At 57.5% G+C, this 44300-nt stretch carries 46 protein-coding genes, 1 tRNA gene and 3 pseudogenes; 30 read left to right on the top strand and 20 right to left on the bottom strand.

Going from position 1 to position 44300, the window contains the following annotated elements; translation table 11 throughout:
• Positions 1-215 precede the first annotated feature (215 nt).
• The 4 genes from tnpA to ACNS88_RS15580 all read left to right on the top strand — a co-directional run bounded on the left by tnpA (position 216) and on the right by ACNS88_RS15580 (position 3542).
• Positions 216-605 carry an IS200/IS605 family transposase gene (gene tnpA, locus ACNS88_RS15595; RefSeq protein WP_435099547.1) on the top strand — a complete coding sequence of 130 codons (390 nt, stop codon included), beginning with the start codon at positions 216-218 and terminating at the stop codon, positions 603-605.
• On the top strand, positions 602-1837 hold the full coding sequence (locus ACNS88_RS15590; protein WP_435099544.1) for an RNA-guided endonuclease InsQ/TnpB family protein: 1236 nt from the start codon (positions 602-604) through the stop codon (positions 1835-1837). The genes tnpA and ACNS88_RS15590 overlap by 4 nt, the downstream gene beginning before the upstream one ends.
• A gap of 182 nt (positions 1838-2019) precedes the next feature.
• Positions 2020-2907: an NOP5/NOP56 family protein gene (locus ACNS88_RS15585; protein WP_435099541.1), complete on the top strand. Its 888-nt coding sequence runs from the start codon at positions 2020-2022 to the stop codon at positions 2905-2907.
• The gene (locus ACNS88_RS15580) at positions 2904-3542 is read left to right on the top strand and encodes a fibrillarin-like rRNA/tRNA 2'-O-methyltransferase (protein ID WP_435099538.1); all 639 of its coding nucleotides are present in this window, start codon (positions 2904-2906) and stop codon (positions 3540-3542) included. The genes ACNS88_RS15585 and ACNS88_RS15580 overlap by 4 nt, the downstream gene beginning before the upstream one ends.
• A gap of 41 nt (positions 3543-3583) precedes the next feature.
• Here ACNS88_RS15580 and ACNS88_RS15575 read toward each other — a convergent pair whose 3' ends face one another.
• Positions 3584-3970, bottom strand: coding sequence for an ArsR/SmtB family transcription factor (locus ACNS88_RS15575; RefSeq protein WP_435099535.1), 387 nt, complete (start codon positions 3968-3970; stop codon positions 3584-3586).
• A 95-nt stretch (positions 3971-4065) separates the two neighbouring features.
• On the opposite strand from ACNS88_RS15575, the gene ACNS88_RS15570 reads away from it, so the two are divergent.
• On the top strand, positions 4066-4752 hold the full coding sequence (locus ACNS88_RS15570) for a DUF7509 family protein (protein ID WP_435099532.1): 687 nt from the start codon (positions 4066-4068) through the stop codon (positions 4750-4752).
• A gap of 18 nt (positions 4753-4770) precedes the next feature.
• Here ACNS88_RS15570 and ACNS88_RS15565 read toward each other — a convergent pair whose 3' ends face one another.
• Positions 4771-5079 (bottom strand): cyclin family protein, encoded by a 309-nt coding sequence (locus tag ACNS88_RS15565; protein WP_435099529.1) that lies wholly within the window; start codon positions 5077-5079, stop codon positions 4771-4773.
• A 111-nt stretch (positions 5080-5190) separates the two neighbouring features.
• On the opposite strand from ACNS88_RS15565, the gene ACNS88_RS15560 reads away from it, so the two are divergent.
• From ACNS88_RS15560 to ACNS88_RS15550, 3 genes are all read left to right on the top strand, one after another.
• Positions 5191-5892, top strand: coding sequence for an endonuclease III domain-containing protein (locus ACNS88_RS15560; protein ID WP_435099526.1), 702 nt, complete (start codon positions 5191-5193; stop codon positions 5890-5892).
• Positions 5893-5943: 51 nt separating this feature from the next.
• Positions 5944-6516 (top strand): phosphatase PAP2 family protein, encoded by a 573-nt coding sequence (locus tag ACNS88_RS15555; RefSeq protein ID WP_435099523.1) that lies wholly within the window; start codon positions 5944-5946, stop codon positions 6514-6516.
• Between the two features lie 85 nt (positions 6517-6601).
• Positions 6602-6686, top strand: a tRNA-Leu gene (locus tag ACNS88_RS15550).
• Positions 6687-6911: 225 nt separating this feature from the next.
• On the opposite strand, the gene ACNS88_RS15545 is transcribed toward ACNS88_RS15550, so the two are convergent.
• From ACNS88_RS15545 to ACNS88_RS15535, 3 genes are all read right to left on the bottom strand, one after another.
• Complete coding sequence (locus ACNS88_RS15545; RefSeq protein WP_435099520.1) at positions 6912-7814, bottom strand: hypothetical protein; 903 nt, start codon at positions 7812-7814, stop codon at positions 6912-6914.
• 152 nt (positions 7815-7966) lie between these two features.
• Positions 7967-8866, bottom strand: coding sequence for a UV DNA damage repair endonuclease UvsE (gene uvsE / locus ACNS88_RS15540; protein WP_435099517.1), 900 nt, complete (start codon positions 8864-8866; stop codon positions 7967-7969).
• A gap of 88 nt (positions 8867-8954) precedes the next feature.
• On the bottom strand, positions 8955-9386 hold the full coding sequence (locus ACNS88_RS15535; protein ID WP_435099514.1) for a pyridoxamine 5'-phosphate oxidase family protein: 432 nt from the start codon (positions 9384-9386) through the stop codon (positions 8955-8957).
• A gap of 79 nt (positions 9387-9465) precedes the next feature.
• On the opposite strand from ACNS88_RS15535, the gene ACNS88_RS15530 reads away from it, so the two are divergent.
• Positions 9466-10893: a carotenoid oxygenase family protein gene (locus ACNS88_RS15530; protein ID WP_435099511.1), complete on the top strand. Its 1428-nt coding sequence runs from the start codon at positions 9466-9468 to the stop codon at positions 10891-10893.
• A 71-nt stretch (positions 10894-10964) separates the two neighbouring features.
• Here the strand turns inward: ACNS88_RS15530 and ACNS88_RS15525 are convergent, their stop codons facing one another.
• Positions 10965-11192, bottom strand: a complete 228-nt coding sequence (locus tag ACNS88_RS15525; RefSeq protein ID WP_435099508.1) for a hypothetical protein — start codon at positions 11190-11192, stop codon at positions 10965-10967.
• A 228-nt stretch (positions 11193-11420) separates the two neighbouring features.
• On the opposite strand from ACNS88_RS15525, the gene ACNS88_RS15520 reads away from it, so the two are divergent.
• Positions 11421-11600, top strand: a complete 180-nt coding sequence (locus ACNS88_RS15520) for a hypothetical protein (RefSeq protein ID WP_435099505.1) — start codon at positions 11421-11423, stop codon at positions 11598-11600.
• Positions 11601-11714 (top strand): annotated as a pseudogene (locus tag ACNS88_RS15515) (NADPH-dependent FMN reductase); the annotation flags it as partial.
• 258 nt (positions 11715-11972) lie between these two features.
• On the opposite strand, the gene ACNS88_RS15510 reads toward ACNS88_RS15515, so the two are convergent.
• The 3 genes from ACNS88_RS15510 to ACNS88_RS15500 all read right to left on the bottom strand — a co-directional run bounded on the left by ACNS88_RS15510 (position 11973) and on the right by ACNS88_RS15500 (position 14079).
• On the bottom strand, positions 11973-12428 hold the full coding sequence (locus tag ACNS88_RS15510; protein ID WP_435099502.1) for a toxin-antitoxin system TumE family protein: 456 nt from the start codon (positions 12426-12428) through the stop codon (positions 11973-11975).
• Between the two features lie 2 nt (positions 12429-12430).
• Entirely contained in the window at positions 12431-12958 is a 528-nt protein-coding gene (locus tag ACNS88_RS15505) for a DUF7342 family protein (protein WP_435099499.1), read from the bottom strand.
• Positions 12959-13056: 98 nt separating this feature from the next.
• Positions 13057-14079, bottom strand: a complete 1023-nt coding sequence (locus ACNS88_RS15500) for an NADP-dependent oxidoreductase (RefSeq protein WP_435099496.1) — start codon at positions 14077-14079, stop codon at positions 13057-13059.
• A 162-nt stretch (positions 14080-14241) separates the two neighbouring features.
• Between ACNS88_RS15500 and ACNS88_RS15495 the strand changes: the two genes are divergently transcribed.
• Positions 14242-14652 (top strand): PaaX domain-containing protein, encoded by a 411-nt coding sequence (locus ACNS88_RS15495; protein WP_435099493.1) that lies wholly within the window; start codon positions 14242-14244, stop codon positions 14650-14652.
• Between the two features lie 81 nt (positions 14653-14733).
• On the opposite strand, the gene ACNS88_RS15490 is transcribed toward ACNS88_RS15495, so the two are convergent.
• The 6 genes from ACNS88_RS15490 to ACNS88_RS15465 form a co-directional block, all read right to left on the bottom strand.
• Positions 14734-15282: a DUF7342 family protein gene (locus ACNS88_RS15490; RefSeq protein ID WP_435099490.1), complete on the bottom strand. Its 549-nt coding sequence runs from the start codon at positions 15280-15282 to the stop codon at positions 14734-14736.
• Positions 15283-15308: 26 nt separating this feature from the next.
• The gene (locus ACNS88_RS15485) at positions 15309-15905 is read right to left on the bottom strand and encodes a DUF7342 family protein (RefSeq protein WP_435099487.1); all 597 of its coding nucleotides are present in this window, start codon (positions 15903-15905) and stop codon (positions 15309-15311) included.
• Between the two features lie 120 nt (positions 15906-16025).
• Complete coding sequence (locus ACNS88_RS15480; protein ID WP_435099484.1) at positions 16026-17162, bottom strand: CapA family protein; 1137 nt, start codon at positions 17160-17162, stop codon at positions 16026-16028.
• Positions 17163-17220: 58 nt separating this feature from the next.
• The gene (locus ACNS88_RS15475; protein ID WP_435099481.1) at positions 17221-17979 is read right to left on the bottom strand and encodes a DUF3307 domain-containing protein; all 759 of its coding nucleotides are present in this window, start codon (positions 17977-17979) and stop codon (positions 17221-17223) included.
• Positions 17976-18641: a SatD family protein gene (locus tag ACNS88_RS15470; RefSeq protein ID WP_435099478.1), complete on the bottom strand. Its 666-nt coding sequence runs from the start codon at positions 18639-18641 to the stop codon at positions 17976-17978. Before ACNS88_RS15470 ends, ACNS88_RS15475 begins: the two co-directional genes overlap by 4 nt.
• Positions 18642-18893: 252 nt before the next feature.
• A complete protein-coding gene (locus ACNS88_RS15465) occupies positions 18894-19235 on the bottom strand; it encodes a hypothetical protein (protein WP_435099475.1) in 342 nt (113 codons plus the stop codon).
• Positions 19236-19281: 46 nt separating this feature from the next.
• Here ACNS88_RS15465 and ACNS88_RS15460 point away from each other — a divergent pair, with 46 nt between their 5' ends.
• The 3 genes from ACNS88_RS15460 to ACNS88_RS15450 all read left to right on the top strand — a co-directional run bounded on the left by ACNS88_RS15460 (position 19282) and on the right by ACNS88_RS15450 (position 20354).
• Positions 19282-19500 carry a hypothetical protein gene (locus ACNS88_RS15460; RefSeq protein WP_435099472.1) on the top strand — a complete coding sequence of 73 codons (219 nt, stop codon included), beginning with the start codon at positions 19282-19284 and terminating at the stop codon, positions 19498-19500.
• A 117-nt stretch (positions 19501-19617) separates the two neighbouring features.
• A complete protein-coding gene (locus ACNS88_RS15455; RefSeq protein WP_435099469.1) occupies positions 19618-19926 on the top strand; it encodes an AbrB/MazE/SpoVT family DNA-binding domain-containing protein in 309 nt (102 codons plus the stop codon).
• Positions 19923-20354 (top strand): PIN domain-containing protein, encoded by a 432-nt coding sequence (locus tag ACNS88_RS15450; RefSeq protein WP_435099466.1) that lies wholly within the window; start codon positions 19923-19925, stop codon positions 20352-20354. Before ACNS88_RS15455 ends, ACNS88_RS15450 begins: the two co-directional genes overlap by 4 nt.
• Before the next feature lie 9 nt (positions 20355-20363).
• On the opposite strand, the gene ACNS88_RS15445 is transcribed toward ACNS88_RS15450, so the two are convergent.
• Both ACNS88_RS15445 and ACNS88_RS15440 read right to left on the bottom strand, forming a co-directional pair.
• The gene (locus tag ACNS88_RS15445) at positions 20364-21308 is read right to left on the bottom strand and encodes a DUF368 domain-containing protein (RefSeq protein ID WP_435099463.1); all 945 of its coding nucleotides are present in this window, start codon (positions 21306-21308) and stop codon (positions 20364-20366) included.
• 6 nt (positions 21309-21314) lie between these two features.
• Positions 21315-24461 carry an oligosaccharyl transferase, archaeosortase A system-associated gene (locus ACNS88_RS15440; protein WP_435099460.1) on the bottom strand — a complete coding sequence of 1049 codons (3147 nt, stop codon included), beginning with the start codon at positions 24459-24461 and terminating at the stop codon, positions 21315-21317.
• A 346-nt stretch (positions 24462-24807) separates the two neighbouring features.
• Between ACNS88_RS15440 and ACNS88_RS15435 the strand changes: the two genes are divergently transcribed.
• The 11 genes and pseudogenes from ACNS88_RS15435 to ACNS88_RS15385 form a co-directional block, all read left to right on the top strand.
• On the top strand, positions 24808-26007 hold the full coding sequence (locus tag ACNS88_RS15435; protein ID WP_435099457.1) for an orc1/cdc6 family replication initiation protein: 1200 nt from the start codon (positions 24808-24810) through the stop codon (positions 26005-26007).
• Positions 26008-26101: 94 nt separating this feature from the next.
• Positions 26102-27019, top strand: a complete 918-nt coding sequence (gene aglG / locus ACNS88_RS15430) for a glucosyl-dolichyl phosphate glucuronosyltransferase (protein ID WP_435099454.1) — start codon at positions 26102-26104, stop codon at positions 27017-27019.
• A gap of 47 nt (positions 27020-27066) precedes the next feature.
• Positions 27067-28344 (top strand): nucleotide sugar dehydrogenase, encoded by a 1278-nt coding sequence (locus tag ACNS88_RS15425; protein WP_435099451.1) that lies wholly within the window; start codon positions 27067-27069, stop codon positions 28342-28344.
• 69 nt (positions 28345-28413) lie between these two features.
• Complete coding sequence (locus ACNS88_RS15420) at positions 28414-29190, top strand: FkbM family methyltransferase (protein WP_435099448.1); 777 nt, start codon at positions 28414-28416, stop codon at positions 29188-29190.
• Positions 29191-30216 (top strand): glycosyltransferase, encoded by a 1026-nt coding sequence (locus tag ACNS88_RS15415; RefSeq protein WP_435099445.1) that lies wholly within the window; start codon positions 29191-29193, stop codon positions 30214-30216.
• 61 nt (positions 30217-30277) lie between these two features.
• A complete protein-coding gene (locus ACNS88_RS15410) occupies positions 30278-30859 on the top strand; it encodes an acyltransferase (RefSeq protein ID WP_435099442.1) in 582 nt (193 codons plus the stop codon).
• A complete protein-coding gene (locus ACNS88_RS15405) occupies positions 30859-31941 on the top strand; it encodes a DegT/DnrJ/EryC1/StrS family aminotransferase (RefSeq protein WP_435099439.1) in 1083 nt (360 codons plus the stop codon). The genes ACNS88_RS15410 and ACNS88_RS15405 overlap by 1 nt, the downstream gene beginning before the upstream one ends.
• On the top strand, positions 31934-32893 hold the full coding sequence (locus ACNS88_RS15400; protein WP_435099436.1) for a Gfo/Idh/MocA family oxidoreductase: 960 nt from the start codon (positions 31934-31936) through the stop codon (positions 32891-32893). The genes ACNS88_RS15405 and ACNS88_RS15400 overlap by 8 nt, the downstream gene beginning before the upstream one ends.
• Before the next feature lie 73 nt (positions 32894-32966).
• Entirely contained in the window at positions 32967-34244 is a 1278-nt protein-coding gene (locus ACNS88_RS15395; RefSeq protein ID WP_435099433.1) for a nucleotide sugar dehydrogenase, read from the top strand.
• Positions 34245-35000: 756 nt separating this feature from the next.
• Positions 35001-36143: a glycosyltransferase family 4 protein gene (locus ACNS88_RS15390; RefSeq protein ID WP_435099430.1), complete on the top strand. Its 1143-nt coding sequence runs from the start codon at positions 35001-35003 to the stop codon at positions 36141-36143.
• Positions 36144-36387: 244 nt separating this feature from the next.
• Positions 36388-36555 (top strand): annotated as a pseudogene (locus tag ACNS88_RS15385) (IS5/IS1182 family transposase); the annotation flags it as partial.
• A 90-nt stretch (positions 36556-36645) separates the two neighbouring features.
• On the opposite strand, the pseudogene ACNS88_RS15380 reads toward ACNS88_RS15385, so the two are convergent.
• Positions 36646-37195, bottom strand: a pseudogene (locus ACNS88_RS15380) (ATP-binding cassette domain-containing protein); the annotation flags it as partial.
• 214 nt (positions 37196-37409) lie between these two features.
• Here ACNS88_RS15380 and ACNS88_RS15375 point away from each other — a divergent pair.
• Positions 37410-37595, top strand: coding sequence for a hypothetical protein (locus tag ACNS88_RS15375; protein WP_435099427.1), 186 nt, complete (start codon positions 37410-37412; stop codon positions 37593-37595).
• A 146-nt stretch (positions 37596-37741) separates the two neighbouring features.
• Here ACNS88_RS15375 and ACNS88_RS15370 read toward each other — a convergent pair whose 3' ends face one another.
• A complete protein-coding gene (locus tag ACNS88_RS15370; protein ID WP_435099424.1) occupies positions 37742-39139 on the bottom strand; it encodes a sulfatase-like hydrolase/transferase in 1398 nt (465 codons plus the stop codon).
• 84 nt (positions 39140-39223) lie between these two features.
• Here ACNS88_RS15370 and ACNS88_RS15365 point away from each other — a divergent pair, with 84 nt between their 5' ends.
• From ACNS88_RS15365 to ACNS88_RS15355, 3 genes are all read left to right on the top strand, one after another.
• Positions 39224-40498: a hypothetical protein gene (locus tag ACNS88_RS15365; RefSeq protein ID WP_435099421.1), complete on the top strand. Its 1275-nt coding sequence runs from the start codon at positions 39224-39226 to the stop codon at positions 40496-40498.
• Between the two features lie 408 nt (positions 40499-40906).
• Entirely contained in the window at positions 40907-41968 is a 1062-nt protein-coding gene (locus ACNS88_RS15360) for a glycosyltransferase family protein (RefSeq protein WP_435099418.1), read from the top strand.
• Positions 41969-42296: 328 nt separating this feature from the next.
• Positions 42297-43217: a motility associated factor glycosyltransferase family protein gene (locus ACNS88_RS15355; protein ID WP_435099415.1), complete on the top strand. Its 921-nt coding sequence runs from the start codon at positions 42297-42299 to the stop codon at positions 43215-43217.
• Between the two features lie 47 nt (positions 43218-43264).
• Here the strand turns inward: ACNS88_RS15355 and ACNS88_RS15350 are convergent, their stop codons facing one another.
• On the bottom strand, positions 43265-44011 hold the full coding sequence (locus ACNS88_RS15350) for a 3-deoxy-manno-octulosonate cytidylyltransferase (RefSeq protein ID WP_435099412.1): 747 nt from the start codon (positions 44009-44011) through the stop codon (positions 43265-43267).
• Positions 44012-44300: the final 289 nt, after the last annotated feature.

Here is a 44300-nt window from a genome sequence, read left to right as displayed (position 1 = left end):
ACTTCCTCATTCCTTCCGAAAGATGTCCCGATAAGCCACCGCAGTTACGCGGTTTCTTGCTTAACTGAAGACGGATGATACGAGCGCATACCCCCGTCTTTAGGCGGGGGTCAAGCGGACAATAGCCTACACACCCACCGACGACGCCACAGCTGGATTTCCCACCGTTCTATCGGTAGTATTAAAACTCCAACGTCCCATAGTATGCAACACGGATGAAGACCACACGGCACGCGACCTACAACCTCAACTACCACATAGTGTGGTTGCCGAAGTACCGTCAATCGGTACTCGTCAACGAGGTCGCCAGCCGTGTCCGGTCCATCCTCCACGAAATAGCCGACGACAAAGGCGTCGAAATACTCGACCTCACCGTCCAGCCCGACCACGTTCACCTGTTCGTCAGTAGCCCGCCTAAGAACGAACCGGCGCTACTCGCCAACTGGTTCAAGGGTATCTCCTCGCGCAAGTACAACCACCGATACGCCGACCACGAAGGCGAGAAAATCGGATGGGCGCGAGGATACTACGCAGGGACCGCCGGGCACGTTTCGAGTGAGACTGTCGAGAACTATATCCAGCAACACAAGGAGGGCGATTCGTGACCGAACTCACGAAGACGCTGGAACTCAAACTTGTGGACCCGAACGCCCACAAGCGGAGGAAACTCCGAGAGACGCGAGAAGCGTACCAGTACGCTCTCCAAGACGCCTTCGACGCCCGATGTACCACACAGACCGAAGCGAACGACGTGGTGGTCAACTACGACCTGAGCGGGTACGCGAAGAACGCGCTTAAGAAGTACGTCCCGCAACTCACGACGACGTACAACGCGGGCGAACTTCACGACGACCACCCTGTGCGTTTCACCAACGAGGGGCTACGGCTCGACCACAAGCCCGAGAACGCTATCGAGTGGTGCGTCAAAATCCCGCACCACGAGGACTACCACCTCTGGATGCCAGCACAACCGAATCCCGAACAGCGGGGCTGGCTCGAAGCGTTGAACGCGGGAGACGCAAAGATGGGCGAGAGTCGGCTGTTCGAGCGGGACGGAACGTGGTATCTCCACGTCACCGCCACCCGCGACGTGGAGAAACGCTCCGAGGTGTCCGCCGAAGAACGGACGCCCATCGGAGTCGATATTGGAGAAGCGTCACTCGTCACGGTGTGTCACCGCGACAGGCACGGTTCTCCGACCGCTCCGGAACTGTGGGCCGACGAGGGCAAGACTGTTCGTCGGCTCCGCAAAACCTACTTCACCGCCAAGCGCCGACTCCAGACGCGCGGTAGTGAACGTATAGCAGAGTCCTTCGGTGACGACCTGTGGAACCAGATAGACGACGTGTTCCACCGCGTCACCCGTGAAGTCGTGGACTACGCCGAGTCCATCGAGAATCCCATTCTTGTTCTGGAAGACCTGACGTACATACGAGAGTCGATGGACTACGGCGACTTCATGAATCGCCGTCTCCACGGATGGGGATTCGCCAAACTCCACGCGCAGATACGCTACAAAGCCGTCGAGAAGGGCATCCCCGTCGAAACGGTGAACCCGCGCAACACCTCGAAAGAGTGCCACGCTTGCGGTGAGGTGGGATACCGCCCACGACAGGCGACGTTCAAGTGTACGAACGACGCTTGCTGGATGGGCGAGTACCAAGCGGACGTGAACGGCGCGATAAATATCGCAGACCGCTACCTCAGCGGAGAGAGCTATTCAAGAGAACACACGGATGGCAATGACTCGGCTGAGGATGGGGGGCGTTTGACCGCCCCACAAGACACCCAAGCCGATGCTACCAAGCAAGAGACGCTTGGGACGTATGCGTCTTGAAACCATAGGGCCACGACCGGTCTGAAATCCCGTGGTGGGATTCCCCCGTCTTTAGGCGCGGGAGGAGGTCAATTGTGGATATGTCTGAAGAATTGGATTTCAACAGAGCCACTCTTTTGAAGTAATACACAGGGACAGCCACACCGGGATACATATACGAATTCGAGTCCACAATTCGGTATATGACACACGCCGATGCCGACTCAGGATGGTTTGAATCGGTCCCACCTGACGACCTAGAAGCCGCTCGAAAAGCCATCGACAGCGGAAGCGCAGAATCGCCAAAGGATTGGCCCACAAAGGCCGCTGAGTCTGGCTTTGCGGAGGACAAAGACGAATACTACGATAAACTCCACGAAGCAGCGAATTACGCTACCCGAGAAGTCGTCAAAGAGCGGGAAAGGGCAGATGACCAACAGTTAAAGCATAGTATTCGTGCTATGGACGACTGCGAGCGCACAGCCAACGAGTTGGCCGAGCGCGCCGCCGAGTGGGCCGGGAGCCTCTTCGACGACGCCGAGCCGGGGATCGAGGGCGCCCGCGCCGTGGCGGACCGCGAACCGGACGACGAACTGGAGCAGCGCGCCGTCTCGCTCGCGGCACGCGTCGCCGATCTCGCCGCGGAGCGCGACGCGCTCGCCGAGACGATCGACCGGATCGCCCCGGCGGTGGCGCCGAACCTCGCCGAGATGGCCGGGCCGGAGCTCGCGGCGCGGCTGATCGCGCTCGCCGGCGGACTCGAGCCCCTCGCGAAGAAACCCTCGGGAACCCTGCAAGTGCTCGGGGCGGAGGACGCGCTTTTCGCGCACCTCTCCGGGCGCGCCCCCTCGCCGAAACACGGGATCATCTACACCCACGAGTACGTCCGGAACACGCGACCCGAGGACCGGGGGTCGGCCTCGCGGGCGCTGGCCGGGAAGCTGACGCTCGCGGCCCGGGTGGACCACTACTCCGGGGAGCGCCGCGAGACGCTTCACGAGGATCTCCGCGAGCGGATGGCGACGATCCGAGCGCGCGCGGAGGAGGCGACTCAGGCCGACGCAGAGGTCGACGCGGAGGGCGACGAATGAGTGACCCCGAACTGCCGGCGGGCGTCGAGCGCCGTGAGATCGACGGAGAGACGCGGCTGGCGACCCGCGGCCCGCCCGTGTACGGCGAGCCGACCGCGGACGGGTGGCGCGCGTGGGACCCCGAGCGGTCGAAGCTCGGCGGGATGTTCGAACTCGGCGTCGAGACGGGGCTGTCCGGCGGCGACACGGTGTTGTATCTGGGTGCCGCCAGCGGGACGACCGTCAGCCACGTCGCGGACTTCGCCGGGCCGACGTACGCGGTGGAGTTCGCGCCGCGACCGGCGCGGGACCTCGTCGAGGCGGCGGAGCCCCGCGAACGATTGTTCCCGCTTTTAAAGGACGCGCGCACGCCGACCCGGTACGCACACGTCGTCGAACGCGACGTGGACGCGGTCGTCCAGGACGTGGCGACGCGCGGGCAGGCGGCGGTCGCCGTGCGCAACGCGCAGTTCCTCGCGGACGACGGGCGGCTGGTGCTCGCGATCAAGGCGCGCAGCGAGGACGTGACGGCGGCCCCGGAGACGGTGTTCGAGGGCGCGCTCGACCGACTTCGGGAGGCCTACGAGATTCTTGAGACGCAGCGGCTCGATCGGTTCCACGAGGACCATCTCGGCGTCGTGGCGACGCCGCGGTAGGATATTGCGAGTACGCTGGAAACTCTCGATGCGTCTCGGCACTACACCGCTTCGGCTCGCTCGTTGATTGCTTCGAACAACTGCGGGACGAATGTCTCTGCGAGTGGTGATAGCTCGTAGACCCGCGTCTTTCCGTCTCGGAACTTCCCAACGAGACCCGCGTCCTCTAGAGTGTTGAGATGGTGGTACAGGTCGTTTTGACGGCGATCGAGAGCGTCCGCGAGCTCGCCACTCTCGATCTGACCGTCCCGAGACAGGAGATACAGGAGCGTGAATCTGGTCGGCTCGCCCATCGCTTTGAGTCGCTCTGCCTCGCGATCGAGGTCAAGGGCATCGTTGAGAAGCTCCGATTCGACTTGCTTGTATCCCTCCGGGTGGATCTCCGGGGTTTCTCTCTGGTCTTCGTTTTTGACTTCCCGTTCGCTCATACACTGGTGTTAGACGGGAAGACAGATATACTTAATCGTTATTAAGGCCTAGTCGGTGGTATTGATATACGAAGGGGCGCTGAGACGCTGATACAATGGCTGATCTCGAGACGTACCGAGGGAGATCGGTTCGAGAGATCATCGTCGAATCCGTCCCGTGGGCGAGCGCCTCCGACGTACTCGTCTTCCTGATGGGTCCGTATCGCCTGCTGGATCCGTCGTACCTCTATCCAAACGATGACTATCCGCTACCACCAGACCCGCTAGCCCCCAAAGGTGGTGACGCTGCATCCGACAAGATACAGGCTACACTCAGATCGATCTGTCGAGAGGTCTCGGCGGAAACCCAAGCAACGGTTTTCATCGCCAGCGACGTCGATATTCCGACGAAACAAGAGGTCACGACCGAAGAACTCACAGAACCCGGAATGGCGGTGATCGATCAATCGGTCGCGTTCGCGAACGCAAGTGACGGAAACGTGTTCGTCTTCACGAAAGCCGGTCTCACGACTGGGGCCGGTGCCGAAGCGGGCGCAGTTCCGGAGTACTTCGGACTACGAGAGTCCGATACACGCCAACGAGATCCGAGGACGTTCTGTATCTTTTCCGAAGCAGAACGGAGCAGCGGGAAGCGAAAGACGTACGAGCCGAAGTTCAGCAGCGCGTCGATCGACGAAATGGACGACGCCTACAGCTTGCGCTTCCGATATTTCGTCGATCGAGACGAACTGGAAAGCAAGCTCATCGATTTCATCGAATCGTACGTCGTCCCGATCTCGTAGACGGCCGTCGCAACACCGCTACCACGTCGGCGGCGAGAAGCCGGCGTCTTCCAAGATCGGCTTCCACCGCTTCTGAACGGAGAGCCGCGAGACCTCCATCGCGTCGGCGACGGCGGACTGCGACCGCTCCTGGCCGCGGATCAGCGCGGCGGCGTAGAGGCTTCCGGCCGCGGTGACCCGCTTCCCGCGGTCGTCGTCGGGGGCGCGCGACAGGAACAGATCCGTCGCCGTCGACAGCGTTTCCTCGTCGAGGTCGAGCGTCGCGCACGCGTCGTCGAGCCGGTCGAGCCACGCGGCGTTGTCGACGCGATCACTCGCTCGGTACATGCCCCGCAGTTGGGCGCACCGGTTTAAAAAGCCCGCGCGACGGCTCACGCGGAACCGGTCGCGAGTCGCCCCTGTCGCCGCCCTCAAGTCTGCGCCGCCCGTATGCCGGGTATGTCGACACACGCGTGGACCGAATCGCGGGTTCGCGAGCTTCACGACGAGTTGGTGTCGCTGTACGAGCCGGTAGATCGCGTCGCCGAACACGGCGCCGACCCGACCGCCGAGCCCGGCGAGGGGGTTCGACAGCTGGTGACGACGATTCTCTCGCAGAACGTCGCCGACGCGAACACGAGCCGGGCCGCGGCGGCGCTGTTCGATCGGTACGACGACTTCGCGTCGATCGAGGCCGCCGACCACGAGGAACTGGAAGAGACGATCCGCGTGGCGGGGCTGGCCAACCAGAAGGCCGCGCGCATCCAGCGCGCGTTGACCGCGATCCGCGAGGAGACCGGCGGGGCGTACTCGCTGGCGTTCCTCGACGCGATGGCGACCGACGACGCGAAAGACTGGCTCACCGATATCAAGGGCGTGGGACCGAAGACCGCCAGCGTCGTGTTGAACTTCCACTTCGGGAAGCCGACGATGGCGGTCGACACCCACGTCGAGCGCGTCTCCAAGCGGTTCGGGCTGGTGCCGGAGTTGGCGTCGAATCAGGCGGCCCACGACGCGTTGGACGAGCAGGTTCCCGACGAGCTGATCTACCCGCTTCACGTGCTGTTGATCCGACACGGTCGCGAGCACTGCTCGGCCCGCGGCGCCGACTGCGACAACCCGGTGTGCGAAGCGTACTGCGACTGCGAGTTGTGCCCCTGAGAACGGGTGTACGAGCGCCTATGGTCCTCCGGCCGATACGGTCGGACGACCATGCACGCGCTTATCGGCGAGGCTCTGAGCGTCGTCCGGTGGGTCGACCGGCTCGCCGCCGAGTTTGTCGCCGCGATCCGAACGCCGTTCCTGACCGAGATGATGACATCGATGACCGGCCTCGGCTCCGTCACCGCCGGCGTCGTGTTCGTCGGGCTGTTCTACCTCGCCGGCTGGCGCGAGGAGTTCGTCAAGAGCGTCGTCGCGCTCTCGCTGCTCGGCGTCGTCGTCTGGGTGCTGATGACGCTCGTCGAGCGACCCTTCCCGCCGAATCCGGTCTGCGTGACCGACGGCGACGCCGGGACCACGAGTTCGTTCCCGTCCGGGCATTCGGCCGCCGTGACGGCCTACACGGGAATCGCGTGGCACTCCGACGAGCTCCCCTTCGCGGTCGCGGCCGGCTTCGCCGGGCTGATTTCCTTCTCTCGGGTCTACCTCGGCACCCACTACCTCTCGGACACCATCTTCGGGATCGGGCTCGGAGTCGCCGCGGTGCTGTTCGCTGAGTGGCTCCTCGGTCGAGTCGGCGAGGAAGCGATCATCGATCGGCTCCCGTTCGATACGGACCTCTGAGGGGCGGTGGCAGGTGCGGCCGGCGTCGCAGTTGTCGACCCCGTAGCGACAGGTATTTTTGAACCACCCGGGTACCATAGGTCGCGCGCGGGTTGCCGAGCCAGGCCAAAGGCGTAGCGCTTAGGACGCTATCCCGTAGGGGTCCGCCGGTTCGAATCCGGTCCCGCGCACTGAGCGAAGGAGCGTCGCGACTGACCGAGAGAGCAGGAGCGGATTTGGACCCTACCAGACGCGCGCAGCGAAGCGAGCACGTCTGGTTTCGGTTCGAACCCGGTCCCGCGCATACCGTCTCGAACGAACGCGAGAGACGTGTCTGCGCGCGGCATTCTGTGCCTACCAGACGCGCGCAAATAGGGGACCAACGGAACGGAAAGAACGGCGCGCAGAGATCGAGGTTACCACACGCTGCCCCGATACTCGAACTGCATGTGGTCGATCGTGTCCGGTGGAACGCCCATCTCCGCGAACATGTGGCGGAAGACGGCGCGAACGTCGTCCTCCGCAAACGTCCGGGACGCGCGGGTCTGCGCGTCGACCTCGACGCCGCCGTGATAGTCGACGTGCACGCGGTACGTGTACCCGTCCGCCTCGTGAGTCACGGTCGCCCGGGGGAGAACGAACTCGATACTGCCGATCTTGCCGTCCGCCGCGTAGTACTCGCGTTCGTGCCAGCCGGACCCGGGCGAGGACGTCGCGTTGACGGTGGTCGCCTCCGCCGTCAGACTGTCGTACGTGGCCCGGAACGCAACCGGCTCGTCGATTTCGATGCTCGGCGTGCCCGCTCCGGGTTCGGTGGGGTCACTCGTCCGAACATCCGTTTTGAGTTCCTCGACGTAGCGCTCCGCTGTGGCCTCGTCCATCTCGAACAGCAGCGTGAGCCGATCGACGAGCCACTCGTCTGGCGGGAGGTCGTCGACGGTGAACTCGTCGGGGTTGTCGTCTGCGAAGAACGTCACGACGGTGGTTCCCTCGGCCGCGTAGAACGTCGCCCACAGTCGCTTCGTCTCCGAGTGGTCGAACGTGACTCTGAACGCCTCGTACTCCGGTCCGAGTTCGGCGTCGAGCTCGTCGATACCGTCAGGGTGGAAGCCGCTCGATCCGACGCGCTCGACCGCGTATCCGGCGGCCTCACTCCGGGTGAGAACGTCCTCGTACTGAAGGTCCGACACGGTCACGCCGTCCGAGGAGTACGACGCCACGTCGGATCCGATCAGCACCCCGGCGAAGACCGCGTACGCGGCGAGGCCGACGACCACGACCCCGACAAGCGCGATCGCGACCCATCCCAATCGGTTCATACTGACTGACATGTCCTGCGACACAATAGCTGTATCGTCGGCACGATCGGCGGCGGTACCCTCCAAGCGTCGCTCCACACCGACGACCAGGCGGTCAGCGAGTGGGCCGCGGAGCCGTGTGCTGCGCCTCCCGCTATCCGGATACCGTCAGGTCACCCGTCGCCGTCGCGGAGCCGCAGCACGGCCCGCTCCTTTCCGTCAGCCTCGATCATGACGTCGGCGTTCGCCCGGAGCCACGCCGGGAGGTCCGAGACGAACTCAGCGTGTGCCTGCGGTCGAGATTTCTGATCGCGAAGCCGCGCCGGCTCCGAGTAATGCGTCATCGGTCGAACGTCGCCCCACGTGTCGGCCGCCAGCTCGAACCCCTCCCGGTACGTGTAGCCGCGGTCGGTGAACGAGTGGTGGTGATAGTCGAAGACGACCGGGACGCCGGTCGGCTCGCCCACTAGGTCGACGAGCTCCGGCACGCTCCACAGGCTCTCCTTGTCGTCGTTCTCGACGGTGAGCCGCGCTCGCGCGGCGTCCGAGAGGCCGTCGACGAACGCCCGGAAGCGCTCGGCGGTCGCCTCGATGTCGCCGTACGTCGCCCCGATATGGACCGTGATCCCGTAGTACGGACTCACCGGAAGGCCCAGCAGGTCGAACCAGCCGGCGTGGTACTCAAGCGCCGTGCGAGCGCGCTCGCGGGTCTCCGCGGAGTCGCTGGCCGGCTTGCACCAGTAGTCCGGGTGGAACGTGAGTCTCATGTCGGCCTCGGCGATGAGGTCGCCGCAGCGACGCGCGAGGCGGCGGATCTCGTCGTACTCGGGCAGTTCCGCGAGGTCGAACTGCGAGTTCCACGGGATCAGCGACGAGGTGCAGCGGTAGAGCCGAATGTCGTGGTCGCGATTCCACGCGAGCAGTTCGTGGAGGTCGGCGAGGTTCTGCCGCGCGAGCGTCGAGACGTACGAGAGCCCTCGCTCCTCGAACGTCCCTTTCTGCATGCCGCGCGTACAGCGCACGGGCGTGTCGCGGTCGCGCAACGTCCGGTTCAGTCCCGGGTAGCCGAGCATTATCACCGGTTACGTCCGCGGCGGCTTTACTCGTCCGGGAGCGGCGAAGGAACGGGGCGTGCGAGACACCCAGACCCCGAGCGCCCCCCTACTGACCGACTGCCCGGCCGGACCGCTCTGCGACCTTGAGCACCCAGACGTTGGGGTTCTCTTGGAGGTCGTGTTCGGCGAGGAGGGTCGACTGGTACGCGTTGTCGGTCATCGCGTCGCGGGCGGCGTCCCACTCGTCGGGGGTGACTCGGTCGATCGGGCCGGAGACAACCACGCTCCGCCACGACCCGTCGGAGCCGACGTCGTACGTCGTGAGACTCGCCACGTCCGACTGGTCGGCGTACGTCTCCTGCCGGAGATCGGTCGTTGTACCGACGAACAGGAAGAACAGCCGACTGTCGCCGTCGTACCCGAACGACAGGGGGACGCCGTACGGCACGTCGTCGGCGCTCATCGACAGGATACCGATACCCATCTCCATGCCAACCAGTGGTCGAAGCTCCGAATACGGTCCGAGTGTGTACAGCATCGCATAAGGTCTGTCAATAGGTAGCATGAACCACGTGAACTTGCCGTAGTGGTAAACGTGTGGACGACGAACTGGCTCCATGGACCCCGGATGGCGGCTCGGCTTCCAGACCCAGCGCGAGGAGCTCCGAGACGTTGCCCTCGACGCGACGGCACCGTTTCCCGACTGGCTCGACGGCACGCTCGTCTGCAACGGGCCGGGACAGTTCGAGGTCGGCGACACGGACCTCACCCACTGGTTCGACCCGCTGGCGATGCTCCGCGGGTTTCGGTTCGACGACGGGGCCGTCAGCTACACCAATCGCTTCGTGCGGAGCGAGGACTTCCGCGTCGCTCGCGAGCACGGCAGCATCCGGCGCTCGCTTCCCGGGACGCCCGCCGACGACTCCGCAGTCGCACGGCTGTATCGAGCGCTGACCGGCGCGTTTCAGGACAACCCGTCTATCGGCGTGGTGGGGCTCGGCGATCGGCTCTACGCGGTCACCGAGAGTCCGATCGGAATCGAAATCGACCCCGAGACGCTGGAGACGGTCGGTCGCCGCGACCTGACCGCCGGCCTCGACGCTGACACCACCTTGGGTCACACGCACGTCGAGGACGGAACGCAGTGGGGATTGGCGGCCGATTTCGGTCGAAAGAGCGCGTACACCCTGTTCCGTCGTGACGCCGGTGACGCGCCGACACCGATAACTCGGCTCGTCTTCGACTCGCATCCCCCGTACATCCACGCGTTCGCGCTGACGGAGCGGTACGCCGTCATTCCGGCGTCGACCGTCGGCGTCGACTTCGGTCGGCTCTCCCGCGGGATCGCTCGGGGCGCGACGTTTCTCGACGCGATTGCGCCCCGCGACGCCGAGCCGTCGTTTCACGTGGTCGACCGGGCCACCGGCGAGCACGTCGCCGCCGTCCCGGCGGACCAGTTCTTCATCTATCACTTCGCGAACGCCTACGAGGACGGCGACGAGGTCGTCGTCGACGCGGTGGCCTATGAGGACGAGACCGCGGTCACCGGCCTGACGCTGTCGAACCTCCGGAGCGACGAGCCGGACCTGCCGCGGGGCGACTTCGTCCGGTTCCGGCTCCCGCTCGACGGCGGCGGCGTGCGACGGAAGCGACTGCTCCGTGGCCCCGTCGAGTTTCCAACGATCAACTACGGTCAGCGCAACGGCCGGGCGTACCAGTACGCGTACCTGGCCGCGATCGATCACGGGAGTCTCCCGACGGCAATCGCCAAGGTCGCTCTCGCCGGCCCGACGACCCGGACGTGGTCCGAGCCCGACCTCCATCCGGGAGAGCCGTTGTTCGTTCCGGCCCCGACGCCAAACGGCGAGGACGACGGGGTGTTGCTCTCGCTCGCGCTCGACACGCGCGCAGAGCGCTCCGTGCTCCTCTGTCTCGACGCCGCGACCATGACCGAGCGGGCGCGCGCCGTCCTCCCGCATCGCCTTCCGTACGGGTTCCACGGCCAGTACTACGGATCGAGCGATCCCGGTCGGTCGATGGCCTAGGGCGGTTCGGCGGCCGCTCCGAGTGAGGCGGGTCCGTCGCTCGGGACCGCGCCGTCCGGTCACACCGTTGCTCAGTCTCGCTTCCCGCGTGACGCGTCGTCGCCGTCGTCGCCGTCGTCGCCGTCGTCGCCGTCGGTGCCGCCGGCCACCAGCACCCCGTATATCATCGCGACCGGAATCGCCGCCCCGAGCGCTCCCATGGGAATCACCAGCGACGACGCCTCGGTCACCACCACTAACGCGACGGCAACCGCGGCTGCGGTAACTCCAACGAGAAGAACGGTGCCGGCTCTTCGCATGTTCGCGTGACAGTCGGGGACTCGGATGTTTGTGTCGTTTCGCGTTCCCGAAGGCAAACGGGTGTCTCCCCTCGCGTCACAGCCGACCGGACGCGAGTTGACGCCGAGAACGAGCCGGAGCCACTGCCGTCCGAGCGCTGCCGGCGTCCCACAGAGCAGCCGCTCTCAGAGCGCTGCCGGCGTCTCTCGGCCAAAACCCACTTGTCCGCGGTTCGCCTATCACGGATAATGGACTCACGCGACGCGGAGGTGGTGATCGAGACGTGGCAGATCCGGGACCGAGCCCTGCCGCGCGTCCCGCCGAGCGGGTGGGCGATGACCGACCGGCTTCGTGAGGCGGTGTGTCTCGCGGTGGCGTGCGCGGTCGACGAGGTCGAGACGGTCGGCGGCGCGAAGGTGGCCCGGTAGATGGCGGACGGGACCCTGCTCGGGATCGTCGGCAGCGTCTCCGCCGGCTCCCGAACGCGGACCGCCGTCGAGGTTGCGCTGGACGCGACGGCCGACCGAGACGGCGTCGAGACCGACGTGCTACGCCTCGCCGACTACGACCTCGACACCGCCGACGGCGATCTCCGCGAGCGGCTCGCGACTCTCGGCGAGGCGACGACGCGGGCGGTCGTTCGGAACTCGCGCCACCCCGGCTCCGGATGACGGTGGAACGCCCGCCGGAGGTCGCTCAGTCTGGCTCGCGCGTCGTGGGACATCTGTCCGAAGGAGAAGCGATGAGGCTACTTAATCATGGTCGATGGCTCACAGAGAACCGAGCGGAAACCCCTGACTTCATTCTTGAGAGGACGCCGACCAGAGTGACTCGATCCGCTGTTCGATCGCTTCGAACACGGTTGAGTAGATCTCGAGTGGATGGAGCGACGAAAGTTGGAGATCCGAGATCGTAGCGCCTGTCGGCGGTTCGTGAAAGTGTAAGCGAGTGTTGTGCGTGTTCGGGTGTCGGTCCCAGCGACACTCCCAGTGGCCAGTATCCCGAACTTCGATGTAGTGTACTGAGAAATCGTCCGTTTCGAACCATCGGATATCGATCCGAGCCGCAGTCACCGACTCGGGGTATCGTTCCGCGGCGAGCGACGCACGAAGGAGCCGCGGTTCATACGGATCCGGGTCGAACTGAACCTCAGCAACCAGCGGATCGGACGACAGCCGTCGCTCAAGCAAGCGCAACGTCTGTCGATCGGGAGGGCCAGTCGACCCGGATGCCGAACCCCCTGCAGAGGGATCCATATTCAGGCGGGGATCAGGTGGCCGTCGTTCTCGGAGAGCTGGCGGGCAAGTTCGTACAGTCGGATATCTCGAATGACGCCCTTCCACTCGCTCACCGCGGTCATTCGGTCGTGGATCGTCTCGTGGTCAGCGGCGTCGAACACGGAGACGGTGTTCGGGTCGGCGGTTCCGAACCGGTCCTCGTAGTCGGAGCGCCGTTCTTCAAGCGTTGCCACGCGATCGACGATCTCGTCGACGGAGAGATCAGCAGCGATCCGGCTCGCGTCCTGCCATTCGAGATAACCGCCGTTTCGTTCGTACGTCGCAGGACGATTCTCCCGATTTGCGCGGGCAATACCCATCTCTGTCAACCGGTTAAGATGCTTTTTCGCCGCGTTCGGAGAGCAGTCTGCAAGATCTGCGATATCGGTGTACGCCGTCGGCGACGTGAGCCCGAGCACAACATCGTAGACACGCCCGAACGTGTCTGTCCCGTCCTGCCACCGAGACCGATCAGTCCCGGACTCCGGTGCCGGATCGAACTCGTTCATACTGTCGTCCACGCGCCGGCCATCAATATATCTTTGTATCGCGCATATATATGAGACAGACGGCGGCGAAATGGTTGTCAGCGTATCCCGGCGCCGTGCTACTCTTCGTCCGCCGCCGACACCCGCACCACCTGTTTGCCGATGTTGTCGCCGGCGAAGAGCCCGAGGAAGGCGTCGGGGGCGTTCTCTAGCCCCTCGACGACCGTCTCGCGGTGTTGAAGCTCGCCGCTCGCGACCCAGCGCGCGAGGCGCTCGCTCGCCTCGCCGAATCGACTTGCAAAGTCGGCGATGAGCAGTCCTTCGACCCGCGCTCGCACCGCGATGAGCTGCGGGAGCTTCCGCGGTCCCGTCGGGACGTCCTCGTCGTTGTAGTGGGCGATCTGCCCGCAGACCGCGACCCGCGCGTCGAGGTTCAGCTGTGTGAACACGGCGTCCGTGATCGGGCCGCCGACGTTGTCGTAGTACACGTCCACGCCGCCGGGCGCGGCCTCGTCGAGCGCGGCGCGGTAGTCGTCGGTCGTCTTGTAGTTGATCGCGGCGTCGAAGCCGAGGTCGTCGGTGAGCCACGCCGTCTTCTCGTCGCTGCCGGCGAAGCCGACCACGTGACAGCCGTTGCGCTTGGCGATCTGACCGACGACCGAGCCGACCGCACCCGCCGCGCCCGAGACGACGACCGTGTCGCCGGGTTTGGGCTCGCCGACCTCCAGCAGGCCGAAGTAAGCGGTCCGGCCGGGCATCCCGAGGACGCCGAGGTACGCCTCCGGGTCAGCAATGGTTGTGTCGACCGGTGCCACGTCGTCGGCGTCGAGGATCGAATGATCGGCCCACCGGCCCTCGCCGGTCACGAGGTCGCCGGCGTCGTACGCGTCGCTCGCGCTCTCGATCACTTCGCCGACAATCCCGCCTTTGAGCGCGTCGCCCACGTCCCACGGCTCCGCGTACGACTCGGCGTCGCGCATCCGACCGCGCATGTACGGGTCGACGGAGAGGAAACGGGTGCGAACGAGGAGTTCGCCGGGGCCGGGGACGGGGACGTCCGTCTCGCGCAGTTCGAAGCAGTCCTGATCGGGTTCGCCGTCGGGTCGCTCGGCGAGCAGCCACTCGCGGTTGGTGTTCGTCACGGTCGACGTTGACGGCTGCGACTCAATAGGGTTTGGACGCCAGCAGGGAACGGGGTCGACGTGGTGGGGAAACGAGATAGTGCTCGAGAACACACTGTCAGCCACACCGACCGCGACATTCATCAAATTATAAACACATTCAAATACATACAATCAATAACAATGCCAGTCGATCTCCGAAGACACGACCCGGATAACCCGATCAACATCCGCCCCGGGACAAACAAAGCCACGATCATCAAACTCCTGTATCGGGAGACGAACCTTGCGTACACTCCGGCAGAGATCCGAGAGGCGCTTGACCTGCCACGCGGCACCACATCGACGACGTTGTCCCGCCTCCACGACGACGGGCTCATTGGGAAAACCAGCGACGGCCTATACCACGGCCTTGAGCGCCGGGATGACCTGCGGCGATTCGCCCGGAGTCTTGTCCAGCTCGACGACATGGCAGCTCGGTATCCAGATCCGGGCCTTTCCCCGGGGGATGTTGAACAGACCGGTACGGGTGCACGGAGAGAATTGCCATCTGACCGTGTCGCCGATCGTGTCGAGTCCGAAGAAGAACAGTAACATCGCGATTTCGGTAGATCGAGCATTCTGTGCTGTACTTCAGACTAGCAAAGCGACTGCCCTAGAATCAATACCCGAGGCTCAGTAAGAGGGCGGACTCGACGAGTTGCTCTCTCCGGGATACAGCGCTCGGGCGTCTTCGTAGAGTTCCAGCGCGTGTTGCAGTAAGCATTTGTTGTCTTTAGATTGGTCCCACTGCCGAAGGACGCGATTGCGATCTCGAATCTCTGTGCTGTCGAGGCTGTCATCCGTGAGCGCCGATTCCAACTCGCCACGCGATTTGACCTCGAATTCGGTCTTCCATTCATCAATCTCCGCTTGAATAGCTGCGATCTCCTCGCGAAGTTCCGCTCGCGTATGCGTGTTGATCAACTCGGTCAATTCATTAAAATAGCGCAGCTGATAGTTCGGTGCGTACTTCGTGTTACCGTCGTCGCCGTCGACAGCCCGCAGTTGTCCGAACTCGACGAGTATCTCTAGCTCAGCTTTCGCAGGTTGCCGCGCTGACACCTGCGCTTCCTCGCGCACCCACTCGATAGATCGAGGCTCGGTGAGCGTCGTTGCGATCTCCCGAACGCGCTCGCGGGCGGAGAGGCCGTCGGTCCACGTTCCGATGCCACAGGCAGTCATGTGTGTCAGTCAGGAGCCGTATTCGATTATCTCTTTGGGCGACTCACGCCTATGAGAGAGTCACGTCCAGTAGCGTCCTCGGACATCGTCGCAAGCGCGCGTTCGAGAAGCGTCACCCGACGGCGAGCCGTTCGCCACGCGGAGAGGCGTTCCCAGACCTCCTCGATCGATTGGTCGGTCTCCGCGGCATAACCCGTGATCGACACGTCGTCGGGGGATGTCTCGTCAAACTCGCTTTGAAATTCCTCAACGCGTTCTGCTTCCGTCTGCAGGAGATCGAGTAGTTCGTCGGCGGCGTACTCGGTGCGAAGCGTTTGGACACGCCGCCAGTTCAAGTACTCCTGATTGCGCTGGTAGGTCGCCGGAGACTCGGTGACTCGGGTTACGACGCCCATTCGCTCAAACCAGTCTAAGTACTCGCGTGCGGCGTCCACGCCGTGTCCAGCACGATCCGCCACGTCGCCCGCCGTTGCGGGGGCGTCGAGCCCGAGGACTGCGTCGAAGAAATCGTCTCGCGTTCGATCACCGCTGACGAGCTCGGACGGTGGCGTGAGCGCGTCGAAGTCCGGCGCCTCGCGACGCTCGTCGCGAGAGGCCGTCAGTTCGGAGCGCGGGTCGTCCATACGGGATATATCGTTCTCGCACGGAATAAATCTTTGTCGCGTGGGATACGTGGTCCCAGTGGCACAACCCCGGGAACCGTGACTGGAAGAATGTCGGAGGAGCCTACGCCGACAGGGGCCTCACTCTCCGCCAAGCGGGAACACCAACTGGTCGTCGCTTCGCTCAACTGTGGTCCCAAACGCCGCAGAACGCTCCGCGAGCGTGTCGCGCACCCATGCGGCGACCTCGTCGTCCGCCAGCGTCGCCGCCTCGTCGACGATCGCGATCGGCTCGACGACCAGCTCGTCGGGGTCGCCGTCGCGCACCACGAGTTCGAAGAGTGCGCTCCGCTTGTTGTGGACGCCCTGCCGATCGATGTAGTCGACGTAGTCGTCGACGAAATCCGCCGCGTCGTAGATGATCGGGCGCCCCTGATACACCTCGACACCTTGGAGGACGTGTGCGCTGTGCCCGTGGACCACGTCGACGCCCTGCTCGATCAGCCACCGGCCGAACGCCTCGTGGACGGCGCGGGGCTTCGTCTCCCAGTTCGGCCCCCAGTGGAGCGACGCGACGACGAGGTCGGGATTGTGTTCCGCTGCGCTGTCGAGAATTTCGTTAACGAGCGCGCGCGTCCCGGGCACAGACGGATCGAGCGTCGCGAACGCGGTCCCCGGATCCGACGCGCCCGCGGCGAACGCCTCGGCCTGGTCGGTGAGGCCGAACGCGGCGACGGTCAGATCGCCCGCCTCGAAAGTTGTTGGTTCGAGCGCTGCGTCCCAGTCGGTGCCGGCGCCGGCGTGTGCGATCCCCGCGTCGGACAGGTGCGACTCGGTGTCCCGGAGCGCGGGCGCGCTGTAGTCGAGGATGTGGTTGTTCGCGAGCGAGACGAACGAGGCGTCCGCCGCTTCGAGGGCCGGCACGGCGAAGGCGGGGTCAGCCCGGAAGTAGTATCCCTTGTTCGGCCAGCGCGTCCCGCGATCGGAGATGCAACACTCCAGGTTGCCGACCAGCCCGTCGAGTTCTTGGAGCCGCGAGAGTGTCGAACCCCAGACCTGTTCGGGATCGTCGTCGGCCCACCGCTCGGTGACGCTCCGACCGAGCATCAGGTCGCCGACGAACCCGATCCGGGTCGGGTCGCTCTCGGTGGTGTCGCCGGAGTCGGTTTCGGTCGTTCCGCCACTCCCGTCGGCCGAGTTCGGAGACATGGCAGTACACCCAGCGAGTCCGACGAGTCCGGAGATGCCCGATGCCAGCAGGGCCCGGCGCGTTCGCATCGATCGGTGGTTCATTGAGTGGTGGTTTGAAGGCTGCGGAGGGTGAGCTTCGATGCGGTCAAACGAGGATTGAGACAAGTCCCACTAAGGCGATCGCCACGAGAACACTGGTCAGTGTCCCGACGAGGAAGTACTCGGCAAACGGTCGTTGCTTGAGCTCCTCGAACCGAGCAACCGACTTCGCCGCCACGACGAGGCCGACCGATCCCCACAGGCCAGCCACCCCCAGAAAGAGGATGAGCCACCGTTCGAGACTCCCGATGAGCGATCCCGCCTCGAGATCATCCTCGTGGTCGGATTCGGGCCCCTGTTCCGGGAGCACGCCACGGACGATCGCATTGCCGCCGTCGTGAGCGAACACAAATGCGGCGAGGTACACCGCTCCGGTGGTCGCCTCGGCCCAGGAGAGTCCGTCCGCCCCACCGAGTGCGGTCACCACCGGTGCGGCCGTCCAGGCTGTGGGCTCCAACAACATCCACCCGGCGAGGATAACGAGGAGGTGGGCCAGCTGGTCAGCGAAGAATAGGTGCGGTGAACTCCCCCTGTGGGTTCGCAGCCGGGCCGAGACCGCGTCGATCGGGAGATGCACGACACCGATCAAGAGCACGATAAGCGCCGACTGTGCCGTCAACAGCGGGAGAAATGCGACGAGATGAACGACGAGGACGATCCCGACGTGCGTGAGAAGCGGGCGGAGCCGGTGTTTGTTCCTCGCGAGGTCGTCCGTCTGGAAGGCGAAATCGCCGAGGATATGCCCCAACAGCAGCAGCGCGAAAGCGGTCCCCGCCGGGCCGAGACTGGTCAACCAACCACTCATAGCCGCTCTCCCCCGGTGAGCGCTGCTTGCAAGAGGTCCCCGATCGAGGTTTCGGCTTTCCGGACCTTTCGGACGTGGCCGGCGCTGAGTGATTCACTGACGGTCGATTTCGAGACGCCGTAGCGCTCTGCGACGCGTTTCTGGGTGGCCGCTTCTGTGAGTGCGAGCGCGAACTCCGCCTGCCGGGCCGTCCAGTCTTCGCGCACACACTGCACCAGGTCAGCCATCGCATTGACGTGGCTGTCGAGGGCGTTCGACCAGCCGTCGACGCGGAGCCACGCCTCGTCCGTTGCAGCCGCATCGATCGCTTTCCGAGCGCGGTGGAAGCACGGTCCATCCATCCCGATCGCTTGGTCCGGATTCACCTCGGTGTCGAGTTCGCCGAGACCGATGCCGAATCGCAGCCGTGCCGGGTGAAATCGATCGCTTGCCGCCACCGCCGCGGTAACGGCATCGGTCGCATCGGTCAGGAGTACTTGAAATTCGTCGCCTGTTGTTACAGTGAACCGTGACGCGATCGAGCCGTCCGGAACGTGCTCGTTGAGCGAGTCGACAACCTGTTTAAACTCTTCCTGTGCTTCGTTGCGGTTGTCTAACTTCCGGGAGCCACGGATGTCACCGATCAATGCCACATATCTGGGGTCGTCCGGGTTCGTAGCCATTTGTTCGCCTCAGTTACCGAACTAACGGATAATTCGGTATTATCACCGAACCACATCAATATTGGGGCCGCGATGAGTTCGTCTATTAAACCGAACTATCGGGTGGTTCGGTTACATCGGCGAACATCCTGCGACTTCGAGTTCATGCGTGTTCTCGCATCCTGAAGCCCTCTGTCAGCAACACTCCCCAGAGATTACTGAGACCGCGCGAGTCGTTGGCGGGGCGTCAGTGGCCCACGACTACGTCGTGGGTTACTGACCTGTACTATTGAGTGCGCTGTTCAACTCGAAGAGTTCTCGAACGACATCGCTATCAGCTACTTTGTAGCGACGCGGTGACGTCTTCGGCACCTCCTCGATGAGTTCGACTTCCAGTAACAGATCGGTGTAGTTGCCGACAGTCTGTCGCGTAACCCCCGCGTGTTCGGCGAATTCGGTTTTGTTAAACTCCCGATTTGGAGGAAGATCTAAGAGTGCGTCAACGAGGATCGGAACGGCATCATGCTGTGTGAGATGGAGCCACCCGCTTGGATGCTCTTTGCGAAGCTCCTTCTTTTGTTTTCGGTCATCCTCCCGGCGCTCAATACTGCTCATATGCAATACTGGCAGTGTATTCTGATAAGTATTTCCACTAGCGTTAATGCGAATTAACACTATTTATCTGACTGCTCGCGAGGTCTACGCCACCCTCCGAACCGAGGCGTATATTCGGTACCGTGGAAATCGCGGCATTGAACTCGATAAAAGTAACTTCGACAAACTTGCAGATGTTCTCTACTACGAGTGTAACTGGGAGGCGTGGGAGATTAAAAGCCGACTCAAACACTACGAAGGCGTAGAAAACCACGAGTGGGGATAATGAGAACCGACAAAATTAGTACCGTATCTACGCGGAGGAGAAGGGGATCAATTACTACCTACTCGAATCAGCACTGTCTTTTTGTATTATTAGTTCAAAGTAATGATTTAGAATAGTATGAGCAAGACAGAATCTGAAAAAGTGGTGTCCGTGTCGTCGCGGGGACAAGCGACCATCCCGAAGGAGTTCCGCGAGGAGTTGGGGATCGACACGCCCGGCCGTGTGAAGTTCATCCGGACCGAGGAGGGCGACATCGTCGTTCGTCCCATCCACTCGGTTACAGATCTGCGTGGGGTTCTGGAAGGGAAAACCGACGACCAGGAGCGCTCGGCAACTGAGCGCCTTCAGGAGGAACGCAAAGCGGACACCGCCACCGAAGCGGAGTTGCGGCAGCGCTACACGAGTGACGCCGAGGGTGACACGTGACGGACGGCACCGAGATCCCCGACTCGATCGTCTTCGACGCCGAGCCACTCATCGCCTACTTCTGCGATGAGCCGGGAAGCGACACCGTCGAAACGTACGTCGAGGCTGTTGAAGGCGCGGCAGACGGCTACATCTCGGCGATCAATCTCGCCGAAGTCCACTACATCGTCCGTGCAATCGACGGCGAGGAGCGTGCCGATGCCGTCGTCGACGTCCTCGAGGAAAGCGGCATCAGTCGAGTCGACACCGAACACACGTGGCCGTCAGCAGCCGACTTCAAATATCGCCACGCTCCGGCGCTTGGGGATGCCTTCGCGCTCGGAACCACAGCACACGTCGACGGGACGCTACTCGTCGGTGCGGATGACGATTACGACGACATCACTGAGGTCGCGATCACACGGTTCCGGACCGAACCGGCGCAGTAGGTGACCCTTTTAATATTCGATCCCCGTGGAGTACCGGTCCAACACGAGCACCACCGCAGCGCCGCCGACCGCCGCGAGCGCGAACCGCGGCGCCGCAGCCCGCCACGTCTCGCCGCTTTCGGCCAGCCGGATCGACACCTCGACGAGGGGCGCCCGGAGCGCGCCGACGATCAGGCTGACGAGAAAGGCGAGCGTCGCGGCGCGAGCCCGCGCGAGCGCGTACTTCACGGCGTGTGCGATCGTGACCACGCCGACGACGCCGCCGAGGAGGAACGCTACGACCGGGGGGAGCGTCTCGACGAGCGTGTCGGTGCCGTTCCCGAGCGCGACCGCCGCGAGCCCGTCGACGAACCGGCTCACCGTCCCCGACATGTACTCGTACTGGCCGAGCACGACCAGGAGGAGTGACCCGGAGACGCCCGGGAGGATCATCGCGCTGACCGCGATCGCGCCGGCGACGAACACGACCGGGAGCGAGCTGGTGAGTGCCGTCGAAGCGTACCCCGACGCGAGGAAGGCGAGCGTGAACCCGCCGAGCGCGGCCGCCTTGCGTCGGGGCGTGTCGAGTTCGACGTCGCCGAGGAGGACCGCTGCGCTCGCGGCGATCAGCCCGAAGAAGAAGCCGTACGTCGCGACGGGCCGCGTGGTGAGTAAGTAGTTGACGCCGCTCAAGACGACGACGACCGCGGTGCCGATGCCCGCGAGGAGCACGACCAGGAAGGCGCCGTCGATCTCGTGGAACGCGGCGCGGGCGTCGGGGATGTTGGCCGGGCGAACGCCCGCGAGGAGCCGGCGGAGCCGCGCGGGGTCGACCGCGGTGACCGCTCCGATCAGCCGCTCGTAGATCCCGACGATGAGCGCGATGGTGCCGCCGGAGACGCCGGGGACCGCGTCCGCGCTCCCCATCGCGACGCCCTTTGCGTATAGTGCCGCCCAGTCCCGGAGGCTGGCCATGATGCGTTACGCGCTCGCGTCGTCGCGGGCGGTCGCGTCGCGGGCGACCGTGTCCGCGTCGGCGAGTGCGACGGTCTCGGTGGTGTTGCCGTCTGTTCCGTCGGTGTTGCCGCCGTCACTGTTGTCGCCTTGGTCGATCGGGCACTCGGGGTCGCCGCTCGGGCAGTCGATGATTTCTTGTTCGAGTTCGACCGTCGCCGCCGCGTCGTCCGCGCCGACGACCTGTCCCTCGGTCACCGCGACCTGGCCGACGCGCTGAGTGGTGTACAGGTCGTCACCGGTGGTCTGTGCGGTGGTGACGTTGTACGGACCGGTGGCGCGGACGCTCGTGTTCGTGTAGCCGTTCTCTGGGCCGAACTCCTCGTAGCCCGTCGTCGAGTACGGCACCGTGAACTCGAAGTTGCCGTTGGCGTCCGCCTCGGCGTACTGGGTGTACTCGAACGTCTGTCCCGTGGCCTTCTCGAGTTCGACCGTCGCTTCGACCTCCTGCCCGGGCTGTGCGCCCGAGCCTTCGATCGTCGCGCCGGGGACGCGTTCGAAGGTCTTCACGAAGTCGTCTTGGAAGGCCTGGAGGGTCGACTCGCCGAGGATGTCCTCGACGGTCGTCCCCTCGCCGACGAGTTGTTGAAGGATGCGCACTTGGAACGCCGAGGGCGACTGGCCTTGGGCTTGGGAAGCGTGGACGAGCCGGTGGTGTTCGAGCGCTGTGACGCGCTCGGAGGGGAGGTCGCCGACGCCGCCGATCTGGGCGCTCCCGTCCTGCTCGACGTACTCACGCGCCGCGGTCATGTTGTCGAACTGTCGGACCGTGGTCGTCGGATCGTCCGGGAGCGTGTCGACTTGGACCTGCTCGCCGCCTCGGGTCTCTGCGGTCCGGGGCTCCCAGTCGACGACGACCGGCTCGGGGTCGACCGCGCTGCCGTAGTGTTCATACAGCCGGATCATCTGGCTCTCGTGATATCGTTGGGTGTTCACCTGCATCACGGTCTGGAACCCGCCCTGCTCGGTCTGCTGGTAGAGGACGCGGTTGAAGTCCGAGCGCGTCTCGTTGCCCGAGTAGAAGGTGACGGGCGCGCCGAACTTGGAGTTCGGCGAGGCCATCTGTGAGTCGACCATCACGTAGCGGGTGTGCTCGCCTTCCGTGCTCTGGCCCGCGAGGACTTCACGTGATTCCGCCTCGGTGGGTGCAAGCAGGTAGTCGGCGGCTTCGCCCGCGTTCTGTTGGAACGGGTTCGCGTTCGGGATGCGTTCGGCGCGGGTGGTGATCCAGTGGCCGTAGTCCCACCACGACTGGACGCCGTACGCGCCTTCCGGGTACTCGAAGTCACCGTCAGCGGGACGCTCGTAGGTGCCGTACAGCTCCATCGGGTTGTCGGCGCCCTCGAGCTCGCCGGGCATGGGCGTCTCGTCGTTCATCCACTGGAGGCTGCCGTCCCACTGGGTGACGCTGCCGGGGCCGTTGTTCGCGCCCGCGGCCCACACCGGCGTCACCATCGCGACGAGGGGGACGAGGACGATAACGACGAGGACGAGCGTTCCCATCACCTGCCATCCCTCGATGTCGCGGGCCTCGTCGAGCGAGTGCAGGCGGAGGAAGTTGACGGTCACCTGCACGAAGTACGCCGCGCCGACCGCGACGATCACCGCGAGGTAGTAGTTGAAGCGCACCTGGGTGAACGCGGCGCTCCCGATGAACGCCGCCCACACGACGAAGTAGAGCTCTTCAGTGTCGTACTCGACGAGGAAGGTTGCGCCGATTAAGAGGGCGGCGGCGATGACGAGCCCGACCACCTGCCAGCTCACGCCGACGACGCCGCCGACTGCGTCGTAGAGTTGGGGGACCGCGTAGACGGAAGCGATAATCGCGAGCGCGGCCGGGATGTAGAGCGTGTGGTTCGCGTCGTCGGAGCGGTAGAGGGGACGCGCGAGGATGTAGAGGATCGCGGCGAGTGCGAGGAAGAAGGCGAGGCCGTACTGGCCGAGGACGAAGTCGGCGAAGGAGGCGCCTTGGAGCGGGGGTTGGGCCTCGCCGATGGTGCGGGCGTTGGCGGTGGCCGAGAAGCCGACGGTGTTGAGGAGGTTACCAACGAGTGTCCCCCACAGTGAAGGGATCGCGAGCCAGACGACGGCTGCGGAGGCGAGGATGAGTCCACCGACTGCGGGCGGATAGGTGGTTGTGTCGAGGTCGCGCGACTCCCACTGGCGGGCGAGCCACGCGAGGAAGACCGCACCGAGCGCGACACCAAGCGGAAGGACGATCTGGAGGAGCGAGTAGCCGGTTGGGGTGAAGCTGAACTCCGCAAGCGGAATCACCTGCATCAGTCCCGCAACAGTCATCGAGACTGCGCCCGCGAAGGCGATGGGCTCCGGGCTTTTCCCGTGGGATACGTCGCTAGTGATCTTGATCGCGAGGAAGATGCCAGTGAATCCGACCATGAGTACGCCGGGCTGCCACGTCCACATGTAGAGGCCGAGTGCGACGCCTGCTGCAGCCGCGTATGCGGCGGGACGTCCGAGAGCGGCCCAATCCTGATCGACGAGGAGTTCCCAGACCGGTTTCTCTCGTTCGGCGACCGCGAAGGCGACGAGGAAGGCGAGGACGGCGATACTCTGGAAGAGTACCTCCGCGGCGCTGTGGTCCGGGAAGCCGACGAGACTGTAGCTGAAGAACGTGCCCGACAGGAGGGCGAGGACGACGACCGCGGCGAGGGCAGCGAAGCGGTCGACGAACCGACGGGCGATGAAGTAGGTCGGGATCGCGACGAGGGTTCCCGCGATGGGCGCCATGATGAGCATGACCTCTTCGGCGCTGCCCATAATCGGGCGGGCGATCCAGATGCTGACCACCATGATGTGGTCCCAGAGGGTCCCGAACTGGCCTGCCCGCGTACCGAATGGGAATCCAGACCAGACGTCGAACGGCATACTACTCGGCCAGTTCTCCATGATGTAGGTCGTTTCGCGGAGGTGATACCACGGGTCGTTCCCGCGGAAATAGACTTGGCCGTCGACAATGAAGTTACCATACGATCGGACTCGCGTCCACAGCATGAACACCAGTATTCCGAGGAGGACCGGAATATGGTACCACCGTTCGAGGAGATCGAGAGGCGAATTCTCGCTCTCCGTGACGGTGTCGGTTTGCTGGCTCATTGTACGAAGTGATACACAAAACGCGCTTAAGGCTTGTTATATAAGCGACGCACTTGCGGGAGTGCACCGGATGCGGTTGGCGATTAGATCTAATTTTTGTATGAAATCGACACCGTATGTGATCGTTGGAGTTGAATCCCCTCACACCCCACTAGTTCCGCTGTTAGAACGTTTCGGTGCTGTCGCGGAGTGCTCACGTTAGTAGTCGTAGAAAGAGGGACTCACCTCGCGTCCTACGATCTGAAACATAACATCGGATCCAGTGGAGTAGTTAGTATATAAGTAGCTGCTAACAACGGAATCAAAAGAACCAATGGTTAAGTGAATCGAGTGTAATCATCAGATAATGAGCGAATTCGCGTTCTGTCCGACCGGACGGATATTCACTGAACGGGAGGCACTTCTCGAAGAGTGGACTCCGGATCAGCTCGTCGGACGGGACACTGAGCTTCAAGCGTATCACGCAGCGCTCCAACCGGTTATCGAGGGCGAAACACCGTCGAATATCTTCCTTTACGGGAAAAGTGGTGTTGGAAAGACTGCTGCAACTCGATTCCTCCTCCAGCAACTCACCCAGGACGCCAGAAATGTCGACGGCGTCAATCTCCACACGACCGAAGTGAACTGTGATGGACTCAATACGAGCTATCAAACTGCGGTCAGGCTGGTAAACGAACTTCGCCCTCCCGAGTCACAGATCTCGAACACCGGATACCCGCAATCCTCGGTCTATGACTTCCTATTCCGCGAACTTGATGCAATCGGTGGAACGGTGTTAATCGTGCTCGACGAAGTCGATCATATCGAGGATGATAGCCTTCTGTATAAACTTCCTCGGGCACGGTCGAACGGGGATGTCGAAAACGTTCGGTTGGGTGTAATTGGTATTTCAAACGACCACCGCTTCCGGAATCAGCTGAGTTCAAAGGTGCGCTCGAGTCTATGTGAAAAAGAAGTTTCGTTCGCTGCGTACAACGCTGACGAACTTCGAAAAGTTCTCCAACAGCGCGAAGCGGTCGCGTTCCATGACGGTGTCGTCGATGAAGGAGTAATCCACGCGTGTGCCGCGTACGGAGCAAAAGACTCCGGGGACGCTCGACAGGCGCTAGATCTCTTACTCGAGAGCGGCGACATCGCCCGTGAGCAGAACGCCGACCACGTCGTCGAAGACCACGTCCAAGCGGCACGCAAACGGCTCCAAACCGATCAGGTAGTCCAGGGGATAGCGAACTACCCAACACACGGAAAACTTGTGTTGTTGGCGCTTACCGTTCTAGCCGAACAGGATCAGACACCGGCTCGAACGCGAGACGTACGGCCGGCCTACGAAGACATCTGTACTCAGGAGGGAACCGATCCAATCTCCAACCGGGCCATCAGGGAGTATCTTTCCGAGCTGGAGACATTGGGAATCGTCTCTGCTACTGAGCGAAACAAGGGTAAAGGCGGTGGGAAGTACAAACTCCACTCGCTGGCACAATCGACTGAGAGCGTTCGACGAGGATTAACCGATCTGCTTGAGGGACCTGCCCGGAGCCCTCGCTAACAGCGGAACCAGTGGGGTGAGGGTGTGAAGGCTCTCAAATCGCATCCATATTTAAAACACAATTCTTATTCGCCGTATGCGTCATCAATCAGGTATGAAGGTCTCCGTTGTCGTCTGCACGTACACGATGGACCGGTACGACGACTTCGCTGAGGCCGTCGACAGCGTTCTCAGGCAGACGTACGACTCCATCGAAATCGTTCTGGTGAGCGACGGCAACGAGGAGGTCGCCGATCGGATGTCCGACGACTTCGGTCACTTCGATTCCGTTCGCGTCCATTGTACCAACGAGAATCGGGGCATCTCGTACAGCCGGACTCGAGGCGCTGAACTGGCGACAGGCGAACTCGTCGCGTTTCTCGATGACGACGCGATCGCGACCCACGACTGGGTCGAAACGCTGGTCGAGACCTACGAGTCAACCGACGCGCACGCGGTCGGCGGTCGCTTGGATCCCCACTGGCTCGCGGGGCAGCCATCGTTCCTCCCCGAAGAGTTCTACTGGCTCATCGGCTGTACAGGGCGCGGATTCGCCGACCACCTCGAAGAAGTCAGAAACACCTACGGATCGAATATCGCCTTCGACCGCGAGGTGTTCCTCGACGTCGGCGGCTACGACGAGGAGACGGGTCGCAAAGGCGACAGCCACGTTCAGGCGCACGAGGCACCGGCCTGTATTCGGATGCAACAGCAGTACGGCCGGGGAGTCGTGTACAACGAGGAGGCGATCGTGTATCACAAGATCTTCGAGTACAGGACGGAGTTCCGCTGGCTCGTGGGGCGTGCGTTCTGGCAGGGATACTCAAAACGGGTGATGAATCTGCGGCACCCCGAAGACGAGGGCAACGAGGGCGAATACCTGCGTAATCTCGCGACGAAGTACGTCCCGCAGCGAATTCGAAGTATAGTCGGCGGGCCGTCCGTCCCGAAGCTTGCGCAGCTGGCCGCGATATTCGTCTTTACTGCCGCAGTCGGATTCGGCTACCTCTATGGGCTCGCGACGTATCGCTGACGAACACTCAACAAGGCTTATCAGTTGATTCCGGCTATACCGGGATAATGCAAACTGGTGACGACACGCCGCGCGTCGGCGTCGTCGGACTCGGATACGTTGGCCTTCCTCTCGCACTCGCGTTCACGCAAGCGGGGTATGAGGTTGTCGGCGTCGATATTGACGAGGATCGCGTCGAAACGCTTCGAAACGGTCAGTCGTACGTGACTGACGTTTCGGATGAAGAGGTGGCCACCGCGCTCACAGAAGGCTTCATCCCGACGACTGAGTACGAGACGTTGAGTGACGCCGACGGCGTGTCGATCTGCGTGCCGACACCGCTCAAGAAGACCGGACAGCCGAATCTTTCGTACGTCGCAGACGCGACGGAGCGGCTCGCAGAGGTGCTTCCAGACGGATGTACGGTTATCCTCGAAAGCACCGTGTATCCGGGTGCGACAGAAGACCTGGTCGCGCCGACGCTGTCTGAGAACGGGAAGACGGTGGGCGAGGACGTGTACGTCGCCTTCTCTCCCGAGCGGATCGACCCCGGGCGGACAGACTATGCGCTCACGGAGATTCCGAAGGTGCTCGGGGGCGTGACGCCCTCGTGTGGCGATCATGCGATGGCGCTGTACGAAGGCGTGTTCGACGAGGTGGTACGCGTCGAGTCGTCGACGGAGGCCGAGCTGGTGAAGCTGTTGGAGAACACGTTCCGTGCCGTCAACATCGGTCTGATCAACGAGATAGCGATGATCGCGAACGAGCTCGAGGTCGACGTCTGGCAGGTCGTGGAGGCGGCCTCGACGAAGCCCTACGGCTTCATGCCGTTTTACCCAGGGCCGGGGCTCGGTGGACACTGCATTCCGATCGATCCGCTGTACCTCTCGTGGAAGGCCGGCCAGCAGGGGATCGAGACGCGCTTCATCGATCTTGCGGATCGGGTGAACCGGGAGATGCCCGTTCACGTCGTTCGACGAGTGAACGAACTACTCAATGAGGAAGGGTTGGCGGTGTCACAGTCGTCGATACTGGTTGTCGGCGTGGCGTACAAGGCCGGAGTATCGGACGTGCGGGAGTCGCCCGCGTACGACGTGATCGGGCTACTGGACGAGCGGGGTGCGGAGATCGCGTACCACGACCCGTACGTGCCGGAGTTCGAGGTTGAGGATAAGAGGTACGAGTCGGTTGAACTGACGGAAAAAAATCTTGGAAATGTTGATGCCGTGTTGGTCTTAACAGACCACGACGTGATCGATTTCGAGTGGCTCAGTAGAAGGACGGACCTGATACTGGATACTCGAGATGCTATTGACAATGATCAGCCACACATCAATAAGCTATAAAACATGTCTGTAAAATCAGCTATTTCGACCGGGCTCACGCGATTACTGTTCCTCGTCTATACCGATCGTGTGGAACGTCTTACGAAGAAAATAGGGATCCATTCACTCCTCGCTTCGGGATATTGGGCGATTCAGTCTCGCTTCCACGATAATACCGCCACTGCCTCAGTCGGTGATCTGGAAGCCGTATTTACGGTCTCAACGATCGATGAATATTATCGGTTTCACAATTTGGTAGGCGAAGAGAGAATCATCTCGGATCTCCTGTCTGAAGTTCGCTCAGACGATGTTTTCTACGATATTGGTGCGAACGTCGGTATGTACACCTGTTTTGTCGCACAGAAACTCTCCGAAGATCAGTTGGTAGCATTCGAACCACATCCAAGAAATGTATCGACACTTCGAGAGAATCTCGAATTGAACGGCCTTGATGCAACAGTCGAAGAATGTGGTCTCTCAAACCGGGAAGCCGAGGGTGAACTTGCTGTGAGTTCTGACCGATCGGGAGAAGGGAGACACTCTCTTGCCGTTTCGGAAGACGAAGAGACGCTTCCAATTACGCTTCGTCGTGGGGATTCAATGATCCAAAGAGACGAAATTCCTCCACCGACGATACTAAAGATAGATGTCGAAGGTGCCGAAGTTGGCGTATTAGAGGGGCTCCGTACCGCACTCCAAGATAGTTGTCGCGTGTGCTACGTTGAAGTTCATCCCGATCGGTTATCTAACTACGACAGTACGATGGACGATCTCCAATCACTATTTGAGGAGTGTGGGTTTGACATGGAGACTATCGGGCATCGTAAAGACGACGAGTACTTCGTCAAGGCGGTAGCAAGCGAATAGATGAGCGACATTAGTGTACTCTGGCTTCAGCCATCAACGGGGGAGAACATAAGCGTTCGACGTGAAAGAATCGCAGAAAAACTTAGACAACGTGGACTCATTGTTGATATCAAAGATGCTAGTGGTCCTGATACAATCAGCGCAATTGGTCATGCAATATGTGGTGGATACGATATAATTGCAGGAAATGTGCGGATAGGTTTATACATTGGCTATCCATTGGCCCGCTTGCTCAAAAAGCCATTTTTAGCAGATGTTAGCGATCCAATCGAACAAATAGATTATTTTCCAACGATACTGTATGAGCTTTTTAGAAAATACGAATGGTATATACTCGAACATTCTGAAATTGTTGTTTTTACTGAGCAAGAGTCTTACCAAATAGCACGAGATCGGAATATTGATGCAACATTAGCAAAGAATTCTGTGAACTATGATTTATTCTCAAATCCAACAGATAAAACGATACAATTTGCAAGGAATGAACTCAAAAAAGAAGGAATCAATCCTGAATCTCCAATTGCAATATATCCTGGGAGGTTCTCATCAGCGTATCATATAAAAGAGATTCTGAATTCAGCCGATATAGTTAGTAACTGGAATTTTGTCTTTCTTGGTGAAGGGCCTGAAAAAGAGGTTATTGATCGAGCTTCAAGAGAGAAACATAATGTGTTCCAGATGGGGCCATACACATATGAAAATATTCCTGGTTTCCTCCAATATGCAGATGTCGGTCTTTGTTTGGTGAATGTTGAGCGGCCACTCAAAATACTTGAGTATGGCGCAGCCACCGTTCCTGTTCTAGGTAAGCCTGGCAAGCTAAAAAAAGAATTCTCCGAGGAGCAAATATGGTATGTCAATCCAACTCCAGAGTGTATCGCATCTGGCTTAGAAGAGATCCGAGATAGTCCCAAAGAAGCAAATAAGCGGAGCAAAAATCTCAATGAGACAGCGTTGAAAAACAGTTGGGAATCTATTGCAGACCAGTACTATGAACTCATTTCGCAGGTCATCGCTGAAAACTAGCGATGGAAACGTTAACCAATATGTGTGCTAATCCTACTATCAATCAGGTTTCGAGTCATATATGACACGTTCAAACCACGGAAAAAATTGTGAGATCGATTCAGACGCGACAGTTGGATATACATACTCAAACAACACCTCCAAAGCTAAACTTGGCGATGACATAATCATTCGCGCAGGAAGCATTATATACGATGATGTATCTCTCGGAGATAGAACACAAACTGGACACAACGTACTAATTCGTGAAAATACACAGATTGGTGAGGATTGCATTATCGGGACAAACACAGTTATTGACGGTGATACTCGGGTCGGTAATAGAGTAAGCCTTCAAACTGGTGTCTACATCCCTTCGAAAACGACAATTGAAAATCAGGTATTTATCGGACCAAATGCGGTCCTAACGAACGATCCGTCACCAGTTCGTCAAAATACTAACTTAGAAGGTCCAACTATCAAGCAATCAGCGTCTATCGGGGCTAATTCCACGATCTTACCGGGTATCACAATAGGTGAGCGCTCTTTTGTGGCGGCTGGAGCCATCGTTACGAAAGATGTCCCTCCAGATACCCTTGCAATCGGTGCACCCGCGACATTCAAATCCCTCCCTGAAGAACTCAAAGGTGAGAACAACCTCTAATGATCTCGATTGCTGACCCTGAGATAAGCGAAGACGAATTTGATCGTGTGCAGGCGGTCCTAGAAAGCGGGATGCTTGCTGATGGACCTGAAGTACGCGCTTTCGAGGAGGAATTCGCCTCGTATTGCGATGTCGACTATGCAGTCGCGACTTCTAATGGGACAACGGCTCTCCATGCTGCAATGGAAGGTCTAGGACTCGGTTCAGGAGACACCGTAATTACGACACCATTTTCTTTTATTGCGAGCGCAAACGCGATAAGACTGTGTGGGGCAGAGCCGGTATTCGCAGATATAGATCCACAAACGTACCTCCTCGATCCGGATTCAGTTCGTGACATTCTGGCAGATCGCGACGACATCGATGCGATTCTCGCAGTACATCTGTACGGTCTTGCTGCGGATATGGATGAGCTAGCAGCGATCACAGAAGAAAACGATCTTCTATTAATCGAAGATGCGGCTCAAGCACATGGTGCGGAGTATCAAGGAACCCGTGTTGGATCTCTAGGGGATGTTGCCTGCTTCTCGTTTTATCCAACGAAAAACATGACCACCGGTGAAGGTGGTATGATCACGACGAACCGTGAGGGGGTAGCCGAGCGAGCAAAGAGGTTCATCAACCACGGTCGAACTGATAGCTATCAGCACGTGGAAGTCGGGCATAACTTCAGAATGACAAGCATCGCTGCTGCAATAGGGCGTGGCCAACTATTGCGACTCCCCGACCTTACCAAGAGTCGACGACAAAACGCGAGCAGAATCACGGATAGATTACAAGAAACCCCAGTGCAGGTTCCCTATGAGCCAGAAAACCGCAAGCACGTATATCACCAATACACAATACGAACTGAAGATCGAGATGGATTGAAAGAACACCTTTCGGATGCTGGTGTCGGTACCGGAATATACTATCCAAAATGCATCCACAGACAGCAAGCATACGCGGATATCGACACGAGAGCGCCAGAAGGCGAATCAGCCGCTGCCGAAGTACTCTCACTACCGGTACACCCGAATGTAACAGAGGCAGATATCGACATAATCACCAAGGCGGTACGAGATTTTTACAGTAATGACTGATTCACCCGTTCGAGTCGGTGTAATTGGTGTTGGAAGTATGGGTCAGCATCACGCTCGTGTCTATAGCGAACTCTCAGAGGCAGACCTGATCGGCATACACGATGTCGACCCTGCACGGGCTAAAGAGGTCGCGGAGCAGTACGACACCGACGTTTGGCCAATCGACAAACTGATCAGCAAGGTAGATGCGGTCTCAATTGTTGTCCCAACTGAGTATCACTACGACATCGCAAAAAAATGTCTAGAACGAGATGTAGCAGTGCTCTCAGAAAAGCCACTTGTAGCGGATCCAGAACGGGGCGAAGAACTCGTTGAGTTAGCGGCCGAGCGTGATCTACCACTTCAGGTCGGTCATATCGAACGGTTCAACCCGGCGGTTGAAACACTCGCAGAAATTGTTCCACAACTCGAGATCGTTGCGATCGAAGCCCGACGCTTGGGGCCAGATCCGGGGCGCGAGATCAAAGACTCGGTTGTCGCCGATCTGATGATCCACGATTTAGATGTAGTTCTGTCGCTCATCGATTCTGATATCGAATCCGTTCAGTCGATCGGGGCTGCAGAAGGTAGCTATGGGACATCGACAATTAGTTTTTCAGATGGAACTGTCGCTTCCTTGACCGCTAGCCGAAAGACACAACAGAAGATTCGTGAATTGACTGTGACAACAGAAGATCGACTGATCAAAGTTGATTACCTGGATCAGTCTGTCGAAATCCATCGCCAGTCCGCTCCCGAATATATCACCGATGATGGCGATATACGGTACCGTCACGAGAGTATTATCGAACGACCGGTCGTCGACAACGTGGAGCCCCTCAAAAATGAACTTCGGTCGTTTTTGGAAACCGTCAAAACCGGGGACGAGCCTGTTGTGACAGGAGCAGAGGGACTCGACGTTTTGCGGTGGATAAACAAGATAGACGAACAAGCATTCGGGGAGGACCAATAAATATATGAAAATATACAATAACGAATCAGTCCGACGAGGCGAAATATTACCCTCTGAGGGACTGTCCGTCACCGTGTACGGACTTGGGAAGATGGGTCTCCCCCTCGCAGCAGTGTATGCTGATGTGATAGGGAACGTGACAGGCGTAGATGTGGATCCGAACGTTGTGGAAACGATACAAGCGGGTCAATGCCATGTGGACCGCGAGCCAGGACTTTCCGATCTAGTCACTCAGATGGTTAGTATGGGGCGATTAGATGCTACAACCGACAGCGAGGGGGCCGCAAATGCGGCCGACATACACGTTATTATTGTGCCGACACTTGTCGACGAGACGAATACCCCGGATCTGTCGGTGATCGAGTCGGTCGTTTCAGACATCGCAGCTAGCATCGATCCGGGAGATATGGTAATCGTCGAATCGACGGTCCCGCCACGGACCTGCCGTGACGTTATCGAGCCGACGATCGCTGAACAGAGTGGTCTCAACCGATCCGATTTCGGTGTGGCGTTCTGTCCCGAGCGAACGTCTAGTGGCCGTGCAATCCAAGACATTAGAGGAGCGTATCCGAAAGTCGTCGGCGGAACAGATTCGGAGGCGACGCAGATCGCAGAGCTAGTGTACGATCAGATAAACCAGTCCGGTGTCATCCCCGTTAGCGGTGCGACGACGGCAGAGTCGGTGAAGGTGTTCGAGGGCGTGTATCGAGACGTGAACATCGCGCTGGCGAACGAACTCGGGAAGCTCGCGGACGAACTGGGGATCGACGTGCTGGAAGCGATAGAGGTCGCAAACACGCTTCCGATGTGCGATCTCCACATCCCGGGTGCTGGCGTCGGTGGACACTGTATACCTTACTACCCATACTTCCTAATTAACTCGTTTGAGGGACCAACACCCCTTATGCAGACTGCGAGAGAAGTCAACGATTCGATGCCGGCGTTTACTACTTCGAAGTTGATTGAAGGGCTTTCTGAGAAAGGAAAGCCCATTTCTGAGGCGACGGTCGTCGTGCTCGGGCTTACGTACCGGGGTGGCGTTGTCGAGATTCGACACGCACCGTCGATCCCAATCGTGGAGCAGCTTGTTACACAGGATGCAGAAGTGTTTGTCGTTGATCCGGTTCTTGAAGACTTCTCGGAATTTAACGGGGCAACGCGGATCGAGATGGGAGAAATTGAGGAGGTGAATCCAGATGCAGTCGTGTTGGTGACTGCTCACGAAGAATTTGAGGGAATCGATTGGTCTGGATTCGATACATCTCTCGTTATCGTAGACGGACGCCAGGCGTTGGATCTCGATGGAAGCAATCACTGGATCTATACCCTTGGCAAAGCGCAAGGCAGATAACATGAAGGTGGTGTCGGTCGTCGGAAGGTGTCAACTTAGCGTGAAGAGTGCGGCCGAGCAAGATTGAGTTGGTGACTCGAAGATGTTCGACCGCGTGGTTGCGAAAGCCCGCGATCAAGAAGTATTCTTGCGTGAGGATATACCAACGGAACAGCGCGTCGAAGCAGCGTTTTTGTATCACGCCGGCCTCTCGTATCGACGCGTTGAGCGGGTAGTTGGGCGCTCATACGAGGCCGTGCGCCAGTGATATCACCGCTTGGCGCACCTGTTTGAACCGGCTCCCGACTACCATTCGATTGTCACTATCGACAAGACCAAACTGAAGGGAGAAGAACCAAACTGAAGGGAGAAGAAACTAGGTCTACGTCTGGGCCGCAGTCAATGTGGAGACGTTCGAATTTATCCACATCAAGTACTCTATCGGTCGATTTGACCCGACGCCCTGCTATTCGTCAAACAAGTCCTCAAGCAGTGTCGCGGTAAACCAGTTGTTCTCGTGGAACGTGGTACCACTGGGCACTTAATGATCTCGATCTCTGTGAATCACACCGTGAAATGTGGGGGACGATCTCTGGTTGAAGTCTGGTTGATTTACTCAAATACCGAACCAGACTCTTCAATAGCTGGTTCCCCCACTATAGCTCCTGGAAATCAGTAGATCGCTGGGTCAAAGCTTTCCCAGCCCTCCACAATGCCATCATCTAACCTTGACACCCTTCGCGTCTGTTTAATAGGCTGGAGATAACCAACTCTGGTATGACCTCCATTTGTATCCTCACTTCCGCACATCCTCCGTTCGATCATCGAATCTTTCATAAACAGGCGAAAACGCTTGTCGATGCTGGATATGACGTGACGCTTATTGCTCACCACGATCGCGAAGAGACGCAGGATGGCGTTGAGATAGTTCCGATACAGCCATCCGGGACGACTATTGATCGGTTCTTGGACCTCTTCCGGATCTATCGTACTGCAAAAAACACTAACGCAGACGTATTCCATTTTCATGATCCAACGCTCCTTCCGTTCGGTGCTGCGTTATCGTTCCGGACCGACGCGAAAGTGATCTATGATGCTCATGAAGATTACTCCGAGTCGTTCAAGCAATACGCGATGACTCCAGATTGGGCCGTACCGCTCGTCGATCGCTTCTGGCCGACGTTCGAATCGACCCTGGCTAACCGACTCGATGGAGTCATTGGAGCGACTGAGTACATCGCAGATCTCTTTCGAGAGTGGGGGCATGAGAATGTAATTTCCGTCCATAATTTCCCCAATGTGGCACAGATGTATGAACAAGAAATCCCGATCGATCGCGAACACGATTACATCCTGATTTTCACCGGTGGCGTCAGCGAACATCGTGGCCTTACCTCAATGCTTGAGGTAACCGCACACCTCCAGAATGACGGATATGATGTGTGCTTGTGGTTGCTCGGTCCAGTCAATGTCGATGGAGGGAAAAATGAATTACAAAGCCGACTCAATCGTGAAGATTACGCCGACTATGTACGTGTGTTAGGCCCAGTGGACCATAGCAAGGTCTACAGTTATCAGCGGAAAGCAGATATTGGATTGGCATACATGCAGAAGGAGGCTGATGGGGAACGATACTACTGGCGCGGGCTTCCGACGAAAATGGTCGAGTACATGTACGCAGAGTTGCCGGTGGTTGCGACTGATACGATCGGTGTCCAAAATTATCTACCGGACGAATGTGGTATCAAGATTCCAGACCAGCAGATCGAAATTCAGGCGGATGCGATTAGTGAGCTCCTTGACTCTCCAGCGAAACGAACAGAGATGGGAAAAGCAGGACGCAAACACGTCGAGGAAACAATGTCTTGGAACGCTGAATCTGAGAAATTACTTGCGTTCTATCGAGAACTTCTCAACTGAGACTGACACGACGGTATTTTGTTGTAATGTATCTGGAGGCTTTCTTATCGAGCCTTACGGAAATTCATTCTCCGAAAACAGGATGCTTGAACTGTCTGCTTGATAATCGTCTATTTAGCCTAACCGACAGTAGCGACCGCACTCAAACCGGTGCCATTCCTTTGACTGGATTGCTCTGTTGAATCCGCAGAAGGCGGCGGTATAGCATCGCTCTGAAGGCGGAAGCGAAGCGGAAGAGTCGAATGTGACTAACCTACTCTTCCGCTTCGTTAAGCAAGCCGCGTCGCTAGCTCAAAAGAGCTGTGCCGCCAGTCCAACGGTGGTGAGTGATCCGACTGGCAACGGATTCCCCGGATGGAAGCATGTCACGCTCCACTTTTTGCGGGTTCATATGGACGCGACGTACCGCGAGTTCCGTGAGCTCGTGTTGACTGCCGCAGTCTACAACCTCGAACAGGCACTCAAACAGTGACCCCGACGCCGTCACCGGATTCAACAAAGCAGACTGGATGGAGTACAGCTCGGCATACTCGCCATCTGTATCGAGTAGCTCCCGCTGGGTGCCAGACTCGACAATCTCACCGGCGTCGACGGTGTGAATTCGGTCGGCGTTTTTTACCGTGGAGAGGCGGTGTGCGATGGCGATCATCCCGTAATCGCGGTCCATCGACTCGATCGATTGCTGGACCTGACGCTCGAGGTTCGAATCGAGGTCGCTGGTGGCCTCGTCGAGTATGAGGAAGTCGGTGCCTTTGAGGAGGGCTCTGGCGAGGGCGACACGCTGGCGCTGCCCGCCGGATGGTCGGACGCCATCGTCGCCTAACTGAAACTCATAGCCATTAGGGAGTTCGCCTAGGAACTCGTTGACCTTGGCGATCTCGCAGACTTCCTCGATCTTCTCGCGAGTCGCATCGCGATTCCCGATCGTGACGTTTGCTTCAAGGGTTCAGTTGAAAATGTATGGCTGCTGGCGAACCACGTCAATGCGTTCGCGCCACTGGTCGATTTCGTATTCCCTAATTGGGGGTCCCATCGGCACGGATCTCGCCCGCCTCGTGGTGTATGGAGGGCAACCTGTTGATTGCACGGTCCCTGCCTGGGAAACCGAGTGTTCACCTAGTTATTGTATTTGGACACGTCTATATAGATCAATGTATCGTCGTAGAGTTATTTAGATGTATTAGTATGTCTTAGAGTTATAGGGCGTATTGACGATTGGCCAGATTAGAAGGCGAAGATTAACACACAGTCCGTGTTACAATCGGTATGGGCGATGAGCCCGGTGTCGGTGACGATGACTCAGAAACGAAATCGGAAAACGTCACGATAAAAACACGGACGTTCGAAACGCTCCGGGAGGAATACCCACACGCGCTCGATGACGTCGAACGCGTCCGTATGGCGGTCCACGATGCGCTTGAGGAGACCACCGACGACGGAAAATCCGAGTAAGCCGGACCCGTAACCTGGCAGGGACGACGGGTCCCGAGAGTGGCTATGCCCGCAGAACGGTAAAAGATCCGGCTGTTCTTCGACTGCTTTCGCCCCACCAACACCGGAGCCGAAGGTTCGCACCCAAATCCGTTCAGTGAAGGCTGTTACAAATAACCCAGGTCTTTCAAGTCTTTTGCCACGTCCGGGTCCAGTTCCCCCATGCCAACTGTCTCTTTGTGTTCTTCAATTCCAACGTCAAATAACTCTTCAGCGGCCTCCGGAATCTCACATCCCGTCTCGATCAATTCCTGGCGACACGGTCGGTCAGAATCAATACGGAATTTTTTCACCTCGCCAAGTGAATCCCACTCGTATTTGACATCGCCCTCATAAAGTACTCTGATCATCCTATTCCAGTACTCGAATTCCTTTTCGTTACCCGGGAATTTGTCAAACTTGGTCGCCGGGCTCGCCATGCCCTCGTGTTCGGCGACAACTGGCCGGCCGGTGAGATCATCAATGTCAGACCGGCCTTTCGCAATGCGGACGATCAACTCTCTTAGATCGAGCTGTGAGAAAAAATCAGGCACATTCTCACGGAAGCCAGATGGAGGATTTACAATTTCAAGTGGTACATGCACAACGCCCTCACTCATCGAACTGCCGTGGCTAAAGAGGTAATTCTCATCCGCATGGCCTAAATTATGGCCGTGGTCAGCCGTGATGAGAATTGTTGTCTCTCGATCGGATGATTGACGAATATGATCGATGAGGGTGGAGACTCGTCGGTCGAGATAGTCGATTGAGGCACCATAGAGATCTCGATAGTTTTTCGTATACTTTTCATCAATTTCCGGGTTGTCTTCCATTTCCCAGACTTCAAATTCTTGATCTTCCCACGTCTCCGGCGCAGAGTAGAGATCTGGATCAAGATGCTTATTAACTCTGTAGGGGCTGTGGGCATCCACATAATTCATCACCAGACAGAATGGTTCTGGACCACGGTCAGTTTCTTTCTTTGTGATACGTGTTATCTCGGAGGCACCCGCATCCGGCCGCTTGGTGTACGGGAAATCCAACAACTTGTCTTCGAAAATACTCCAAAACCCTCTCTCGACGTTCTTTGCAAACGTGTACGGGCTACCAGACCTGAGTAATTCAGAGAGAAAACGTACGTATGAATTAATCCCATTTCCGAACTCAACGTTGTCCGAGACCCTCCGCCATCCAGTGCTTCGGTGAATATCGAAGAACTTGTCAAAAGAATATCTGGGCTGTAAAAGGTTGTGATAAGTTGTGCAAATACGGTGATAGTCCGATAAATCACCTAAAAAGGTATCCCCAGGGTCAACATTGTCGAACGACTGACTATTTGACTGAACACCATGTTTATGCAACAGTTCGCCCGTCAGAATACTTGCGTGGCTTGGTGTACTCCACGAACTTGTGACCTTGCACTGGTCAAAGGTGCAGTCAGATCGACTTTGTAGACGTGGAGCATACCTGTCAAAATAATTTTTATTGACAGTATCTAAGATAATCAGCGCAACATTCCGATCCATGGTCACTTTATTAATCGTAGGGTCATAATTGTAATGGTTGCCCCGTACCCGTGGTTTTATGTAAGTAGCTTTGAATCATTTGGTATGGTTGAGAGGCGAAAATTTCCATATCCCTATTCAGCCATGTTAGCGATCGCCAATGATATCGATGGATCTGATATTCAAAAGTTCGAGGAATTACATCGGTTTCTGAATACAGAATCAGACACTCCGATAGGGACGGGCGTCGGGTTGGATATTTCAGACTCGTTCTGGATGTATAACCTCGCAGATTATTCGATCAACGATGAGACCCAGTATCTTGGCCCGGACACGATTTCTTACTGGAAGGGGCATTCTTCCGATACCGTTCAGGATGCCGCTAAAATTAAGCGATATATTAATTGTGGTTGGATCGATTCGCTTCACTCATACGGTGATTTTTCTAGAGTTGGGGGATTCAACCGAGATCACGCCGAAAAAGCTATCCAAGAATTAAAAGAGGAAGATATCGAGATCACAACCTGGATTAACCACGGGGACTCATATAATTCGCAAAATTTCGAAGGAAGTAATTTATCACAATCCTGGGGAGGCGATCAAAGAGATACAGCGTCGTACCATACAGACATCACCCTTGAATACGGAATTAAGTATATCTGGATACGTCGGCGTGGAGAGAATAATATTGGTTGCGATACCGTTATCGAACCAGTCTCACTGTGGGATGGTCAACAGGTGTGGGGATTCAAGAGATATGTTGCAGACCAAGGAATTTCGGCGTTTATCCGATATAGACTTCGAAACCTGGTAGACATCTTAAAAAGGGCCGGGTTTATGTCGATTCCTATCGCCGATCGGAACACTGCCAAGCTTTGGCATCCAGAACGATTAGATGAGCAACTCTCGGTGGAAAACCTCAACGAGATCGTGAACAACGAGCAGTATTTGATTGTCGGGCAGCACCTCGGATGCCGGGACAGGTTGCTTCCAGAGTCCGCACGAAAATCACTCAAACGACTTCGGAAACGGCAAGACGATGGCAAGATATTAGTTGCGCGCACATCACGGCTTTTAGAATATAATCGTGTTTCACAATTCCTTGAATACGATATCACAACCGAAGGGGACCGATCCAATATTGAGATAGAGCGCATTCGTGACCCTCTATTGGGTGAACAAACCCCCTCCATCGAGCAGGTTCGTGGTGTTACGTTTTATACAGACAACCCTTCTAAGACAGACATTTATCTTGCTGGCGATCCGATTCCTGAATCCAACATTCAGCGCAATCCAACTGACGGTGAATCGTCTTCGATTGGCGTCCAGTGGTTTGAGCCAGACAAAGTAGATTATACAGTACCAGCGACGGAAAGGTAACCTGGAAAAAATATATTCCAATAGTATATTTTACAAGATTATGGGAGTTCCAACGATAGTGGAGACTTCAAAACAAGCATGAAATATTCGCACCGGGATGCGGGAAAACGGTGTTCATGCTATCGTGATAACCGCTGTACCCCATCAATTTGATTATCCAGTCGAACGTTGTCTAAACCGTTCATATGATACATTTCCACAGAAGCTAAATGCCTCGATTGTTAAAACCGTAGAATTTGCAAAAGTGTGCGGAAAATAAGAGGTTTTCAATTTCTGGTGTGGGCATTCATTTTCGCCCCAACGTCTTGACTACCGTACTCTAAAACGAACGTCAATACCATTGGATCCCTACAAACGCAACCACTTCGTGTTCGCAAGATATATTTATCTAATGACTTTATTCGTATTGTGGACAAACAAAGCGGCGTTGATTCTTCTACTACTGACCGCCCTGATCAAGGCCCTCTAGATAATTCTGTTCTTCATATCGGGAATACTGCTGGTGTAGCCTCAATAATCGCCGAGAAGCAGCGTGACCTTGGTATGGATAGTACGGTGGTGGTATTTAACGAAGAAACTTATGAATTTGGAGCCGATCATATCCTTCAGGTACGTCCAGAATCGAAATATCTTCCTATGTATCTCATCTACTCTATTGAGTTATTTAATAAGGTAAAATCTATACAGAATATGATTTCATCTTTTGATGTGATTCACTTTCACTATAGGAGTGTTATATCCGTCCCGATGTTTTTCATTCCATACGGTCTTGACCTTCCCCTATGGAAAGCTCAAGGAAAGCGTATCGTTATGCACTTCCACGGCTCTGACATTCGAGGAAAAGGCGTTCAACCACTTTATCAAAAATTTCCTGATCAAATTTTGGTGTCTACTCCAGATCTACTAGAGTGGGCTCCAGACTCTGCTACTTGGGTCCCTCGACCTATTGATGCAAGCGAATTCACACCACATTATCCGCAGCCAAATAACTCTGATCCAATCAAGATTGTCCATGCTCCGTCAAGTCGAGAAAAAAAGGGTACTAAACATGTCCAGCGTGCTGCTTCCAATCTCAAAAATCAAGGGTACGATATTAATTTACAACTGGTAGAAAACACTCCCCGCTCTGAGGCAATTGAGATATACAAAAAGGCAGATATAATCATCGACCAAATTGATACTGACCATGGTATGTATGGTATGTTCAGTATCGAGGCAATGGCTCTGGGAAAACCAGTTATTGCATCTCTTGGAGAATCTGCAAAAAAACACATTCCAGATAATCTTCCGATTGTTTCAGCGACATCGAAAAACCTGACTAAAACGATATCAAATATCATCGAAGAAAATTGTATATATGATCTCGGCCGTTTGGGCCGAATATATGTGGAGGAAACCCATGATGTACAAAAGGTGGTGGAAAAATACAATCGGTCATATATTACATCTAACATCCCGCCGCGTAATTGAACCAATTCATCGCAGTCTGAGAATTCGATGAACACAACGAAGACAACTTCTACTACGGGTATGGCCCCGTTTCTGTGGCCAACTACGCCAGCTATCTGACCGCTGGCGAAATCGTCTATCAGCGCAATCTGTATAATGAGGGAACGAGTATTGAGTGTCTCACCCAAGCGATGGACCTCATGGAGATCCACACTCTGCTTGTTGATGCGAGGGTACGACACGTTTATTGTACGTTTTTCTTGCTGATCGGGAACGGCCGATTTGTTCGTGAAGATACTATCCACCGCAAATGTTAAGATACCAAATTGCCAATTACTTCCATAAAACAATGCAGTTAGAAGAGTTGAAAAACAGATATGATGGTCGTGTTTTTTTGATTGGTAGTGGTCCAAGTATAAAACAGACTCCCCTCGAAATATTGAGGGATGAGTATACTTTAGCAGTTAATACTGTTCCCGATATATTCAATGAGACCGAATGGCGACCATCGTTTTATGTCTGTGTAGATGACAGGATAGACGAAAATCACTTCAAAGAAATTATGAACTTGGGGATTCCAAGATTTTTCCCAAAAAAATTCAAAAATATGTTCACCTCAGTTACTTCTAGTACATACCCTGGCGACTCATTCTTTTTTAACCATTCTGGGATTCGCGAGTCAGGTAATTTAGATGTATCCACATACAATGTAAATTATGATTCTATATGTAGTTATCAAGATGTATGGTCACGTGATATCACAAATGTTGTTCTCGGTTACAATACCGTAATGTACGAGTCTGTACAAATCCTTACTTATTTGGGGTTTGATGAATTATGTTTTGTGGGAACTGACCTCTACGATGTTTTTGACGAGTACCTGATTTTCTCAGAAGCTTCGGATCCATCGTTGTATGAACTACAGTATAACTCGTGGTTAAAAAATGGATTGGAGTTTATCAAAAATGCTAACCGCCCTTTTAAATCATTTTGTAATGCTTTAGCTTACAAATTAGCAATTGCTGAACCATTTAAAATATACCCAAGGCTATCCAACTACGCTGGTCGTTTTAACAAAAATAATTATTTTTCTGGAGAATATTCTGTTGACAAAATAATGACTCCTAACCAAAATAAGAGGCATATTGCTGCTCACGAGTTGATGAAGTGGGTCTCAAACGAACTTAACTTCGATATCTATAATGCAACCGTGGGTGGAAATTTAGAAGTCTACCCTAGGGTAAATCTTCAAGATGTGCTCAATAACTGAGGGGTTAATTAAATAAGAAAACTAGACTTTGTGAGATGATTTAATATCTAATACGATCCAAATAACTCATCATCCTTCATTAGCTGGTTGACCCGCTCGTGATCTTCTTTTGTATCGACTGCATGTACCTCTCGCTCTGTTTCGACCATTTTGACATCGTAGCCGTGTTCAAGGAGACGAAGCATATCTATCGATTCAGCAAGCACTAGTGGAGTTTCCTCTAACTCGACGTAGTTCAGCAAAAAATCGCGCCGGAACGGCATAATACAAACCTGATTATAGACATTGAACTCCTCAAAAGTTACGTCTCTTAGGTTTGGGATCGGCTCACGAGAAAAGAAAAGGGCATTCCAGTCACGATCGACAACAACTTTGACAGTATTCGGGTCTCGGAAGATCTGTTCATCCTCAATTTCTTTCGCCAAGTTCACACAACCGATAGACTCGTCCTCTAAGAGGGGTTCAACGGCGTCATCGATCATGTCTGGATAAACGAGAGGTTCGTCTCCTTGAACCACGATTACAATCTCGCCGTCAGTCGACCCGGCACCTTCCGCGACTCGACTAACTGGTCTAGTATGACTTCCAGTCATAATTACGTTTCCACCGAACGATTCGACTTCTTTTTTAATCTCTTTGTCTGGGGTTGCGACGTACGTTGCGTCAACTCGATCACTAAGCTCGGTTCGGCGATAAACGTGTTCTACCATCGTCATCCCTTGAATATCACAGAGTGGTTTTCCAGGATATCGGGTTGAGCCCATGCGAGCGGGAATAATCGCGTCGACTTGCATATTGTGGACTATCTTCTCCCTGGTAATATAGCTTCGGAAGGGATTCCGACTGCGGTAGTTGTGCCGGCATTTACTTACCGTTGTCCGATGCGAATTACATTATGACCGGTGGACTTCGCATTTCTGACTACGAGCTGTTCCGCGTTCCCCCTCGCTGGGTATTTTCGAAGCTAGAGACGACTAACGGCCTTACTGGATGGGGCGAGCCTATTATCGTTACTTCTCGAACGAGTCGAGAGAGTGCTGTCTGAACACCACTAAATAGTCACTTTCTGTATGATTTGGCGGT

Origin of the sequence: Halorubrum shenae (assembly GCF_051194165.1) — an archaeon.
Lineage (GTDB): Archaea > Halobacteriota > Halobacteria > Halobacteriales > Haloferacaceae > Halorubrum.
Note: the sequence above shows the minus strand (reverse complement) of the source record. Positions and strands in the feature narration are given on the sequence as shown.

Excerpts from the sequence above, each read along its gene's own strand:
- ACNS88_RS15565 (WP_435099529.1), bottom strand. The coding sequence starts at position 5,079 with ATGTACCGAGCGAGTGATCGCGTCGACAACGCCGCGTGGCTCGACCGG.
- ACNS88_RS15480 (WP_435099484.1), bottom strand. The coding sequence starts at position 17,162 with ATGCGAACGCGCCGGGCCCTGCTGGCATCGGGCATCTCCGGACTCGTC.
- ACNS88_RS15375 (WP_435099427.1), top strand. The coding sequence starts at position 37,410 with ATGGGCGATGAGCCCGGTGTCGGTGACGATGACTCAGAAACGAAATCG.
- ACNS88_RS15425 (WP_435099451.1), top strand. The coding sequence starts at position 27,067 with ATGCAAACTGGTGACGACACGCCGCGCGTCGGCGTCGTCGGACTCGGA.
- ACNS88_RS15525 (WP_435099508.1), bottom strand. The coding sequence starts at position 11,192 with ATGCGAAGAGCCGGCACCGTTCTTCTCGTTGGAGTTACCGCAGCCGCG.
- ACNS88_RS15410 (WP_435099442.1), top strand. The coding sequence starts at position 30,278 with ATGACACGTTCAAACCACGGAAAAAATTGTGAGATCGATTCAGACGCG.
- ACNS88_RS15390 (WP_435099430.1), top strand. The coding sequence starts at position 35,001 with ATGACCTCCATTTGTATCCTCACTTCCGCACATCCTCCGTTCGATCAT.
- ACNS88_RS15555 (WP_435099523.1), top strand. The coding sequence starts at position 5,944 with ATGCACGCGCTTATCGGCGAGGCTCTGAGCGTCGTCCGGTGGGTCGAC.
- ACNS88_RS15475 (WP_435099481.1), bottom strand. The coding sequence starts at position 17,979 with ATGAGTGGTTGGTTGACCAGTCTCGGCCCGGCGGGGACCGCTTTCGCG.
- ACNS88_RS15400 (WP_435099436.1), top strand. The coding sequence starts at position 31,934 with ATGACTGATTCACCCGTTCGAGTCGGTGTAATTGGTGTTGGAAGTATG.
- ACNS88_RS15585 (WP_435099541.1), top strand. The coding sequence starts at position 2,020 with ATGACACACGCCGATGCCGACTCAGGATGGTTTGAATCGGTCCCACCT.
- ACNS88_RS15440 (WP_435099460.1), bottom strand. The coding sequence starts at position 24,461 with ATGAGCCAGCAAACCGACACCGTCACGGAGAGCGAGAATTCGCCTCTC.
- ACNS88_RS15560 (WP_435099526.1), top strand. The coding sequence starts at position 5,191 with ATGTCGACACACGCGTGGACCGAATCGCGGGTTCGCGAGCTTCACGAC.
- ACNS88_RS15460 (WP_435099472.1), top strand. The coding sequence starts at position 19,282 with ATGCGAATTAACACTATTTATCTGACTGCTCGCGAGGTCTACGCCACC.
- ACNS88_RS15455 (WP_435099469.1), top strand. The coding sequence starts at position 19,618 with ATGAGCAAGACAGAATCTGAAAAAGTGGTGTCCGTGTCGTCGCGGGGA.
- tnpA (WP_435099547.1), top strand. The coding sequence starts at position 216 with ATGAAGACCACACGGCACGCGACCTACAACCTCAACTACCACATAGTG.
- ACNS88_RS15445 (WP_435099463.1), bottom strand. The coding sequence starts at position 21,308 with ATGGCCAGCCTCCGGGACTGGGCGGCACTATACGCAAAGGGCGTCGCG.
- ACNS88_RS15350 (WP_435099412.1), bottom strand. The coding sequence starts at position 44,011 with ATGCAAGTCGACGCGATTATTCCCGCTCGCATGGGCTCAACCCGATAT.
- ACNS88_RS15490 (WP_435099490.1), bottom strand. The coding sequence starts at position 15,282 with ATGACTGCCTGTGGCATCGGAACGTGGACCGACGGCCTCTCCGCCCGC.
- ACNS88_RS15505 (WP_435099499.1), bottom strand. The coding sequence starts at position 12,958 with ATGAACGAGTTCGATCCGGCACCGGAGTCCGGGACTGATCGGTCTCGG.
- ACNS88_RS15365 (WP_435099421.1), top strand. The coding sequence starts at position 39,224 with ATGGTTGAGAGGCGAAAATTTCCATATCCCTATTCAGCCATGTTAGCG.
- aglG (WP_435099454.1), top strand. The coding sequence starts at position 26,102 with ATGAAGGTCTCCGTTGTCGTCTGCACGTACACGATGGACCGGTACGAC.
- uvsE (WP_435099517.1), bottom strand. The coding sequence starts at position 8,866 with ATGCTCGGCTACCCGGGACTGAACCGGACGTTGCGCGACCGCGACACG.
- ACNS88_RS15580 (WP_435099538.1), top strand. The coding sequence starts at position 2,904 with ATGAGTGACCCCGAACTGCCGGCGGGCGTCGAGCGCCGTGAGATCGAC.
- ACNS88_RS15495 (WP_435099493.1), top strand. The coding sequence starts at position 14,242 with ATGCCAGTCGATCTCCGAAGACACGACCCGGATAACCCGATCAACATC.
- ACNS88_RS15465 (WP_435099475.1), bottom strand. The coding sequence starts at position 19,235 with ATGAGCAGTATTGAGCGCCGGGAGGATGACCGAAAACAAAAGAAGGAG.
- ACNS88_RS15415 (WP_435099445.1), top strand. The coding sequence starts at position 29,191 with ATGAGCGACATTAGTGTACTCTGGCTTCAGCCATCAACGGGGGAGAAC.
- ACNS88_RS15535 (WP_435099514.1), bottom strand. The coding sequence starts at position 9,386 with ATGCTGTACACACTCGGACCGTATTCGGAGCTTCGACCACTGGTTGGC.
- ACNS88_RS15355 (WP_435099415.1), top strand. The coding sequence starts at position 42,297 with ATGCAGTTAGAAGAGTTGAAAAACAGATATGATGGTCGTGTTTTTTTG.
- ACNS88_RS15470 (WP_435099478.1), bottom strand. The coding sequence starts at position 18,641 with ATGGCTACGAACCCGGACGACCCCAGATATGTGGCATTGATCGGTGAC.
- ACNS88_RS15405 (WP_435099439.1), top strand. The coding sequence starts at position 30,859 with ATGATCTCGATTGCTGACCCTGAGATAAGCGAAGACGAATTTGATCGT.
- ACNS88_RS15520 (WP_435099505.1), top strand. The coding sequence starts at position 11,421 with ATGGACTCACGCGACGCGGAGGTGGTGATCGAGACGTGGCAGATCCGG.
- ACNS88_RS15370 (WP_435099424.1), bottom strand. The coding sequence starts at position 39,139 with ATGGATCGGAATGTTGCGCTGATTATCTTAGATACTGTCAATAAAAAT.
- ACNS88_RS15575 (WP_435099535.1), bottom strand. The coding sequence starts at position 3,970 with ATGAGCGAACGGGAAGTCAAAAACGAAGACCAGAGAGAAACCCCGGAG.
- ACNS88_RS15485 (WP_435099487.1), bottom strand. The coding sequence starts at position 15,905 with ATGGACGACCCGCGCTCCGAACTGACGGCCTCTCGCGACGAGCGTCGC.
- ACNS88_RS15510 (WP_435099502.1), bottom strand. The coding sequence starts at position 12,428 with ATGGATCCCTCTGCAGGGGGTTCGGCATCCGGGTCGACTGGCCCTCCC.
- ACNS88_RS15530 (WP_435099511.1), top strand. The coding sequence starts at position 9,466 with ATGGACCCCGGATGGCGGCTCGGCTTCCAGACCCAGCGCGAGGAGCTC.
- ACNS88_RS15435 (WP_435099457.1), top strand. The coding sequence starts at position 24,808 with ATGAGCGAATTCGCGTTCTGTCCGACCGGACGGATATTCACTGAACGG.
- ACNS88_RS15545 (WP_435099520.1), bottom strand. The coding sequence starts at position 7,814 with ATGAACCGATTGGGATGGGTCGCGATCGCGCTTGTCGGGGTCGTGGTC.
- ACNS88_RS15570 (WP_435099532.1), top strand. The coding sequence starts at position 4,066 with ATGGCTGATCTCGAGACGTACCGAGGGAGATCGGTTCGAGAGATCATC.